We start from the raw sequence: 57,612 nt of genomic DNA, 5'->3' as shown, positions 1-57,612 counted from the left end.
GGTGTTGGCGTGGGCGTCGGCGCAGTGTCGTTATCGGTAATGGCGACATTCACAGCCGGAATGCCGATCGCACTATACTTGCTATCAGCACTCGTAGCGCTATGAGAAATACTGCCCGCATGATTTCCTTCCACAACCGCATCATCTGTAGCCGTTACTGTGACTGACTTCGCCACATTCCAGTTAGTAGAGTCGAAGCTAACAGAGGCGATCGCACTTATTTGACTGCCCGTATCAAAGCTAATCGTCACAGGTGCCGTCGGCTGCGAAGAAAGCTTGAGTGTATAATTGCCTGTGACACCGCCTTCAGTAGCAGTTGTACTCGCAGGTGTAACAATCACCTCTGCCGTATCGTTGTCAGCAATCGTGGCAGTTACGGGAGAAATTGTCAGGTTGTTATACTTGGTATCTGTACTGACAGACTTGTGCGCGATCGTGCCGCTGTAGGTTCCTTGGGCTATGCTGTCATCGATCGCCTTAACAGTCACATTTTGAGCAACATTCCAATTAGTGGGCGTAAAAGTTAGAGGTGCGATCGCACTAATTTGACTCCCAGTGTCAAAATTAATCGTAACGTTTGCAGCAGGTGCGCTAGTCAAAACCACGCCGTAGGTATCAGTTGCACCGCCTTCAGCAATATTTGTACTTCCTGCCGATTGCACGATGGAAACACCCGGGCTATCGTTATCAGTAATCGATGCCGTCACATCGGGAATCGCTTTGGCGTTATAATTGGCATCGGTACTGGTAACTGTGTGAGCGATCGTGCCGCTGTGCGTTCCTTGTGCTAAACTGTCATCGATCGCACTGACAGTCACAGTTTTGGGAACATTCCAATTAGTGCTGTCAAAAGTAATCGGTGTGGCGATCGGGCTAAGTTGATTCCCAGTATTGAAACTAATATTAACTGGTGCAGAAGGTTGCGAATTTAGCTGGATTTTGTAACTGCCAGTTGCACCGCCTTCTGTAGCAGTGATCTTGGTAGGTGCAACGCTGAAACCTGCAGTATCGTTATCGGTAATGGCGACACTGACACCCCCAATTGTGACGCCATTATACTTAACATCGGTACTGGTAGCAGTATGGGCGATCGCACCCGTATGATTTCCTTCAACTAAATTATCGTCAACAGCAGCCACCGCCACAGTTTGAGCGACATTCCAATTAGTCGCGGTAAAAGTCAGTGCCGTAATTGGTTTAATTTGACTGCCTGTAGCCACGTTAATGGTAACAGGTGCAGTCGGTTGAGTATTTAATTTAACGGTGTAAATTCCGGTTGCACCGCCTTCCGTCGCAGTCGTAGTAGCAGGAGTAATGGTAACGCCTGCGATGTCGTTATCGGTGATGTTAGCATTGACAGTATTGCCAGCAGTACCGTTAACCGTAAAACTTGCAGTCGCACCGTTATAATTAGCATCGGTACTGATAGCAGTGTGGGTAATAGCGCCAGTGTGCGGCGAAGTTTCTGCGACGCCATCATCAACTGCACCCACAGTCACCGTTTGCGGTAAAAACCAATTAGTTGGAGTGAAACTAATGCCAGCAATCGGCTTAATTTCTGTGCCGGTGTTGAGTGCGATCGCCACATTTGCGGCAGGCTGATTAGTCAGCACAACTGTATAAGTATCCGTCGTGCCGCTTTCAGCTACATTAGTGCTGCCGCCCGACTCAACAATCTTTACCTGCGGCCCGCCAGGAATTAGTTTAGTAATAAAAGCATCAGCAACACCTCCCCCATTTGCGGCTTGTAAAGGAGTTGCTGTTGGGAAATTAGTAGAAGCAGTACCTCCCGCCACATAAACTGCACCAGAAGTATCTACCGCAATACCACCACCAAAGTCGTTCCCGCTGCCGCCAAGATAAGTAGAATCAACTAAGGCAGAACCAGATGAATTTATTTTCGTAACAAAAGCATCTTGCCCGCCGCCGCTGAGACTTTGAATAGCATTCTTAGTCGGGAAATTAGTCGAAGTAGTGTTTCCCGTCACATAAGCATTACCCGCACTGTCTACAGTAATGCGATCGCCATTCTCCTCTCCGCTGCCACCCAAATAAGTTGAATAAGCCAAAGAGTTATTAGGACTTATCTTGGTGATAAAAGCATCTTTAGCACCACCTCCATTAGCTGCTTGAATTGGACTAACTGTAGGAAAATCAGTTGAAGAGGTATATCCCACAATATAGGCATTTCCCGAACTATCTACAGCAATATCATTACCTTTATCTTCACCGCTGCCACCTAAATAAGTGGAATAAGTAAGTTCACCATTCGCGTTAAATCTACTGACAAAAGCTTCAAAACCGACTATAGGTATATCATTAGGTAAGTTCAGTGGAAAGTTAGTCGAATTGGTATTTCCGGTAACCCAGACATTACCAGAATTATCTAGTGCAATGGCTTTAGCATCATCAATACCAGAACCACCTAAATAGGTAGAGTAAACTAAAGCACTGCCGGTTGGATTAACTTTAGCAAGAAACCCATCCAGTTCTCCTCGGTATGTAAACTGGAAGGCATTGGCAGTGGTGGGGAAATTGCCGTATGTCGGCCCGACAACATAAGCATTACCGCTATTGTCTACTTTAATGCCGTTGCCGAGGCTACTTCCGCTACCGCCGAAAAAATTCTCGCCGACAACGTTACTGCCTAAAAAAGTAGAATAAACTAACGAATTCCCAGCCACATTGAGTTTTGTTACAGCAGCACTCGTAATATTTGCTGTAGGTTTATAAGAACCCGCTGTAGTTGGATAACCCTGATTGACTGGTCCGGTTAAATAAGCATTTCCTTGACTGTCTACCGCAATGTCAAAACCTTCATCATTATTAGGGCCGCCAATATATGTAGAGTAAACTAAGGCAGTTCCTTGGGGGTTAATTTTCGTAACCAAGATATCAGATTGACCCCCTGGTGTAGTTTGGTACGCACCAGGAGTAGTCGGAAAATTGTTAAAAGTAGTTCCAATAATGTAAGCCGCACCTGTGCTATCTACAGTCATGCGGTTGGCATTCTCATTGCCGCTGCCGCCTAGGTAAGTCGAGTAAGCTAAAACCGGGTCAATAACTAGGGGTTGAGTTCGATCGAACTCTCCCAAACTAAAACCTACTTGATTGTTTCCTAATAAATTGTAAGCAGCGGTAACATTCACCCGCTGTCCGTCGATGTCTTGATAAACGATCGGTGCGTTATCAATTAATTCGCCTAGCGGTGTTTCTAAAATCAGCGATCCGTCGTCGCGCAACCGGATGTTATTAACACCACTATAGTTCATCCGAATTTGACTCGGATCGGCAAAAGGTGCTACCAAAAACTCGCTTTTAAGTTGTCCTTCGGTTCCTTTAAAAACGCGATCGATTCCTTGATAAACGTTTTGATAAACTACGCCGTTAAATGTGGGAACGTTGGTGTGCCATTGACTGGAATCTTCGCCTAAAAGAAAGTTAGCAACTCCGGGCAATTGTTGCAAGCCGGAAATTGTCGGATTCGGGTTGCTGTTGGCTAAGCTGCTGCGGACAATTGAAGAATTTGTTGCTTGGTTCCCCGGTTCCTTTGGTTGCTGGAAAGCGACGAAAGAAATTTCGTTGGGAGTAAAAAAGATGCTGTGACCGGCACCTTTCACCTGGAATTTCACATTAGGGTCAGTTTGTCCAGTATTTGCAATAAAACTTAAGGGAATTTGACCGTAAGATGCCTGTTGATTTTGAGAGTTCATAGCTGGTACCCGTGGTTTATGTTATGCGAGTAAGTATATACAAGTACCAGCTCTGCTGTATAGTAAATTCTTGCGAAAAACTTGCGAAAAATACAATTTTCTTGCGAAATTTCTCGGATTGTTGATTAAAAATTGTAACACGGGCTACGGACTCGGTTTTTGTAGCTGGTTTTCTGCATTTCCAACCAGATTCTGATCGTGTCCGGTCAATCGACCGCGATTAAAGGCCGGGGCGGGTTTACAGGCTTTCTCGTTTCTATTAGAGATATTGGTGAACCCGCCCCTACAGGATTAATATCATGTCCTGTCAAATAGATATAATTTCTGTAGGGGCAGGTTCACCGACAATAATTGCCTAAAACCGACAATCTCATAAACCTGCCCCCACCCAACGACAAATCGCTGTTAAAGTTGAGCGCGATATTTCTTAGGAGTCAAGCCGACGATTTTGCAGAAAGTCTTGCTAAAGTGACTTTGGTCGTGAAACCCGACTTGCTGCGAGATATAGGTTATTGATAAATCTCGCCTTTTCAACAACTCTTTTGCTTTTTCGATCCGGCACTGGGTTACGTAGTGATGGGGCGTGACTCCAATTGATTGTTTGAACAAACGACTGAAATAATAAGGACTAATCTGCACTAAGTTAGCCAGTTCAGCTATGTGCAAATCTCGGTTTAGGTAGTCATTTATGTAGTTAATAACAATCTGCAATTTGACAGGATCGAGACCGCCTTCAAAATCTCGCCTATGCGGTTTTTGTGCACAATAGCGGTGCAGTATATGAAGCGAAAGCGCGTTTTTCAGTGCATCGACATAAAGAGTACCGTTTAATCCGCCTGATTCGAGTTCGGTTTTGAGCGCCCAGGCTATGCCGAGAATTAACGGATCGCGGATTTTCCAGTGCGGTATAATTTCAATGGGATTTGAATTTGTCGATTCGCAAACTGCAATGTCGAACTGCGTAGGGTCAAGGGCGATCGCAATAAATTCCTGCTTTTCGACGGCGTATGACTGAAAATCAGTACCAGCAGCAGCGATGAACATCTCTCCACTTTGGCACGGTTCGCTACCGTAGCGTTTCCCGTTCAGTGCTACTCCCCCGATAGCTGAAGAGAGTATCATGCCAATGCTGTGTTGTTGAAGACAGTGTTCGGGAGATTCGTTTGGCGGCTGAGAGTGATATTCGACGTGAATTCCCTCCCAATTTGCCCCGTGACTCGACAGGATTGCGGGATTTGGCAGAATCGATTTCATCGCCTCTGTCTGGGCAAAATCAAGAATTAACGGCTTCTCTGAGGACATAGCTTGCACCCGGGGCAGTTCCTATATTCTAGTTGCTATATTCTATGTGTCTGAAGTTCCCGCAGTTATGCAAAAAATACCGAGGACTGAGGCTACATATTCTCGGTTTGTTTGTCCAGCCTTCGCAATAAAATTTAATGAAAGTTGGTGAAGTCTGCTCCTTGTAGGGTGGGTCGCTGCTAGATGTTCGATTTGCACAGAAAGATTTATGCCAAGCGACGCACCCTACGGTATCTCCTCCTCAATTTCCACATCCACCGCTTCTAACTCAGCTTCCAACTGTTTAATACTCGGCAGACTCTCTTGCAACTTCTCCGGCAAAGCCTCCCGCAATTGATAAGTAGAAACCCCGATCGCCTTATTCATATATCGTAAAGAATATTCGACAATTTTCTGCTTTTTATTCTTGCATAAAATCATCCCAATAGTCGGCATATCGTCCCGGTGTTTAAGCAAATCATCCACAGCCGAAACGTAAAAACTCATCTTTCCCGAAAACTCCGGCTTAAACGCTTCCACCTTCAAGTCAATTACCACAAAACAACGCAACCGTAAATGATAAAATAATAAATCAATATAAAAATCTTCCCCTTCAACCTCTAGATGATACTGACTCCCTACAAAAGCAAACCCTACCCCCAACTCCAGCAAGAAATCGCGGATACGTTCAATCAAAGCCTTCTCTAAATCGCGCTCTTGCGCTGCTTTCCCTAAACTGAGAAATTCAAAATTATAAGGGTCTTTAAATAACTGTTGAGCCAATTCTGATTGCGGGCTTGGCAGAGTGCGAGAGAAATTAGTATCTGCTTTACCTTGCCGTCGATATAGCCCACTTTCTATCTGATGAACTAATACATTTCGACTCCATCCTTGCTCAATAGTTTGTCTTGCATACCACAGACGTTCTTTTGGTAATTTCACCTTTTCCATTAAGGCAATATTGTGATACCAAGTAATTTGTGCAAGCACCTCTTGCACAAATTCAAAATCCGGGTGAGTTTCCGCAAAACTTCTCATATACTTAAGATTGCGAGATGAGAAACCTTTCATCTCAGGAAATGCTTTTTGCAAGTCAGCGGCCAAACTGTCTATAACTTTAGCACCCCATCCTTGCTGCTGTTGCCGATTTAAAATATCCTGTCCGATTTGCCAATAAAGCAACACTAATTCTCGGTTAACAGCAACTGCTGCCCGTATTTGAGCATTGCGGATGCGTTCTTTCAGTTCCCGCAGAAAATTATGATAATCTTCTGGAATTGATAAACTATCCACCATAGCTTAACTCTCCTGTATGTTTCTGAATGATCTGCTCAAATACCATTTATCTCAATTATTACTATAAGAGATTTTGGGGTTTATTTACAAAGAGTTATTGCAGAACCTAGGTGCGTCGCTACTCGAAAAGTTGATTTTATTCAGAGATTTTTAAGGGCGACACACCCTACGGCTAAAATCCCAAATCCCAAATAAAATGACGCCCGCTAAAGTTTCCCAGCAGTACAAAAGCACTTTACAGGAAACTCGCGGGCGTCAAAATCAGACAAGCTTAAATCTTAGAACAGACCCAGCGTGAAAGATTTGTCGATCGGGAAAATAGCACCAATACCCAACCACAGAGTTACCGCAGTTCCCAACAGGAAGACTGTAGTAGCAACAGGGCGGCGGAACGGATTTTGGAACTTGTTAACGCTTTCGATGAACGGAATCAAAATCAAGCCGACGGGAACACCGGCCATGCAAGCAATACCCAACAATTTGTTAGGCAAAACGCGCAAAAGTTGGAACACGGGCCACAAATACCATTCCGGCAGAATTTCCAGCGGAGTAGCAAAAGGATTGGCTGGTTCGCCAACCAAAGCTGGGTCTAGTACGGCCAAACCTACGCACAGAGAAATCGTTCCCATGATCACGATCGGGAAAACGTAGAGCAAGTCATTGGGCCAAGCGGGTTCGCCGTAATAGTTGTGACCCATGCCCTTAGCGAGCTTAGCGCGTAGCTCTGGATCGCTCAAATCTGGTTTTTTGATAATAGACATAGTGAGAGTGTTCTCCTTTTAGTTTTACCCGGGTCTGGCATTCCGCTGTATTCGCTAGTCTGAATCAGCGGCGCGATCGCAGGAAGTATTCGCCGTAAATAAATATCATGAGCTATTAATTCTGAATTTTCAACTCAAAATTCAGCGGGGGGGCAAAAAAAATACCGCCCCCACAACTCAAAACTTACAACGGGCCAGAAATGCCTTGCTTGCGAATCATCAAGAAGTGAGCCAGCATGAAGACGATAATCAGCCAAGGCAACACAAAAGTGTGCAAGCTGTAGTAGCGAGTCAAAGTGCCTTGACCGACGCTGACACCGCCGCGCAGCAGTTCCACCAGCAAAGAACCGACAAAGGGGATGGCTTCGGGTACGCCGGAAACGATTTTAACAGCCCAGTAACCGACTTGATCCCAAGGTAGCGAGTAGCCTGTGACGCCGAAAGAAACAGTGAGGACTGCCAAGATGACTCCAGTCACCCAGGTTAATTCGCGGGGCTTTTTGAAGCCGCCGGTCAGGTAAACCCGGAAGGTGTGCAAAATCATCATCAGTACCATCATGCTGGCAGACCAGCGGTGGATGGAGCGGATCAGCCAGCCGAAGTTGACCTCATTCATCAGGTATTGCACTGAAGAAAAAGCTTCTGCTACCGTGGGACGGTAATAGAAAGTCATGGCGAAGCCGGTGGCAAACTGGATCAGAAAGCAAACTAAAGTAATTCCGCCCAAGCAGTAGAAGATATTGACGTGGGGGGGTACGTACTTGGTAGTGATGTCGTCGGCAAGCGCCTGAATTTCCAGACGTTCCTCAAACCACTGGTAGGTTTTTGAGTCGGTGATTTGTTTAGAAAACATGGAGCCAGAATTCCTAAAAGAATATTGCTGTGGTTGAGGTTCAGGGCAGCAGCCACAATGTTTTTTTGTCGCCGAGCCCCGAGCAGCTTGCTTTTACTAGCAAATGCCTGAGGCTATTTTTAAATTTGGAGCCCACGAAAGGAAATCTATAGTGCGATCGCCCGCGAGCGCTGGGAAACTAAGCGGTCGCTTGTCCCTACTCTCGCGAGTGCGCGATCGAATTCCAGACTGTGATAAAAAATGTAACATAATTGCTGTGCAAATTTCACCCTAGCAAGGCTTTAGCCGAGTGGGAAATACCAGTTTATGCCGGCTCAGCATCCGCCCCAAGCTGGCATTGAGCCGAGAACCCAGCTACAGCCCGCAGTCCGAGCCAGCCAGCGGCCCGAGCCAGCCTTAAATTTAATAAACATGATAAAACTTCACTGATTTTGCGATTAAATGTTACATTTAACTAATTTTTTGTTGGCGCCGCACCTTTGACCGAAGCCTGGGGGCTAGTTCAATGCGCAAAAGTTTAAAAGCCTACAAACTATAAATTACAGGAGATGCGATACTTGCCTATCTTTTACAGAAAAATCATGCACAGACGAATTTTCCAGATTGCGATTTTATTCTTCCTCCAAGCTGCTCTGGTTCTAAGCCCGTGGGTGCAGCCTGCGGCGGCGCTAACTCCAGAACAGCAGCTTTTGAGCGAAGCTTGGCGCATTGTCAACCGCTCTTATGTGGACGACAAATTCAACAATCACAATTGGTGGTCGATTCGCGAAAAAGCCGTCAAGGAACCGCTCAACGACAGACAGCAGACATACACGGCGATTCAGGGGATGCTGGCGAATCTTGACGATCCCTTCACTCGACTGCTGAAACCGGAACAGTACCGCAGTTTGCAGGTCAACACTTCGGGAGAATTGACGGGAGTCGGGCTGCAAATTGCGATCGACCCCCAGACAAATACCCTGACAGTGGTGGCTCCTTTGGCGGGTTCACCGGCGGATAAAGCCGGCATCCAACCGCTCGATCGCATCTTGAAAATTGATGGCACTCCCACCTCAGAATTGAGCCTGGACGAAGCAGCAACTCGAATGCGCGGCCGCATCGGCACTCCTGTTACCTTGACCTTGGGGCGCGAGGGAAGGGAGGTTCCTGAGGAAATTGAGCTGGTGCGCGATCGCATTGCTCTAAATCCGGTTTACGCCGAATTGCAGTCGGGGCCGGAGAATTTACCGCTGGGCTACATTCGCTTGAGTCAATTCAGCGCTAACGCTACTGAGGAAGTCGCCCGCGCGATCGACCGTTTGGAAAAACAAGGCGCCGCCGCCTACATTCTCGATTTGCGGAACAACCCGGGCGGGCTGTTGCAAGCAGGGATTGAAATTGCGCGCCTGTGGCTCGATTCCGGGACGATCGTCTACACGGTCAACAGACAAGGCATTCTCGGCAGTTTTGAAGCCTCTGGACAAGCCTTGACTGGCGATCCGCTGATTGTTTTGGTGAACAAGGGAACGGCCAGTGCTAGCGAAATTTTGGCCGGTGCGCTGCAAGATAACGGCAGAGCTCAACTGGTGGGCGAAAAGACTTTCGGCAAGGGGCTGATTCAGTCGCTGTTTGATTTGTCTGACGGTTCCGGGTTGGCTGTGACTGTGGCTAAGTACGAGACGCCGAACCACACGGATATTAACAAATTGGGGATTGCGCCCGATCGGGTAGTGCCTTTAGAACCGATTGCGCGCGATCGAATCGGCACCGAAGCAGACTTGCAATATCAAGCCGCACTGCAACTGCTAAAAGAAAAAACCGTGATGGCAAAGACGGCGGTTGAAACCAGGTTTACACAAACAATGTCCGCCTCCGCGGACCCAAGAGAATAAGGTAATTTGAACCACCCCCTCGGAAACCCGCTCTTGTGACGTTCGGCGAGAGCAAAGACGGCGAATGGAATTCGCACGCTCTTCTTCAACCCGCTCCCGTCGCGTGAGTGTTTGTATAGGCGCGAATTCCATTCGCCCGCTCTTCTTTGTGCGCTGTTCTTTCTTCTGTGTGCGCGGTGCACATCCTACCACACAACTATCTCGCGATTAAGGCTGCGGGGTGGATTCCTGCGCATCCGGTGCTTCGGGCTCCTGCAAAATCACCGGACGCTGCTGGGGATCAACTCGATTGCTTTGCTCTTGCATCACAGTTTTAGCCTGACTGGGGTCAAAGTAGCGGTTAAAGTCCGATCGCGACTTATCTACTCGCCCTTGGGTAAGATTGACTTCAGCTTGGATTTCGTGCAACTTTTCTTGGACAGCCCGGTAGTGAGGCCAAAGCTGAATCAAAGCAGAAGTCGCACAGACTGAAAGTACCATGTTGACTGCTAACTTGACTCCTGTTTCGGCGGCGAGCGTTTGATGAGGATAGGAACGCTGGCGGCTGCTGCTGCGACGAGGAGTAACCCGAGGGGGGGTTTTTACAGGACGAAGTGGAGTAACGGTAGGTTGAATCGCTTGCATAATTTTTTTTTCAAATACCTGAGACTGACGTTTGAGAGCACAAAAGAGCAAATTCTGAGCTTAACGCACACCCGCCCCTGTTTGTCAGGGTGCCCACAGCCAAAATTTTTGAGACAGGGTGACGGCTAAAGACGGAATTTCCCCATAAAAATGCCTGCCCTTGCAGTCTCGTCTTGCTGACCACAAACAATCTACTCCACGGTGGCAGCCATTGTCTGTAATGAGAAAGATTTAACTGCAAGGGCCGGCTAGGTAAGCGGTTCGCTACTGGTGTCTCGAAACTACTTGTACAGTTCAGTTGACAGCCGGAAAGCCAAGATTCCGGGAATCAAAGCAACTACGAGCGCTACGTAGACTTGGGTATCTGTTAAAGACATATGAGGAAACTCCTTTTCGCGGGCACGAGCTTTCACCAATTTGAGACAAATTGGCGCTTTTGGGAATCATTTGTAACAATTCGATAACAAATTTAGTGCGTCTGGGGAGGATTGAGGGAGTCGGAGAGTGCGGGAGTGGGAAAAATCTTCGATCGGACTTCTAGGAGCGACATCCATCAGTTACATCCGTTTGCATCCCGTACACTGCGACGGAAGCCGAACTTCGTTCGGACGATCGCCCGCGACAAAGTTACCGCACTAGGTTACGATAAGTGAAGGTGACACTCATTTTAGACAGAGCCGGTGATTTGCGCTGCGCTCTTAGCTTGCAAATCTTAGGTGCACAAAATAATTAATGCTAGATCAATTTCTCGACGGTTCGCCCAATTTGGGAGTTGACACCTTTTTATTATTGTTAGTTTTAGTGGCTTTGGAGGCTGTGCTTTCGGCTGACAACGCGATCGCCCTGGCATCTATTTCTAAAGGTTTGTCCGAGCCCAAGCTACAGCAACAAGCTCTCAACATCGGTTTGATAATTGCTTTTGTACTGCGAATAGCACTAATTTTAACGGCGACTTGGGTGATCCAGTTCTGGCAGTTTGAACTGTTGGGGGCGCTGTACCTGCTGTGGCTAGTTTTCCAGCACTTTTCCTCAGATTCTGACTCCGAAGGAGAACCTCACGGCCCCAGATTCTCGTCTCTGTGGAAAGCAATTCCAGTGATTGCTCTGACAGATTTAGCATTTTCTTTGGATAGCGTTACAACTGCGATCGCAATTTCCGACCAAACTTGGCTGGTGTTGACTGGCGCGACAATTGGCATAATTACCCTGCGATTTATGGCAGGCTTGTTCATCCGCTGGCTCGATGAGTTCGTACACCTTGAAGATGCTGGCTACATTACAGTCGGTTTCGTGGGAATGCGATTGCTGGTGAAAGTAATTAATGAGAGTTTAGTACCTCCCCAGTGGCTGGTAGTTTCTTCTATCGCCTTAATGTTTGTCTGGGGATTTTCTAAGCGCACTCCCGAGGGTATAGAGATTGCAGAATCTGCGGAAGTTGCTGTCAATCTGCCGGATGCAGAAGTTACTGTGCCGGAATCGCAACCACAGAAGTCCGAAATTTAAGATACTTTCATCTGGATGCAAGTCGCTTAAATCTGTTAAATGAAAAAGATTTAAGGCAGGTGAAAAGCTGCATAATACCTTTCATCCCCGTAACTTTAGTCTGGGGATGAAAGGCATTTATTTTGTAAGAGCGTAACTCAGCAGCTTACTCGAACAAAAGGCTGCAAGGTTAGGAGACAGTATCAGCAAGATTAACTTAACACTAATTGTTCGCGTATTTTGGCGATCGCTTTGATAATTGCTTCCCGGTTCTTGCGAGATTGCATCCATTTTGGCAATCGAGAGAACAGACTGCTATTCGACCAACCATACTGTTCATCAGGTTTCCTTTCCCTCAGTTTGGCCCTGAAAAAGGCCTCAATAAACTCTAAATGTCGAAGATTGTAAGCCCAAAGCGTCTGACCGCAGCAAGGCGCTTGAAGCCATAGAGGATAATGGAAATAGTCATCTACTGGCTCACTATGCCAGCGTCTTACAATTTCTCCCCCAGACCAATCTTTTGAGGAACCACAAGCTTTACAGGAAAATCTGCCCGGAGCAAATAAATCGGCGTTCTGAGGATCGATACGCCGTAGGGTGGCGCACGAGTCACAGCGAGGGCATTGCACTAGAAATTCATCTTGAAATGAGTAAATTGTGTCACGCTTATCTCTGAATCGCTCCATATGCTACTGGGCCTACTCAATTTATTACCCGATCGATAAAATGCAGCGGTTTAACTACAAAGTTTTCAATCTGGCGATCGCACCTTCATAGCTACCACACTCTGACCATGAAAACAGTATCCTATCCACTATCGCTGCAAGCAGGCAAGTTATGATGCCTAACGCCCCCATTCATCCGCCGCTCGTAAATTCTCGGACTCAACAAAGAGACTCTATACGGTCGGTGTGTAATGGGATTGTTGGCTGGCTTTTTCACACAAATACTCAGCAAGAACAGGTGAAACATAGTTCACTTCAGCAATATTGAACCCTGCTTGTTTTAACATTCCTTTAATAATCCATGCAAACGTGCTGTGTTCCTCCCGTATATGCATCTCATAGTCTTGCTTTGTCCACCCTTCGCCTTCGGGTTTCGCAGCAAGTTTAATCCAAGCTTGGAGCGATGCTTCGTACTCAGGAGGCGGAAACGAAAAAATCACGTCTCGCAAAAAGAAACGTCCACCGGGTTTCAGCATTGATGCAATGCGTAGAAATGCTACCATTTTCCAAAAATCGGGCAATATGTGCAATGCCGCTTTAGTCACCACAACATCAGCTAAACCCTCGCGGTGTTCATAAGTCAAAAAACCTGCTTGATGAAACTGAATATTCATCACACCCGCTTTCTTCGCTTTGTTTTGAGCATAAATCAACATGGCTTGAGAAATATCAACCGCATGGATTGATGCTCCGGTCAATGCGGCTTGAATCGCGAATGTCCCTGTTCCTGCTCCTAAATCAATCACTGTCTGCTTTGGCGAAATACTGAGCCGAGACACCAAGACTTGCTCTTTTTCGGGCGTACTCGATGGCTGCTTGAGATCGAACGTTTCGACTTGTGCTGTATCTTCAAAATCAACACCAGCCATCTTGGATTCATCAAAATACCAGTTGGGTAAGGAAGTCATGCTGTTCATCCTCAATGCGCGGGCTGCGACTAACTTAACCTGCATCGCCCACCGAGCATTTCTAAATTATGTTCTAACTGACTAAACCGAAGCCAGCTAACTTATAATTATATCGCAGTTGCGGTACAATGTTTAATATAGTAGAAAAATATAGCAAACTGCTGATGAAAGTCAGGAATTAATAAGAATGCCAGCCCCCATACTCTGCGTCATAGTTTGGCAACACATCTATAGCCTTTCGAGCTCCCATATGAGGTACGACAGGCAAAACCGGCAAAACCGGCAAAACCGGCAAAACCGGCAAAACCGGCAAAACCGGCAAAACCGGCCTCCGTGGGCATACCTCACCACGCTTGAGAACCGCTATAACTGCTATCTTCTGATTGGGAAGCCACCCGTTTGCTAATCCGTAAATGATGGTTTGACTGACAAACTTTGGCCCAATAACTGTTGATTCATTTGTATCAGCAGACGAGTACACCACCCAAGAGTCTGGCCATCGCCCGAGCCTGACAAGTAAAGGCCGATCGCCTGAAGTTAAGCCATAAACCGCTAAAGTGCTGTCAGGCCTTTTAGGTGACAATCGCCAGCGAAACATCGTGTCGTCCACTGTGATAGTCCGAAGCCCTCGCGTTCGTTTTGTGTAGCTCATGTTCTTTCTAAAATTGCTATTGTGTAATAAAGCATCTGTCCCGATCGCGATCGGATAGTTGACACCCATGACCAAAGCCTCAACCCCACAACAGTACCCCCTGCCTTTGGCGATCGCACGCAACTACCAGACTCCGACGGCACGTTTGTGAAAAACTTCCAAGAACATCCCCAGAGTATCCTGCTCGCCGACTCCCTGGAAACCACACTGCAAAACCTTCACCCGGACGGAGAGTATGCGATCGGGCTTTAATTGTGGCATTAAAAGAGCGCGAAACCGAATCAGCCCCAGCGATGGCTGCGTTGGTGGGATAGCGAGGGGAATTTATTGCTCGCTGGTAGCGAGGAAGCGTTCACTCGAACGCCTCCACACAGAACAGGAACGCCAACGAGCTGAAGCTGAGCGCGATCGGGCCGATCGCGCCTCTGGCCTCCAGGCCGATCGCGCACACCAACAAAAAGAGCGATGGGCGGCGTATTTGCGCTCTTTGCGCGATCGATCGCGATCTCATACCATGTCCGGTCGGTTGACCGCGATCGGATAGAACGCACGTGTGGAATGCGAGCCGACAAAAAATAGCGGACTCGCATTCCACACGTGCGTTCCGTTTTTGTGATGGTAATCGATCGATCGCGATCTCATGTAAGCCTTGGCGGCGGGTCTATTTTGGTGAGCGTGCGATCGCGATTAAGCATTGCCGAAGCGATCGCGATCGTGTCCTCCGTCAAAATCGATAATTGGCCCCTTCGGCACAATGCGATTTGGATTAATATCGGTCATGCTCATGTAATAGCCGCGCTTAGTATAGTCCAAATTGCACGTGGCTTTGAACTCAGGAACCTGATATATATCCTTGAGATAATTCCAGAGGTTCGGATAGTCGATAATGCGCCGCAAATTGCACTTAAAGTGACCGTGATACACTGAATCGAAGCGATACAGCGTGACAAACATACAAATATCGGCTTCCGTGACTCGATCGCCACATAAATAGCGCTGCTTGCTCAGAACAGTTTCCCAATAATCTAAACTCTCGAAGAGTTCTGTCACCGCTTCTTCGTAGGCTGCTTGCGAAGTCGCAAAACCAGAGCGATATACACCAGCATTGATTGGCATATAAATTGCATCGATCGTTTCATCAATCTGCTGTTGTAAATCGCGCGGGAATAAGTCTATTTTCTGCGCGGCCAATTCCCCAAACTCTACGTCAAACATCCGCATGATTTGGCGAGATTCGTTGTTGACGATTGTTTCAGTTTGCTTGTCCCACAACACCGGAACAGTGACTCGCCCTGTAAATTTGCGATCGGCTTTGACATAGATCTCTTGCAAATATTGAGCGTGATTCACCGAGTCAGGAATGGCTCCTGGTGCTTCAGAAAACATCCAACCTTGGTCGCTCATAATCGGATCGACGATTGAAATTGAGATGGCATCATTCAACCCTTTGAGTTCTCGCATAATTAAGGTGCGATGCGCCCACGGACACGCCAAAGAAATGTAGAGGTGATAGCGTCCTGCTTCTGCCTTAAACCCGCTCGATCCATCTGCGGTGACGCGAGATCGAAACGTTGTCGGTATCTCATTGAACTTACCGCTGCGATCGCGATCGTGGAGCTCTGTCGTCCATTTGCCTTCGATCATCATTCCTGATGCCATAATTCCCTCCTAACCTAATGGTGTAATCGTGCCGTTGCTGCTCTAGCAATCGCTAAATGGCACCATTCCTAAGAAATCCCATTTGATTTGTGAAAAGTTCCCAGAGTAGAGACCCTGTGGGGCAAGGACTTCAATCCAAATCACTTAGAAGGAATCAAGCCGGATTGCTATGGATTCATTGTAATCCCTGTTTTGTTACTCTGACGAAAGCGAAGTTGTCTTCCTTGTACCGCTACCATCCGGGGGAAATCAGAAACCGGGAAAGTTTTGCATATACAAGCAGATTATTCTGACCAATTCACTTTGAAAGATTGGGTTCAACGACGTTCGGAAAGCTGGCAAAATTACGCCGCACCCAGTCCATCCCCACTTCGTTGTCGAGTTTAATTTTCTGTGGCGCATCCGCGTAAATCTTGCCCAAAATATCTGCATCTTGCTCGACGATAACTTGGGCAAGATTGAGAAAATTTTGCTTCAGCAAGCGAAAGACTGGATGATTCGCCTCACCAAACATCAATACATAGGTTCGCGTATGGGTTTCAGACTCGGGCACAAAAATATGACATTGCTTGGCTTTTCCCATCGCCGCTTGACCGTGAAATACCACCAGCGATGGAAAGAAGTTTTCTAAATGCGCTGAGAGTGTTTGTGGTAATGCCAATAGTGCGGGATTTTTAAGAATGTCTTGCAAACGAGGTTTTTTGCGCGGCATCTCGTAGTACGCCTGAGAATGATGGCCGTCATCCACAAACTTTTGAAACTGCACTTCTTCAATCTCAAACATCGGTCGGTGGGTACCGTTTTGGTGATTGTAATCGTGCATATTGAGCAACATTGGCAGTAGCTTGGTTTTGACGCTCACATCCGCTGTGTAGCCGATAAACTCAAATTCAGCCGCAAACTCATTCAAAATTGTCGGGATGGGAATTTTCGGCTCGTATCCCCCATAAGACCAGATAAAATCTCCCTGAATTATCAGGTCTAAGGGTTTCATTTGGGGCAGTGTTTTCTTGTTAGATCCGGGTAAAACGGTGCAGCCTGCCGCATCAAATTTCAGGGCATGAAACGGACAAACAATTGCACTTGTTCGATCGCCCGCAGCGGCTTCACACCATCCTTCTGACAGCATCGCGCCCATGTGCGGGCAGGCATTTGGCAAGGCGTGGATGTCTCCAGCCGCGTCTTGCCACATCACATAGTCGGTACCGTACAAGGAAATTTTTCGGGGTTGATTCACTCTCAGCATCGACTTGTGCGCTAACAACCAGGGCGCACCGGGAAGCATAGACTGCATAAGGTTCTCCGCAATATTAGGTAAAATTGTGAAATATCCGTCGCGTTTCTAGAATATGACAGAAGATTCACATTTGTCAAGAAATCTGCGCCGTCCACCCAAACAGCAGCGAGGGAAAGACCGCGTTGAAAAAATTCTGGACGCAGCAGCAGCAGTATTTGATGAAATTGGCTATGCGGCGGCGACGACGCATCTGATTGCGGCGAAAGCAGGGACGGCTATCGGTTCTCTGTATCAATTTTTTCCCGATAAAGCCGCCATTTTTAAGGCGATGGAGTTGCGCCATACCGATCGGGTCAAGCATTTTTGGGAGCAGACAAATACGCCGGAAATTGTCCAGTTACCGCTGCGCCAAATGATCCGCGCGATCGCAGAGGCGATGGCAGATTTATTTGAGCAGCCCGTATCGCGGGTGGTATTTGTGCAATTTTACACGGCACGCCAGATTTTTCAGTCGATTGATGACAGCATGACCCAGGAAGCGATTAACTTCCTGGCGAGCCTTTTGCAGCAGCGCAATTGCGCCTTGAGTCAAGGGCAGTGCAGTCTGTTGGCAGAGGTGTGCGTCCACAGCAGCAATGCGGTGATGCTGGCAGCACTTCGCAGCCCCAATCTGCAACACCGCCAGCGGTTGATCGAGGAGATTGAACCGTTGCTCGTGTCATATTTAGAGCCATATGTTGGGGATGCTCAGTTGAGAAATGTAATGAAAGTAATGATATGCCCGCATTGTAGATCGGCGCAGCTATCAAAAAACGGGCATCGTAGGGGGAAACAGTGCTATCGCTGCAAGGACTGTGGCAAACAATTTGTCGAGAATGTCGGGCGGGCGATCGAACATAACCCCATGCCTAAAGGCCCGGGAGTATGTCAATCGCCGTCATCGCCCTCCGGCGGGTAGTCGGTGGGCGGGTCCTGAATGTGCTTCAACCAGTGGCTCGGATGTTCGTCGGCGGTGTGCGTGTACCCGAGGTAGCCGCAAACTACCTCCCCAGCCCCTTCAAAGAGCACTCTCGCGAAACTTATTCGGCATGGTAGACGAATTGACCACAAAACTTCAGGCTCCCCGATTCCACAACATCTTGTTGAATCGAGAATTCAACGCAGCAGTAGTTCAAGTTCCGCGCCTCGGTATCTTTGGCTGGCAAAAAAACTACTTGCTTCTGGGACTTCCCCTGATGCAGTCGTTGTCTTTGGAACAATTTAAAGCAGTTCGGGCACACGAAGTAGGACATCTTTCTAGGAACCATTCCCGCTTCGCAGGATGGATTTATCGAATTCGCAAAACCTGGTTGCAGATTTATGAACGCTTACACCAGAGCGAGCAACATGGGGCATCAATTTTGTTTAATAGCTTCCTAGAATGGTATTGGCCTTCCTTTAATGCCTATTCTTTTATCTTGGCACGGATGGATGAGTACGAAGCCGATCGCGTGTGGCGGCAAAAGCAGTCAAGTTGCTATTTAAGGAATTGGTTCGAGAGTTGAGTTTGGTTAAAGAGTAACTAGAGTGAAAATCGAGTCGATCCGCCGGACAATGCTTATTCCTCTATGTTGACTTTCCTGCACAGCCCGATCGCAGCAGAACAGAGCAATCTATGGTTAGAGCAGGCTTTGGCACAAAAAACCAATAATGCAGACACCCATCCCTGTCAACCGCGATCGACTAAAATCCCTAGGTTATCTCGATCGATCGCAAAAATTACTTGAGTCAGCAACCATACAAACCAGTGCAGCAGAACATCCAAGATGTGTTAAAAACTCAGCCGGATTGTGCAGAAGCAAACTATACCCTCGGACAACTTTTGCTAAACAAGGATGATGCAGCAGGTATTGCTTGCCTTTTCAAGGCAATGACACAAAGGATAGACTGGGTAATAGACCGCTGCGAGCTAATTTACATTTTTTTCGGGAAACGAGGTCAAACCGACGAAGCAGAGAAATATCGCGATCGAGCCTCGCAGCATTCTCAGATTCTGGTAAAAGCTCAACAGGAAAGAGCTGGCGCGAGCGATCGCGACCAACTTAAACCTCATACTCTCAAAGCATCAGAGGTAGATAAACTCAAACAGCAGTTAGCTCCCTATTCACAGGTTAAAGAAGCTTATCTGGTAGAGAAAGTTGTCACCTACTTTCCCGAAAAGTGCTTTTTTGTTCTAGGGATCGTTCGCAAACTAGGTTTGATTGAAACTGAGGATGCGGATCAAAATGTTGCCGAGCTGCCGGCTAAAAATTTGCCGTTTTCTACTGAAGTTTATGCGCTCATTTTGAACCACCGCAGTTCCGGCAATTAGAAGAAAAATATGTGCCAGGTGGAAGGGTCTTTAATTCTGCGACGTTAGTCCTAGGAGTGTTCTACATTCAATCTCAATTTATGCAGTCTAACAAACCCACGGCTCTGCCGAACTCAGTTAATTTATCGGTGAGTTGCTATAGTCGGCCTAATTGTGGATTTCATTCAGTTGACCGCTTGACAGTTGACCGCTTGACAGATGAGTGCACTTGACAATCATAAGGAAGAGGATTGGAGTAATGAATAGTTTTCTTTTAATTTCTCCCGATCGGGGTTTGGGCTTTAAACCAATTCTTTCTGGTAAATTTTGGCTAAAATCCGATCCGGATCTAGGTGTTGACAGCCCCAAAAAATGCTATAAAAAAATTAGTCATTGTACCGCAACTGTCATAGAATTAATAGTTATGCTGCTGTATTATCGGTGAGGGCGGTAGGTTAAAGATTAGGTGCTAGCACTTCAAAACCGCCTTTTTGGTTATTTCCTCATAATTTATGGGAAGATAAATAAATGAGTGGTATTGCGGAATATTGATGTGGCGCGTTGAACTATGTCTCCTCAAAAACAGTCTTATAGTTGGTCAGCTCTAGGCGTCGCGATCGCTGCGGTCGCGGTATCAACCTGTGGTATTGCAACGTTAAATGCTAGGTCAGACCGTGCAGCGAATCATGAGCGAGAACTCAATCATTTGCAAGCGATAGCAAACCGTTTGGATGCTTTGGAGTGGAGAGCTATCTATAAAAAACAAGTTGACTCCGAGTTAGAAGAAGCCTTGGGGAAGCAGCAAGAGCAGGCACAACGCAGTTTGGAGGCATTAAAAACAACTACCCCTTCCTTAGACCAGATGCAAAAAGTTGAATCTGCCTATCGCACCTATGCAACTGCTGTTAATCAACTCTTAAAGCTTCTGGAATCCAACCGCATTGAACAAGCGTTAGAACTTGATAAGACTCTAGTCAATCCGAGTTATGAGAAGTTGTATGAAATTGTCAGGGAGGCTACCGCGGAAGCTTCTCAAAGGTCTGCAAACCTGACTTACTGGGCGAATTTTGGTTTGGTGTTGATTGTTCTGTCTCTGATTTGTACTCTGGGTCTCGTATTTCGACAACAATACCTGCGAACTAACCAGCAGGTTCAGAACATGATTCTTGAAAATATGCGCCGCCGAGAAGAGCAATTAGAAGAAGATCGTCAACGTCTAGAGTCAAGGGTGAAAGAACGAACTCAGGAACTTCAGCAGACGAATAGTGCACTCTCGCAAGCGATATCCGATCTTCAACAATCGCAAATCCAGCTAATTCAAAGCGAAAAAATGTCAACACTCGGGCAGTTGGTTGCTGGAGTTGCCCATGAAATCAATAATCCAGTTGGATTTTTGGCTGGCAATATCCAACCTGCTTTAGATTACGTGAAAGATCTGTTTGGTTTAATTGACCTGTATCAAGAGAAATATCCTCAACCAGAAAAAGCAATTCTAGAGGAAATCGATGCTATAGATTTGGATTACATTCGTGAGGACTTACCCAAATTAATTGGGTCGATGAAAGAGGGCGTGATTCGGATTCGCGACATTAGCACCAGTCTGAGAACTTTTTCTCGTGCCGATAGCAGCTCTCCTGTTGCTTACAATATTCACGAAGGTATTGATAGCACTTTACTGATTCTCAAATATCGCCTCAAAGCCAACGAAACACGTCCAGCAATTGAAGTTGTCAAAGAGTATGGAAATTTACCTGCTGTGCGATGTTATGCCGGACAACTCAACCAGGTATTTATGAATTTACTCGCCAATGCTATTGATGCCCTAGACGAATCGAATCAGGGACGCAGTTTTGAGGAAATAAAAGCTCATCCCAATTGCATTTGGGTGAAGACTGAACTATCGAATGACTCTCAATCTGCCGTTATTTCTATTCGAGATAATGGTATAGGTATGACTGACGAAGTAAAACAGAAAATCTTCGACCACCAGTTCACCAGTAAGGCTGTTGGTAAAGGCACAGGTTTGGGATTGGCAATTGCTCGTGCGATCGCGGTTGACACCCATGCTGGGACTCTGGAGGTGAATTCAACTCCCGGAAACGGTGCAGAGTTTGCGATCGCAATACCTATTAAAGCTAAGTTCAAAACTTTAGCCTGAGCTCAAGTTTGCTAACCGTTATGTTGCATCGTCGGTACGATCGCCCTTTACGCCAATCGGGAGTACATCTTCCACAGACAACAGGAAGCCGATCGGCTCAAACAACTCGATCGGCAATATGCGCCCTTTGCTAACAAAATGCTAGAACTGAGTCAGAGGTTTGACGGCGCAGCGATTCTCAATTTACTGGAACCGTATGTGCAGTCATGCTACACGTCATCAATACCTATTACAAAAACCCTGCAACATTAGGTTGAGTAGAGTAATGAAATTCCGCAATTATTCTTTAGTTATAATTGTGAGAAATTAAACTTGCATTGCATTCCCAAACTTTCCTGTCTTCAAATTATATGCGTTTATATGCGTTTATATACCTCGCTCGGCGGTTGACATATCAATCAAAAATTGATGTAATTCAAGCCGGTGCTATAAAAATGGAAAATCCCTGTTGGCAAAGATTTTTAATTTGTTTTTAATTTGTAATTTGTCTGAGGAGTTAACCCGTGTCAGTTGAAACCGCACCCCCAATCGGCACCATTCTAGTGGTGGATGATAACCCCACAAATATTCAGGTTTTATTTGATGTTTTGAGCGAGATCGGATACCGAGTGGCGCTCGCCAAAAGTGGAGAAGCTGCCCTGCAACGCCTCGACTCCTATCATCCCGATTTGATTCTGCTGGATGTGATGATGCCGGGGATTGATGGGTTTGAAACCTGTGGGCGGCTCAAAGGCGATCGCACCACCAGCGACATTCCGGTGATTTTTATGACAGCCTTGTCTGATTCAGTCGATAAAGTGAAAGGGTTGAGCTTGGGTGCCGTCGATTATATCACCAAGCCTGTCGAGCACGAAGAAGCACTGGCAAGGATTCGCGTCCATCTGAAACTGCGCGATGCCCAAAAGAAAGTTGAACAAAGGACGATCGAGCTTTCCCAAGCGCTAAACGATCTAAAACAGACGCAGGTACATTTGGTGCAAAGTGAAAAAATGTCATCCCTGGGGCAATTGGTGGCTGGTGTAGCCCACGAAATCAACAATCCCCTCAATTTCATCTCTGCCAACATCCAACCCGCCAAAGAACACATTCAAGATTTGATGACTTTTCTGGAGTTGTACGACGAATGCCATCCCCAGCCCCATCCCAAAATTAAAGCCTGGATGGATAATGTAGATGTAGAGTATCTGCGAGAAGACTTGCTCAAGCTGCTCCATTCTATGCAATTAGGGAGCGATCGCATCCGCCAACTCGTCCTTTCCCTCCGCAATTTCTCCCGTCTCGACGAATCAGAAGTCAAACCCGTCGATATTCACGAAGGCATCGAAAGCACCCTGCTGATTTTGCAACATCGCCTCAAAGCCTGTGCTGAACATCCTACCATTCAAGTCATCAAAGACTACGGGCAATTGCCAATGGTGGAATGCTACCCGAGTCAACTCAACCAGGTATTTATGAATCTGTTCAGCAATGCCATTGATGCGCTGGAAGATGGCATCAGGAAAACTCCCGGACGGCTTAATCCCACGATTTCCATCCACACCTCCATCGGCGATGCTAACTGGGTGACGATCGCGATTTCCGATAACGGCACCGGCATTTGCTCAGAAGTGCGATCGCAACTTTTCGATCCCTTCTTCACCACAAAACCGGTGGGCAAAGGCACGGGATTGGGACTGTCGATCAGCCATCAAATCGTCACAGAAAGACATCGCGGCAAGATTGAATGTTATTCTACACTGGGGCAAGGCAGCGAGTTTGTGGTGCAAATTCCCGTGCAAAAAATCGATCGAGTTGCTTAGGGGGAATTTGATTTTGAATCAGAAATTTCTATGTTTTGGGAAATATTATGGTTTAGTTACCCATCGCTCGCGGCAGACCGACAGAGTATTTTGACATACTCCGCTGGCTAAGGTCAGGGAGTCGCCGGACTGCCGCCCCCAACCGCGCGCCATCCATTACCTCAACACCCCGAACAAACACCCGTTTGGGCCAAACCTATTTCTATCAAGTAGAAGCCTCCGACCCCGATGGCAATCCCCTTACCTATACACTATTAAATCCGCCCTTCGGCATGGCATTTGCAACGCCCGCATCAATGCCGAATGGAATGGCATTTCAAGAAGGACTTATCACTTGGACTCCCGGAGTATCGCAGCTCTTAACCCATCCCATCGCCGTCAGAGTTAGCGACGGTTTGGGAGGATTGGCTACTCAAACATTCAATTTAAGGTAGTAATAAATATGTAGTGAAATTTAATTACAGTAATTGAATACATAGGATAATTTTATAACTCACACAATCAAATTTTGTGATTTTAATATTTCTTTACGCGCTCGAATGTAGATTTATACCATTTTTCTAAAATCGTGCAACACTCTTCGACCCCCCTAGCCCCCCCGCTGCATTGCGGGGGGGAACAAGAATACTGTTGCATTCTTTTTTAAAATTGGTATTAGTTACACTTATGCTATAGCAATCCTAAATGATTATACTCGTTACTTTCGCTCTGCCTGGTAAGGCAGATCCGGAGGCTGTGCCTCCACCATTTTCGCAGACGACGCAGAGCAAGAGGGACATCGGTTAAGAGGCGGGAGCCTCTTAACCAGTTATTGAAAATGATTTAGGATTGCTATATCATAACTAACTATTGCTGGAATCCTTGATATCAGCCAACATTAGTTTAGTCATATAATCTGCTATTTTTACGACCAAATTGACCTGATTGTGGTTCAAATCACAGACTTAAAAATGGTAGAATTCATAATAAGAAACCAAAATACAAATGTCTTAGTTGGGGGCGTCAATTGGTCGAAAATCCTACCAACACAGTAATTATACCAATTTTAAAAAAGAATGCAACAGTATTCTTGTTCCCCCCGCAATGCAGCGGGGGGGCTAGGGGGGGTCGAAGAGTGTTGCACGATTTTAGAAAAATGGTATTAGCTCACAAACAAAAGATTTAATCGAGCGACTTCTTTAGGAGAAGATTTCTTTGGCTGGTATAGCTAGAAGCACGGGTGTTTCTCAAAAATGGTTACAGGATTACGTAAATAATAAATATGCCTCAATCGAACGCATAGTAAAGGTTAAACCTCAAAAAAAAGTCAGATTGAATGTTGAATGTGATGAATTATGGTCATTTGTAGATTGCCAAGAAAATAAGCAATGGGTGTGGTTAGCAATGGATAGATCAACCAGAGAAATTATTGGTGTTTATATTGGCGATAGTAACGAAGAAGGAGCAAAACAATTATGGAATTCTCTACGTCCTGTAGATCGACAATGTGCTGTTTGGTATACAGATTTTTGGGCTGACGGTAGCTTGTATTTTTCCAAGCAAATGCCATCAACCAGTTGGTAAAGACAGTGGAAAAACTAATTACATTGAAAGATTTAATAATACATTGCGCCAACGTGTTTCTCGTCTAGTAAGAAAGACTCTTTCATTTTATAAAAAGTTAGAAAACCATATTGGTGCTATTTGGTATTTTATCCATCATTACAACTATGTTTTGAGCCAATAAATATCTAATCACTACATATTTATCACTACCCACCGCCGCAAGCAACCCAGATTTCTCCTTCAAATAATCCCTCAGTTTCAGCCGCATCAGCTAGGGACAGAAACGCATTTGTGCCGACTGAAACACGCAGTTCATCTAATCTGGCTCGCTCGTGAATAGTGACAATTGTATCCCAGTCGTCTGTTTTGTAGAGTCTAAGTTTTATCATGATAAATCGTGATGATTGGGTTGTGCGCTCGACAATTTCCAAATCCTCTCTCACGATCGCTCTTGCGGCAGTTCACCTCTGAACTTCAACAAGGATGTCTGGGATCGATCGAGTATCGATCGACAATTGCTATACTTGAACAAAGGATCTGTCCTTTCGCGATCGGATAGCTGACAGCCATGACCCAAAGCATCAATCCCACAACCATACCGCCCGCCTTTCCCGATCACACGCAACTCCCAGACTCCGACGGCACGTTTGTGAAAAACTTCCAAGAACTTCCCCAGAGTATCCTGCTCACCGACTCCCTGGAAACCACGCTGCAAACTCTTCACCCGGACGGACAGTATGCGATCGGTCAAGATTGTGGCATTTACTGGCGCGAAACCGACCCTCCCGAACGTGGAGCCGAAGCCCCTGACTGGTTCTACGTCCCCAACGTCCCGCCCCTGTTAGATGGCGAATTTCGCCGCTCTTACGTGTTGTGGCGGGAGTATATTGTGCCGTTAATTGCGATCGAGTTTGCGAGCGGCAACGGTTCCGAAGAACGGGACAATACTCCGTTATCTCGCTTACCCGAAGGTGGGAATCAGAAACCAGGAAAGTTTTGGGTTTACGAGCAGATTATTCGGATTCCTTACTATGCGATATACGTCGTTAAAACAAGTGAATTGGAAGTCTACAATTGGGTGAATACTCGTTATCGCCGCCTGGAACCGAACGATCGCGGACATTACCCGATCGACCTGATGGGTGTAGAGTTAGGCGTGTGGGAGGGTAGCTATCAAAATCAGCCCATGCGATGGTTGCGTTGGTGGGATAGTGAGGGGAATTTGTTATTGACGGGTAGCGAACAAGCTAGACTCGAACGCCTCCACACGGAACAGGAACGCCAACGGGCCGATCGCGCACAGCAAGCGCAACGGGATGCGATTCCCCAACTTTTGGCGATGGGTTTAAGTGTAGAGCAAGTAGCTGGGGCTTTGTCGCTGTCGCTCGAAGATGTGGAGAGATTTGTTGGGTAAAGTGCGATCGGCCTCAAATACAACTGAATCGGGAGTATGATGAATGTCGATTCTGTCATGGGAACAAACTCTAGCCGATGGAGGGGAAAAGTAGCGCCTCAAAAAAACTACCGCCCCAAACTCACACCGCGATATAATTCCTCGATCGCCATATCAAGCTCTATACTCTGAAATATGGCTCTATCTCCCGCACCATAAACTACCGTTTCCCAACGTTCTCCACTCTCATCTTGCACCCGACGGCGACACTCCACCCGCATCTGGTCTTGCGAGATTAAAACATATTCTTCCAAGGATTCAAGCTGTTGATAATCTGCAAACTTATCAGTGCGATCGAAGTTTTCAGTTGCAGGGGATAGCACTTCGGCAATTAACTTAGGATAGCGCTTCACATAGCGATCGTTACGATCGCGCGGTTCGCAGGTGACAAAGGCATCTGGATAGTAGAAAAACGCATCGGCATAATTCACTTTGACATCACCGGAAAAAAACTGACAGTCACCTTCGCGCAGGTGAAGATTGATCGCGGTTAAAAAATTAATACTCAGACGGTTACGATCGTCGCTACCTCCGGCCATTGCGTAGACTAAACCGTGCCGGTATTCATGGCGGATGATATTCTGGTGTTCGAGTGCAAGGTAATCTTGGGGGCTAAACCCGGAGGGAATTGCAATCATGATGTGGCATTTTGTGTGAAAATTTGGTGATCGCAGCGACGGATTGAGAGTGGAATAATGGGTTCAAATTCTGCATTTACCACTCCAGCAATCATGCAGTTTTCCGGGTGCGTCCGCCAAATCGACGGACATGGCGAGAGCCAATGCGGACAATCCAGATTTGACCATCCAGATAACGGCTTCGAGGCGCGAGCAAGCAGCGATTTCACTAGCGCTAATTTCAAAAGCTGCTGTCTCAATGTCGATCGCTACAATCTTACCATATCGAGTGACCGGTGCAGACAGTTGATGAATGTCGTATTGGTAACTAATCCAAGCAAATTGTTATACGGCGATAACTTTCACATTTTTTAGGCTAACTTCTCAAACTTTCTTGACTTGAACCCTCTCCTAGCTCAAGCTCAATGATAAACAACACTGCTAGCGAAATTGTCAACTTATTACACAAGTGTAGGTAGCGACTATAGGGAATTTCTCGCTGAGCACCAGTACCACCGCTCCTCTAAAAAACATTTTCTCCATTTCTCCATATTGAGGCATGATGTGAGCCGTTTCTTAACATACTGTCTAAGCCATCTGTGAAAGTGTAAAATGGTTTTGTTTGTTCAAAAGGATTAGCTTTTTTATCTTTACTAACGTCCTTCATGTATTTATTCAATGTCATTGATTGAAATTGGTCGTAGGAGCGCCCCAGAAAAATATTGTTTAAACAAGCAAATATTACAAAAAAGCTTGTGATAGATTCATAGGCTTGACCGTAATATAACTTGACAGCTTCAAATGACTTTGAGCCAACTATTTTATCATCAACATCTTCATCACCAATTCGTGAATGTACAACCATTTGGCTCAACTGATTATATATCTTAAAATAATCCGAAAAAATTGAAATATATTGCCTTAAATGCTGGGTCTTAAGATTATTTGAGTAAAATTCCAAAAATTCTGCAAATCCTTGTGGATGGTCGCGTTTAATTGTATATATCAATTCAATCGCCGGCTCTAAAAGTTTTTCAAAACGAGGATAAAACAGGCTATCGAAGAAATTAAATGCAACCTCATTAAAGTTTGATACTTTAGTTTCGCAAAAATACTTTTTGCGTTGTTTTTCGTAGTGTTCTATAGCTTTTGCGACCCTTTTCTTTTGCCCTTTTCCCTCTTGTAGTACAAAGATATTTTTAACGGCTGTCCAGAGATTGCTTGCATTCGGCACGTCGAATTGTAGTGCTATATCTTGCGTTTTTATATTGGGAACGAGCCTTAAATAAGGTGCTATTTTGGAACCATACAATAAAGAAGGAAATGCTATGGCAGAATTAATTTCGTCGCGGTTAAATGCAAAAAATGGGTGCAAATTTAAAACAATTGCATTTTCGCCTTCACTCTCTTCAATGACTACATTTTCTTCTGGCTCAAAATGAGCATTAGGCGGATTTGCTCTAACTATCAGCGAAATTGATATTCCACAAGACTTGCAATCAAAAGTATGAGATTGATATTTTTCAGTGCCAACTCCTGCCCGCAGAATATAGTTTTCTCCGCATATCTCACAACGAGCGTAACCGCGTAAAACTGCCATGCCATCTTCTTACTTCGTCTTACAAGGACACTTGCTAACGTGCTGTACTCATTATCGATCGCACAACCGCTACCCTGTAACAATAGCTCAGTCTTTGGAAAAGGCGATCGCCCATAACAACAGCAGCCCAAAAATATAACTACTGTTTCCCCCCAAAACATCCTAAAATCCATCACAACAAACCGCGATACCGAATAAAAATCAACACCACCGCCCACGAGCCCAAAGCAACCTTTGCAGCCACCAAAATATTCAGCAAAGGCACCACACCACCGCTAACTAATGCCCCAAACTCTCCATGCGGCAACTCGTACCCACACAAAGTGATCGCAGACAACACCACAAAAACCAATACTGAAATCTTCTCCCAAGTCGCCGCGTGCGATCGCTCGTAAATCCGCTGCATCCACTCCGATGACGAAGTAATAGCCACCAAACCGATCGCAGTTCCCCCCGCGACACCCGCCGCAAAACCGCCCCCCGGAGTCAAATGTCCCCGCAGCGACAATTCAATACTCACCAAAGCCGCAATAGTCGCTCCCAAACGGGCTAAAACAATCGAAGGTTGATCGGTAAACTGATAAATTGTGCAGGACGGTCTTTCAGTGGCTAAGAGAAAATTAGCGCCCATAATGGCGATCGTAAATACCACCACTTCAAAAATCGTGTCATACAGCCGATTTCTGAAAATAATCGCCGATACTGCATTCGGAATCCCGCTATCTTTGACAATCAATTCTACTATCGCCAGACCTGATAAACCTGACGCTGGATTGGCAAAAAACAGCATTTTAATGTAAAGCAATATCCCCGCCGCAATGTAAACCCATTTCATCGAGCATCCTCCCCTGAATCTGAAGCGATTTTATAATCAAGACTGGTATATTTTAATGAAATCTCAGCTTGCATGATGTCATACAGCCGTTGGATTCTAGTCACTGTTTGATAAGGTTTTTTTACTACCTCACCTGCTGCATCATCTGCCACAGGCACACAAGTTGCATGGATTTCTTTCTCCATCAGGGCGCGGTGTAAAGCCTCCTGACTTGTGAAAGGTACTACCTCAATGCGGAGATAATACTTGCTAAAAATTCTGCGGAAATCTTCCAGCAACCGGCTAAAATCGCGGGCGTTCTCTACTTTCAACTCTACTGTCAAAACATCGCCCTCAGTCTCGACTTTCTCCTCTTCCAACACGCCCAAACGCATCACCAAGGACGATCGCACCGCCACCGCATACAGCGTTATTGCCAGCATCGTACCCATCAAGGCTTCCGTCAAAGCCACATCTGCCGCCCCAAACACTGAATAGATCAATGCTGCGATCGCACCTAATATGCCGCGAATGATTAGGGCATGGTAGGGATTGACCTGAACTACTACCATACAAGCAGCCAAGGGCAACAGTGCAGTTAAGATATAGATATAGCTATCATCATTCATAAGGCCTCTGGTGGAAACTCCGTCTGATTTTCTTCCTCTTCACTGGAACAGTGCGCCAACACATATCCCAGCATGGTATTCCAAATTGCTAAGGAAATAATGGCTAAAGTTAGCAGGGGCCATCTACCAGGTATTCTGATCAGCAGCCCGACAACGATCGCGATCGAACCCAAGGTATCTGAAACCGAAAGACTGTGTAACTTAAATAATACCGATCGCTTGCCCAGTAGGTGAGAAGTCCCCCAAAACCAGAAGACTATTCCTACACCGATAAACAGATAACTCAACACATCAATCATAGGTCATTCATTCGCTTTATTATATGTGCCAGCAGCATTAATCCCGCATTTCCTACTGTGAGGATAATTGCCCCCACAGCGCCAATCATCCAATCGTCGCGCAAGACAGAGATGAACAAAGTCATAATTCCTGCCTTTGTGGAAATACTGCCCAATGCCAGCATTTTCTGCCAAACATCATCATCCTTCAATGCCTCGTACATGGGCATGAGCATCGCTGCAATCATCGCAATTAAGAGCAAGTTCATGGCTTTTCAATCGGCAGAATCCGGTGGACTTCGTAGCAGCCTTGTTGGTTGTGTCTCACCACAATTGTTTTGGGTGTAAAGGTGATCAGAAATACATCCAAAAATATCATGATCGGCGATCGTTTGAGTTTTGCCCGTTCCAAAATCATGTCTTCTCCGTTATGGGGACGGATGATAATTTCCAAGGCCTCAATGTATGCTACTGGAATCGCGATCAGGATTTTTTTGAGCATACTCAGCCATTCCTCGATCCTTTCCGGGGGTGTATTGCCGCGGGGTAGGAGAAATGCAATCAGCACACCAATGATAATATTTGGTACGGTGAAATCTGCGGTTAGCAAAAACCAAATTGTCAATCGTAATATGAAACTTCCAATCATCTTTTTTCCTCCTTGCATACCTTCGTTATAGCTGCTGTCAGTAGGGCGCAGGTGGTTGGAATTGGTGGGCGAGGTCTAGTTTGCATAAAGATTGTTTTGTAGGTGTGAAAAAAAACCGTTTTGCCTCGGAAGTGGGGGCTTCCTGAGATACCTACTCAGACTACCGGATAGAGGCTACCGATACTTTGAGCAGTCGAGATTCCGATTTAAGTGTGGGTTCCTGTCGCTAATGCCATCCAAAAGAGTACGATCAAGGTTAGAGTCATCACACCTACCAGATGATCGAATTGCTCGGCTACACGCGGCAGGGCGATCGCTAACCGTTTAATAATTAAAACATAAATCAGCCACCCGATCGCGATCGTGCCAATTGCTTTGATGATGCTCTCAATGGTATAAGCATCTAAGTACACTATATTGGCGATAATTAGCCCGCCCATCAAAAGTGCGATCGCTGGCCACAAACCCGGCTGGACTTCCTGTTTTTCGCCGCGCGGGATAAAGATGAATTTGGCGAAGGATATCGCTGTACCTACGGCGGCAATATTCATGGCGATTACCTGCCAAGGTAAGAGATTTTTGACAGTCAACACTTTTGCCCCAAATCCTGCGAACAAGGGAAATCCAGAAATGGAAAGACTGGCGATAACTAGGGCAATCCAAAGGTTAGGATCGATCGCCTTAGATTGCAATTCCTTGAGGCTGCGGCTTGGTAAGGAACCTGCAAGTAAGAAGAGGCTTGATTTAACTAAACCGTGAGCGAGCGCATAAAATCCCCCGACTGCCGGTGCTGCTAGAATAAAGCCTAACTGGGAAATTGTGTGAAAAGCCAGCATCCGTTTGGTATCTTTTTCAAACACGGCATAGGAAACTCCCATTAAAGCTGTCGCCACGCCAAAAATCCTGACGATACTATCAATATCATCGGAAATCAAAGCACAGCGTAACAAAGGTAAGATACTAGCTTTAATCACGATTCCTGAGAGTAATGCGGAGACTGGGGTTTCTGATTCTGAGTGAGTTAGCGGCAGCCACAATCCCGAGACAAAAATCCCGCCTTTAATCAACAATCCCAGAAAAATCAGGGCTAAAGCTTCTGGCGGCGCACCTTTTAAACCGTCAAACAGAAAGGAATTATGTTTTTGATAGACTAGCACCGCGCCCACGAGGTAAAATAGCATGGCGGTGTTGCTGACAAATAGATAGCGCAAGGCTACCCATAAAGAGCGATCGGTGCGAGGATAGGCCATTAACAGAAAAGCTGCAATCCCGCTGACTTCTAGGGCGACGTATAAACTGACAAAATCTGCACAGATAAAGGTAGCATTTATACTGCCGTGCAGAATAATCATCTGGGAGTAAAAGAAGGCTGATTTACCGCTGTGCCAACAGTAGAAAATCACCGCAGCAGTTACTATGGCATTTGTCAAGATAAAGTAAGCGCCTAACGGATCTGCGACTACTTGAACGCCGAAATTATCTAGTAAGTTCAGTTTGAGGGGCGACTTTTCGAGAAATAGTTGTAGCGCGTAGCCTGCTGAAACAAAGGTGATGGCTAAGGCGAGATATTTGTCAAGCTTGGGGAGCAGATAAATGACGAAACCGATAAAAAATGGTAGTGTCAGCCAAGCGATCGTAATAATATTCATGGATAGGTTTTACGGCGTGTTATTTTTCTCGATCTCGCTGGTTTCTAATGTGGGATTATCCCGTGCTAGCTTCATCACACCCACCAGCATCAAGGCTTGAATCGAAAAGCCGATGACGATCGCAGTTAAGATGATCCCCTGGGGGACTGGATCGGCGAAAGCTCTATTTTTGACATCTCCCATAATTGGCGTGAACAAGCCATTGAGGGATGCAATCACGACATAATAGGCAATTACACCGGTGCTCATCACGTCCATAGAGACGATCTTCATCACCAGGTTCTTTTTGAGGATGATACCAAAAAATCCGCACAATATTGTGGCAAATACGAAGGCTTCTAACACGGAAAGTTTTGTTGCTTAAGGTTTGGTGATAATCATACCTTACTTAGGTACTACTAAAAAAGTAGAGCTGTTCATTTTCCAGCTCAGTAGAGTGGAGATTTACTCTACAACAGATAAAATTAGGGCGGGTAAGCTTTCCGACAGTTGCAGAGCTTTTGGAACTAATGTTAAATCTGATGGGGGATTGTAATCGGGACGCTCGCGATCGCATCTGTGCAGGATAGTCGCGCGCGATCGCACTTTGAGGCAAAAGAACGACGATCGCAATTTTGTCTCAATCACCAGACACCGGGTGTTCATATTGTCGCTATCAACTACCGCCCCAAACTGACACCGCGATGTAATTTCTCGATCGCCACATCAAGCTCTATACTCTGAAAGAGCGAAGCGCGATCGCGACTATTTAACATATATAGTTTTAGCGGTAGAAAGAATTTCAAAGGCGGCGAATCGGGTTGAAACTGCGATCGATCGCCCGTTTACTAATTAGATCGACTGGTTTGCTGAGGATTGCTTCGAGTTCTTCCTGCATTTGGGCGCGATCGAGTAAACCCCAGTTGCTTTTCGCGCCAAAGGCAACGCCGGATATCGATGTCGCTGTCTTCGGTGAAAGTCGTCGCGAAGGACGGAACCAAACAGAGAGAGTTCGATGATTTGCCTGTGTTGGCAGAATTTGGTGATTTGGTCGATTGCTAGGGCGATCGCACTTTTCATTCAGCCTCCTCAATCTTTATCTAGAGCCATTTCAGCAAATAGTTTCGGTAATTTACAGGTATGACACCGAGAGCTTATAGAGCGAATTGAGCGATCGTACTTTTGTACAGTACGATCGCGTGGCTCGATCGCAGAGCGCGATGGTGAGCAATGCTGCGGCCGCTGGGTGGTCAAAAGTTGTCATAAAACTTCTTGCAATTGCAAATCCGGTTTGAATACTCCTTTTATCTATTGGTCTTGGAAGACTAACTTTGTTTGTTTAGTCGCGATTTAAATCTCATAATTATCGAGGGGAAACAACCCGGATATGATTTATTTACCGCCTAGCAGCTTTTTAGCACCTTGTGTTAGTGTATTTTTAAGCCTGGTTTGGCGCTTGATGCACTCTAAATAATTTCCCAATGTGGGCATCTGATTCTTGAAACTCATGTTACTAATAAAACTGTGTTTTTGCGGTTCATTGTGAGTTGCTCCGGCGGCGACTGTGTTGTGAATTAGAAGTTAAACGGCTCCGTGCGATCGTCTTGTACCAATTTAGAGTTTTGTACGGAATAATGTAAGAGAGCGGTGTATCCAGTTGTAAGAGTAGTTGAATAACTACTGAGGACGAGTAAAAAGCCGTTAGATATCAGTCCGCAAGCATAATGCGCTCTATCAACAACGTCAAATTTGTCTATTTCCTCTCCTGGAAAACGTGTCTTGCTACGACTGAGGCTTTACCAAATTAAATACAGGTCATCTAAGTAAAACTTACTTTTTTATAGGACATATTTTTATGACCAGATTACATCTCACGAGTCACATGAGACGTAGAATTTCTAGTGTTGTGGATTCTTCAATTGCTGTTGTGCAATCTTTAAAGCTTGGGGCAGTTTTAGCTGTAGTGTGTCTTGCTTGTGTTTTGATTAGTGTTCCGGTTTTTTCGCAAATTCAGTTACCGAATAATACCATAAGAATAGGAGTCAGGACTTCTGCTTACCCAATTGGCAATAATGTAAGTAGAGGGCTAACTACAAAGCAACCTGGTGGCTTATGTGGAATTTTTGGTCAGGAGTTAAAGCAGGAGTTAGCTAGTAAGGGTCAACAAATCGAAGTTAAATACGTTTCTATTCTGAATCAACATTTAGGAACTGTTAAGCCTAGATATGATGGCTTGAGAAAAAGAGAAGTTGATATTGAATGTGGTCCAAATTCAATATCATCTAAGAATCTTAAAACAGGTCAAGGTATTGCATTTTCAAATAGTTTTTATGACACTGGTGTGAAGCTTATATTGACCGAAAAATTGGCTGAGGAGTTGAATTCAGGAATTCTGTTGCTAAACGAGATTAAAATTGGCGTGGTTAAAGAATCTACTACAATAGGAGTATTGCAGAGTCTAGACAATATCAATCAAAAAAACGTTGTTTATTATGAAAGTGGTCGTGAAGCTTTAAATGCTCTTAAAGCCAATAAAGTAGAGGCATTTGCTAGTGATGCACTTATTGTGTGGACTTTCCTCAAAAAGGGAGTTAATCAACCAGGACAACCATCTAGAGAACCCTACGAAAATTATGGATACACTATCTACCCAAATAGCTCATTAAAAAGCGCATATTTAACTAGCGAACCAACAGAAAAATATGGTATGGCAGTTAATAAAGATCTGCCGTTTTCCGACGATCTACTAAATGCGATCAACAATACTTTAAATAAGTCTAAATTGTCCAGCTATAAGCAAACATTAAAAGACTTTGAAACAATACCCTATAGTTTGTTTTGGACTTATTTGCAAAAATCATGGCGTTTTTCTAAAGATTATATATGGGTAATATTTGTGCCATTCTTTTGGGAGTTACTAATTGAATTTTCGAGTTCAAATTTGCCAGAAAATCTGCGGAAACGAATTAGATTAATCTCAGCAATAGTAGTAAGTTTATTAATTATATTTATACTTGTTAATGGGTTTTTGGTGTGGGTTATACCGCTGATTATTTCAGGGTACTAACCGCTGTTTGATAGTCGTTAATTTTCAATCATTTGCTCACAAAAATCGGCTGTTTTAGTGCATTTATCGATTGACTCAGATAGAAGTAGCAAAACGCATTGGAATCGATCGCCCTAAAATCACTACCTTGCTGCGTAGCCAACTATCTGGGTTTTCCACCGATCGCCCGACAATGACTTACCATCAGAACGACAGACCATATCCATGCAACCGGACTCGATCGAACTAAGCTAAACTAAGCTAGGTAAATGACTTTATATACTCATGACTATTTTTACTCTGCGATCGATCAAAAAAGACTTCGGCATCAAAGAACTCTTGACAGATGCCAGTTTCAGCCTCGACGAAGGCGATAAAGTCGGACTCATCGGCACCAACGGTTCCGGGAAATCCACGCTGCTGAAAATGATTGCAGGTTTGGAGTCGATCGACTCTGGCGATCGCTGGGTCAATCCAGGCTCTAAAATAGTCTATCTCCCCCAACAGCCGGATTTAGACGAAAATCATACGGTTTTAGAGCAAGTATTTGCCGACAGCGGCGAACAAATGGCTTTGGTGCGGGAATACGAGGAAATTTCCGATCGATTGTCTCACGGCAAAGGCGATACCGACAAGTTGATGGCGCGTCTGTCTGCGGTGTCGGCGCGCATAGATGAGGTGGGCGCGTGGGATTTGGAAACCAAGGCGAAATTGATTTTGACCAAGCTGGGGATTGAGGATTTTCATGCAAAAATTGGCGGCTTGTCCGGCGGCTACCGCAAGCGAATTGCCTTAGCAACGGCTTTGCTGTCGGAACCAGACGTGTTGCTGATGGACGAACCGACAAACCACTTGGACGCGCTGTCTGTGGAGTGGTTGCAGAACTATTTGAACGGCTATCGCGGTGCACTGCTGCTGATTACGCACGATCGCTATTTTCTCGATCGCGTGACCAATCGCATCCTGGAGATCGATCGGGGCGACCTTTACAATTATGCAGGAAATTACGCTTATTACTTGGAGAAAAAAGCCCTAGCTGAAGAATCCGCCGCCAGCACTCAGCGCAAACACGCCGGAGTATTGCGGCGCGAGTTGGAATGGCTCAAACGCGGGCCGAAAGCGCGGAGTACCAAGCAAAAAGCTCGGATCGACCGCATTAAGGATATGCGCGCCCAGGAGTTCAAAACAGTTAACGGCAAAGTCGAAATTGCCACAGCGGGGCGCCGGATTGGCAAGAAGGTGATTGAGTTATTGAATATCTGTAAAGCCTATGGCGATCGCACTTTAATTAAAGATTTTACCTACAATTTCACTCCCGAAGACCGGATTGGCATTATTGGTAGCAACGGTGCGGGAAAATCGACGCTGATGGATATCATTACCGGACGCATTCAGCCGGATTCGGGTACTGTCGAAATTGGCACAACCATTCATATCGGTTATTTTGACCAGCATTCAGAGGATTTGACACCCAATGAAGACCAGCGGGTGATTGAATACCTCAAAAGCGTGGCGGAATTGGTACAAACGGCGGATGGGGAAATCATTACCGCTTCTCAAATGCTGGAAAAGTTTCTGTTTCCGCCCAACCAACAGTATGCACCGATTAACAAGCTTTCCGGCGGGGAAAAGCGCCGCTTATTTCTGTTGAAGGTGCTGATGAGCGCGCCCAACGTGCTGATTCTAGACGAACCGACAAACGACCTGGACGTGCAGACTCTGGCGGTTTTGGAGGATTATCTCGAAGACTTTAACGGCTGCGTAATTGTAGTTTCGCACGATCGCTATTTTCTCGATCGCACGATCGACATGGTGTTCGCCTTAGAACCGGGCGGTAATTTGCGCTTGTATCCCGGCAATTACTCGGTATATTTGGACTACAAAAAAGCCGAAGAAGCCAAGGAAATCAAAGGACAAAAAGACCCAGAAAAAGTTAAGCCTACCCCTGAATCTAACAATTATAAAGCCAAAAATCCGGCCAAATCGACTAAAGTTTCGTTCAATGAGAAGCGGGAATACGAGCAATTAGAGACTAAAATTCCGCAGATGGAAGCTGAGAAAGAAGAGATTGAGAAGATTTTGTACAACAATGCTCCGAGCGGGTTTGCGGAGGTGAAGAAGTTATCGGATCGTTTGGCTCAATTGACTCAGGAAATTGATACTGCGACTGAGCGGTGGTTGGAGTTGGCCGAACGAGTCGGTTAACTTGGGCGTGTAAGTAGAACAGCACGAAAAAACAATAATATCTTGTAGGGTCTTGTAGGGGCTGGTTTAGTGTAGGTTCTATACTAGAAGTGAGTTTACTGTTGCAAAACCCGCCCTCTCCCCACCTGATGTTTATTTGTACCCACTTACTTATAGTTAAGTATGCTAATTTATTGGGTCATTCAATAGCTATGTGCAATATTTGTTTCTCTCCGGGGGTTATAGTCCGATCAAAAAGCTTGCTGGAAAATGTAAGTTGAGCTGTGAATTTTTTAAAGGCAGTGTTATAAAAACTACGAAGAATAAAAGATATGAATGTACTCGGTGTTATTGGAGAACAAACAGGTATTCTACAATTTTTGAATTGTCCCAGAGTTAGATGAGATTTCGGGTGATCTAATTCCTGATGGTTGTCGGGATCGTAATCAAATCTAATTGGTACTGGCAATATATTTTTTGCTATTATGTCTGCATATATTTCGTCATTTTCATAAATCTCAGGCTCGTTCTGAAAATTTTCTAAAAATGGTGAGGGAAAGAAGGCTAATCTATGTGAAATTAAATTAAATTTCTCATAAGTATACATCAACTGAATTAACGCACCATCAATCATTTTGACATTATAGTTGTTATTTTTATCTAACTCCTCATACATCTCTTTGTAATCAACATTTTTCAAGACTATTGAGAGATCCTGCATCCCAGAATATGCGAGTTTATAACTACCTTTACCAGTCTCTGTACAGGAAGGAAAATTTTGTTTATCTGATAAACCAATTGATATTAATTGTTTAGTTATCGCATTAATTTCTCTGTAAATCTCTTGATGGCTAGTCATTAAACTTATTCATAAATTAGATTTTACTTGATGCAAAACAATAGTTTTAGATGATTTGCTGCTGGATATGTTCAAAATTATCAAAGCTTGTCTTTGAGTTGATTTACTAAATCTTGGGGTAAGTCTTCTTTTTGGATAGCACCTTTATCAAGAGCTTCAAGTACGTCTTGTAGGCTACTACGTGACTTAGCTATAAGACCGCGTTCTTTTGGGTTTATTTCTCTATTGATAACATTCATTTTCTGGCGTTCTTCTTCTGTAGGATAAGTGAATTCAAGAACAAAGTCTTTTTCCCTAATTTTATTAAATTCTTCTACTAAACCTCTCATATTTTCACCATAACCTAATACTCTTAGCCAAGCTTTGCTTCTTGTCATCGCAGTAAATAAGATATTCCTTTTTCTGGCAAGTTCTGAACCTGAGAAGCATTCTTGAGCATTGATTACATATATCATTGCAGCTTCATTTCCTTTAGCTCTATTGATACTCGTAAAAGTGATCGTTTCTTCACGAAAAAAATCATCGGGTGAAGTTGTTACTCCAGCAAGGTTAGAGTTAATCCCCTTTTCAAATAGTAAAGCTCTAGCGTCTCCAACAGCCTGTCTAGTTGTAAGTGGATTAGAGTGGATAACCATTATATCGTCACCTTTTAACTCATCTTCCTTAATATTCCTCTCTATTTCATTGATTAACCATTCAAGTTGTGCTTGGTTACTCTCAAAAGATTTTAATATAATTAAGTCTTCAATAGGTGAATGAGATTCCAGGAACTTAGGACTGGTATTGTTAGTCCTAGAAAGCTTAACAAATTTTCCATCTTCCAGGCTTCCTGCCTCTACTTCATAACCAATATCTCTCCATAATCCAGCATTTTCAAACATCTGGATTAATCCTTCTTTTCTATATATACCAAAACCTAAAGCGTGTGCAGAAGTTAGAATTGGACGAGAATTTCTGTAGCATTTTTCCAGAATAATGTCTTGTTTCGGTTCTCCTGCTTTGTTCTGAAGTTGAACACATGGTTTGCCGTGAGCATCTTCTCCAAAGATGATTTCCGGTGATTCCATTGTTTTTTTATTGAGATTTTGAAGCTCATCATAAGCATAAACTATTCTTTTTGGTTCTTTCGATATTTCATAACAAAGTCGCAAAAAATGTCTAGAAAAATCCTGTGCCTCATCAATTAGTATAGCATCATAATACCGCTCAAAAGTTTTAACTTTAGTGAGAGCTTCTTCACAAACAATATCAAACTCTTGACCATATTTGGTCATCATTTTTGCTGAATTTAAATCTCTATATTCAATATTATGTCTTTTACAGAATTCATAATAAATTCCGTCTATTGAGGGACTTCCCCAAGCATGAATAATCTTGACTTTTTCCCAGTCTGGCTCTTCGCTTATATGCTCGATAGTAAAAGTATTAATAAGCTGCTTAAACTGATTTTTTAGCGACCGACTATTAAAAGTTATCGCAATATTCCAATCGGGATGTTTTGCGTGTAAATATGCAGCTTTTAAAGCTAAAACTATGGTTTTACCTGAACCAGCAAGACCTCTAATTCTTTGTACACCTTCGACTGTTTCAATTACTGCGAGACTCTGATTTCTGTCTAAGTTGGCTATGGATTCTTCTAGTTTCTGGAGTTTTGCACCCCTAGAATTTTCTTTCAGAACATAGTTGCGCTGCTTCCTTTTTCTGATGGAAGTCATAGCTTGTATTACTGAATTAAGGCCTTCAAAATATTCACTTGATTTCCATTTTTGCTGATTCAAGTATTTACTCAAATCGGCTTCGCTTGTTATTATTGGATAATCTTCCCAAAAAATATTATTTGGTCTACTACTCCAAGCTGGTGCAAATGTTACAACACCAACTTCTACCATTAATTTTCTTTTATGAGTGAGAATTTTATGTTGAAGTAGTTTAGATTGAATTTTATTTATGCTCTCATCTTGTACTTCTTCTATGTTTAGGCTGGTATCAGTTCCTTCGACAATGTTGAAAATAACAACACCATGTTCTCGGGATACCAAAAGAGCATCAATTTGATATCCTCCTTGAGAGGTTCCGATTATTGGGTATCCTAGATATAAGCTGCCATCGATATCGGCTCTTTTCTCAAATAATTCAGCTAGCCTTCTAGATGACTCTGGTTTGTCTACATCGCCTCTGATAACGTTAACCATGAGATATTACCTTACCTTTTGTAAATATACTTTTAACGCATTTGTATAAAGTTCACTGCGCGATAACCCTAACTGTTTAGCGAGTGCTTCTGCCTCCTCAAACACTGAATCTGGAAGCTAAATTGCAGTCTTCATGCTTGTTCTTGCTTTGGTTATTACATACCTATTATACTGTGGTTATACCCAAGTTGCAAGCGATCGCCCTCCGTCACTTCCTCACGCGCGATCGCACCTCGAATCCCTACCCCGCCGCCACAGACGGGCAATCGCAGCTATTGTCAGCAGCTAATGCCGAAGCTGCTTGACTAGCTCTCTCACTTCAACCAAACAAGGGACTTGAGAATCTTTTCCAATTCTAAAGGTGTGATGCTAGAGTTTTTGCTACAGCCATAGAGTCTTTCTCCGTCTCCGACGCTGACATTATAGTAAGGCCCGTTACCTGCCGGAAAACTATATAGATTTGATTGAGGCAATTTCAATTGTTCTGGAGAAGGAACTTGTTCGGATTTAGCGCGGGCAGATCTCAGTTGAGAGCCATCCCTGCCAAACTCCACAATTATGTTGCCTAAAATTTCAGTGCGCACAGGATAGGAAAACTCAAACCCTCCGCCACCAATTCCGTCGGCAATGCCGTTGATTGCAAAACAATTATTTGCTGAGTTTCGATAAAGAATGGTGTAATTAGGAGCGCGCCCGCAAACTCCTCGAGCATTGCGGCTGGAGTTAGGCGGACAAGGTTTCAATTCTACCTTGGCAACTTGGAAGCCGCTAGGCACGTATGTAGGAATAGCAACTTGGATACCCAGCGCTCTCAAGGATGCTTGCTGAGTATCGCTTAAGCCACTTGACGAACTTTCAGCAGCCGACGCAAAAATAGTTAAAGGCAATAATCCGGCGACGATCAACATGACCCTTCCGCATCTGGCGAACATAATTTTAACTTCTCCTTTCAGGAATTCTTTTCCATGAGTCATTCGCACAACTACAGGCATTCTAATTGCGCCGCCAGAACTTTTTGCCTCACCGGAAGCTCAATCAAAAATTCTGTCCCCTTGGAGGGCTCGGAAACGCATTTCAAACGTCCGCGATGTTTTTCTGCAACAATCTGATAGCTAATCGACAATCCTAGCCCCGTACCCTGTCCGACGGGTTTTGTGGTGAAAAACGGGTCGAAGATGCGTTCCAGGGCTGATGGGGATATGCCGGTGCCATTATCCTTAATCGCAATCTTCACCCATTGGGAGTCTACAGTTTCAGTGGCGATCGCGATCGTCGGCATAAAACCCTGATTCCCCTGACCGTGACTAATCAAAGCATCAATGGCATTGTTCAGAATATTCATCAACACCTGATTGAGCTGGCCTGCGTAGCATTCCACCGCCGGCAAATTGCCGTACTGCTTCACAATTTGAATCTGGGGGCCGGCTTTGGGCTTGAGCCGGCTTTGCAAAATAATCAGAGTGCTGTCAATCCCTTCATGAATATTCACAGCCTTCATATCTGCCTCGTCAAGACGCGAAAAGTTCCGCAGCGTGAGCACAATCTCTCGGATGCGATCGGCACCTATTTTCATGGAACTCAGCAATTTAGGCAAGTCTTCTCTGAGGAAATCCAGCTCAATTTCCTCTGTTAACTGTTGAATCTGCGGATTGTTATCGGTATATTCCTGTCGGTACAGTTCGATTAACTTTAAAAGCGCTTGAGAGTGTTCTCTGGCATGATCGATGTTGCCGTAAATAAAGCTGACTGGATTGTTAATTTCGTGGGCGACTCCAGCCACCAATTGTCCCAGACTTGACATCTTTTCAGTTTGAATCAGTTGCGCTTGAGCATTTTTCAAATCTTGCAGCGTTTGCTCCAAAGTCATTTTTTGCTCTTGCAGAGAAGTAATTAGTTGAGTCTTGTCAACTTCAGATTTTCGCAGCGCAATTTCAGCTTGCTGGCGTTCGGCAATTTCAACTTGAAGTATTTCATTAGTTTCTGTCAAAGTGAGCGTTCGTTCTTCAACTCGCATTTCCAGCGTTTCATTGGCAACTGTCAGCCCGATTTCGGCTTGTTGTCGCTCAACTAAAATGGCCGATAAAAGCAGGGTTGAAACTGCGACAACTCCCATAAAAGTTTGCAACAATATTAATGACTCGTTCAAGGAGGCGCGCAGGAAGGAACTGGTTCCATTCACCGTTCCCCACAGCGCCAAACTCGATACTAAGACAATGGCAAAAGTTGCACCGTGCTGTCCAAACCGAAATGTCGCCCACCACAGGCAAGGAAGCATCATATATTGTACGGGATAGTTATCCCAAAAAGCAAGTTTTCCAGTGCCCAGCAACAGGCTCAAAAGCAGCAGGGCTTCAATCCATTTCCGGCGCGACCAGCGAATCGGGGGTAGTCGCTGCCAAACCAGCAGCAGGGGCCAAAATACTATAATACTAATTGCATTTCCCGTCCACCAAGTCAACCAAAGAAACCCGTAATTTGTCCATTGGGAAATTCCCCCCAAGCAGATGCTTGTCACTCCCGCCGTGGCATTTAATCCGGTGCAGATAGCAACAATTAGCACAAATCTCAGTACGGATTGAGCTGAACTCAAAGGTGTAGAAATCGGGATTAATCGCCGGATCGGTCTGCTTCCCAAGCCCGCCTCTATTGCGGCTCCCAAAGAGCCGACTGAGCCGACAGCTATCGCTATCAACGGGTGGTGAGTGCCCTCTAAGTAGTTGGGAATTGCAGTTAAAAAATCAGCGATAAAAATTCCTGGCCAAATGTTATAGCCTCGCCAAAGCATGGCAATCCAAGCGATCGCGGAAGGAAACCAAACGGCTGAAATATTACCGGGAGGAATCGGCAGAGCTACTGCCATGCCTAGTTTGCTCGCACCGTAGTAAATTATGCCGATCGCGCTGACAATTGCCAACCACTTTGAGGTGTTGGCAAAACTGAAATTTTGCGCTAGGAAAGCTCGGTATTTTTTCGGATATAGTTTCACGATCCCAAATAACTAAAAAAAACCTTCAAATTTTGGCTCGGGCTATTATCCCAAATAGCGCTCAAATGGATGGGGAAAGCGATATTTTTTTAAAGGAGTCGTTAGGTGCCATCTACTTACGTATATCGGTGATGGTGCTGACAAATTTGATTCGAGCGAGCGCCGAGAGTTGCGAAACTGTTGGCAGTAGTTTGAGCGGTGTCATGCTTGGTATTCTGTTTGATGAAAAATTCTCATTTACAGGTTACTCGATCTCCTTTGCATCTGGTGAAAATGGTATATTAGAACGGTCAGCAAAGTATTTAGATTTGTGACGAATTGTTGGTGTTGTCGAAGTGCGATTCGCTACGGCATAGCTACCCTACCCTTCGGGAACCCTGCGGGGAACGGGAATGCTTCGTGAACGCCGCGTGCGCGTACAATCCATATCGGGATGCAACATATAGACGCTCGATTCCTGAATAGAGATAGAGCTACGCTTTACGTACTTGTGCTCGCTCCTGCTGATGAATTAGGTTAAAGCGTGAGATGCGCGATCGATACACCAATATATCACCAAAAATAGTTTTGAGATGGTGGCGCATCAAGCCAAGAAAGTTGGGCCAGATTGCTTTACGGAGCCCAAAGGAACACTTGCGCGACTCGCAGCGCTGGGCGGTTAAGCATTCAATAGTTAACAATTTTAGTGGACTAATGACTTGAAACTTAACTCTAAACTTAACCCGAGAAGCTCTTATTTCTAGACATCAAACAGAGAGCCGAGAATTGCGCTACTGGTTGGCTCGAAACTGGTCCTTATCAGGCGCTTGTTGGTGGCGAGTTGATTCATCGATCGCGCGCCAGACGATCCTCGCGATCGCACAGCACCCTCCGGCTGTTGACAAAAAAGTGTTTTCGTGATATAAAAATAATTTGGAAGTGTTAAAAAGAAATTCCTGGAAAAAATCAAAAGCGCGATCGAGCATCAGAAATTTAAAATTTTAACTTTCAGGCGATCGCACCAACTTAAAAAAGCTTGAACGCAGAAACCCGATTTCTTAACGTCATTGCCTGATTTGGGCTTAATTCGGGAAACGAGAAACCGGGTTGTTTAGCTTATCCGGAGGCCGCGACTCTTAAAAAAAACATTTAATTCCCAGGAGTATCGTTCGATGAACAAAAATCGAGCCGTTGGGCTGCTGCGCAAGTTTCGCTGGATATTCCCCTCAGCTTTTATCCTCTGTCAAGCTACAGCAATGACAATTTTCTTGCGGCGCCCAATCAGGTAAATTTAGAGTTTGCTGCTATTTTCTGAGAAAGTTCGAGCGCACTCCCCATTTATAAGTAAAAATTATAGCTAGACCTAAAGTATTTTTATCTTTTCATATTACAAATCGTGTTGTAAAAAAAATGCCCAAAAATTATTAGGAATAATTCTTATTTAACCGACGATTTTGCAAGGTTTGAGGGTTAATTACCGAATTGTGATGAAGCTATGGTACTATTAAAGTTATAGAATCTGCAGCCTGTTATTACTCTGAAGCAAAGAGACAAACAAAGTTAAGACGGCTAAAAATCTGAAACCCTTGTCAAATGTGGAAAAAAAGGGGAAAGTGCGGGAAAAACTTTACTTTTTGCTAGACAGTCAAAGTAAAGTTTTGTGGCAAAGACTCGGGGAACCCTGGAGTCTGGGGGTTGACAAAAGCCGTAAAATGTGGATAAAAAGTCAGCTCGGAGCAGGTAAGACAGACAGCAGAACAGAAGGGCTAAAAGGTGGAAACCAGGTAAAACAAAAGTCGATCGGGCAAAGCAATCCCGGCTTTAAAAAAGAAGGCAGCGGTAAGCCCGCGCTCCAAACCCTTATGCGGTAAGTCATGCCCACTCTCAAACCGCAAATCTCAAATCGAAAATGGTATAAGTTAGCCGAGGACTAAAAATAGTGTGATGGGTGAGCTACAATTAACCTGTTCTGAGCCAAGAATTGGTCAAGATCGCAAGTATCCTGTAGAAATCTGAAGTTGAAAATCTCAGGGTTGTCGAGGAGCGGGAGCAAACAGAAAACTATGAGTCAAAAAGTAATCGCCAAACAGATGTCTTTGGCATCATCGTCCGAGCCGATCGCGGTGGTTGCGACCGTCGAAACCGTGCCAGCAGAAGCAGTGGCAGTAGAGTCCTACGCCGATCGGTTGATGGACGAACTGTTTGAAGGAGTCGATCGAGCATTCGACGGCAGCGGCGGACTGCCAGCCGAGCCGGTGGCGCCAGAATTCGTGGCGCTCAAGTCGATCTCGGTACCTCAAATAGTTTTGTCGCAGTTGGCGCCAGAGCCGACGCGAGGTGGCGAAAAAGACGTAGAAGCGATCGCCCGCCAAGTCGCCCTAGAAACAACCAAAAAACAGCAGTCCAAACAATCGTTCGACAGAATCCTGCTCGGAGCAGCCTGTGGCTCGCTGCTGCTAGTCATGGGATTGTGGCTGGCAAGCAGGTCGGGACTGGTGCGGTTGCCCGCCCCAACGGCAGGGCCGACGCCGGCCGCAAGCGGCAAAACAGCACCAGACACCCAGTTTGTCGAATACGTGCAGCGCTCGCTAGTAGCGATCGAACAAAAGAAAGCGCCCCAAGCCAACCCGCAACTTGCGCCAGTGCCCGGAGCAGCCACCCCGGAAACACTGCCGAGCATTGCAATTTCCGGCGCGCCTCCGGCAACCGCAGGTCTTTCGACAGCAGTCAACCGCATCGCTGATGCCCTAGAACAAGCCGCCGCGCAGCCGGGAGCACCAGCACCCCAAGTCGTAGTCATCCCTCCCCCCGCTCAGGTGACAGTGGCTCCGCCTCCTCCAGCTCAGGTGACAGTGGCTCAGGCTGCTCAGGCTGCTCCTCAAACCGCCACAGCTTCCTCCTCGCCGGCGGCCTCAGCCTCCGGTCGTGCGATCGCTGCTGCCGGGAATCGCACTCCCCCCGCCACGGCCTCTTCCCCCTCGGAGTCTCCCCAGCCGAAGATTTTGGCTCGCGAAACCGAACCAGCACCAGCGCCCGCAGCAGAGCAATCTGCGCCCGCGCCCGCGCCCCAGCAATCGGCAGCGGCCGTTAGCAGCGCGCCGATTTCCGCGCACACGCTGGTGGGGATTTTGGAGTTGGGCGATCGATCAGCTGCTTTGTTTGAAGTAGACGGTGTAGCCCGCAGAATTTATGTCGGCGAAAGCATCGGCGCTAGCGGTTGGACTCTGGCAGAAATCAAAAATCAAGAAGCTGTTATCCGCAAGGGTGGAGATGTGCGATCGGTTTTTGTCGGACAAAAGTTCTAATCAGTCAGTCGATTTTAGATTTTAGATTTGAGATTTTAGATTTAGTCTACAGATGAATCTGGGAGATTGAACAAAAGTCTAAAATTTTGATCTCTCCACGACTCCTGTCGGAAACTTGTATCCGTTTTTGGGAGGGGTCATCAGTCATTAGTTAGGAGTTTGGTAATCGGTAATTGGTAATTGGTAATTGTGAGGCTGTACCTGACGAGCCGTGAAAACAGCTATAATAACGAACAACTCATGAGGGATGACAATGACTAATATTATGCCTGGTCAAATAACCACGATCGAACAAATCTGATTGCGGTTGTTCGCTCGGACAGAATATAACAACTAATGACCAATGACCAATGACTAACAACTAATGACCAATGACCAATGACTAATGACTAACAACTAATGACTGAGGACTGATGACCAATGACTAATGACTGAGGAATTATAAAAAAATGGGCTTATTTGACGATTTCAGCCGCTTTCTCGAAACCAAATTAGAAGAATTTTTGCGCAGCAACCCCCATCTGGAATTGCAGGCAATAGAAGAACAACTCAAGGAACAAGAAGAAGACACGCTGCGGCTGATTCTCGATATCCAGAAACAAGAGAAAACACTGCAAGCAGAAATTCTATCCGCCGCCCAAGAAATTCAACGCTGGAACGATCGAGCAAACAAAGCCAAAGCCGCTCAAAGGCTGGATTTAGCTCAAGCAGCCCAAGAGCGGCAAGCAGCTTTGCTGCGTCAGGGAAACCAGCGCTGGGGACAAATGCAGGGCTGCAAAGAACGGATTGAAAAAGCTAAAGAATTGTACCGCCAAATTCAATTGCGGCGAAAAGAAGTGCGCGCTAAAGCAGCGGAAGCCGCAACTCGCACTACCACTAAAACAGAGCCGAATTGGGATACCAAGGGTTGGAATCAGAGTTCAAATTATAACAGTTTTAATGCGGCAGACCCTCTCGAACAAAAGTTTCAACGCTGGGAAGCTGACGAAGAACTCGATCGCATGAAGCGCAATATAGGCCGATAAGCTGCTCTCGGGAGCTAGAGATTGTCTGTTATGTTCCAGGGTGCGAGGTTCGAGGGCCAGAAGCGAGAGAAGAATACGGCTCAAGAAACATACAATTTAAATGCAGTACAACTTATCAACTCAATTCTTCAATAGACGAGCAATTGCATAAATCTTTGATTGATACAGAAACCGCAGATAATGGCAGATAAACGCACCCTATAGCAGATAATTTTCAGATAATTCTCGAATGAGTGCAAGATGTGTAATTCTTCAATTGTTCAATTGTTCAATTCTTCAATCGATTTAGGGGAGAGGGAGAGGATTCTCGCTCGTGGGGAATAGTTCAGGGAAATATACACTTTAAATGCGCAACAGCTTATCAAGACTATCCGTCCTTAACAATAATTTTTGTTAAAATTTTACCCATACAGTCGTAAATATGCTGCAAATCTCAAATCTCCTGTCTCGAATCTCAAATCGCGGGACTAGGATTTTGGCAAATCCAGCGCGTCCCTCATAACATAGAGGAATAGTCGCCTTCATGGCATCATAGAAACTTGTCCCTCACATCATTAAAATCGATGACAGCTCAAAACTCCCCAGTTTCCCCCGTCACCTGGATCGAAGACCGAGTTCTGCTAATTGACCAAAACCGACTGCCGAAAGAATACAGCGCCGTCGAAATTAGCCGCTCTCAAGATATGGCTGAGGCAATTAAAACTATGATAGTCCGAGGCGCTCCGGCGATCGGCGTAGCAGCAGCTTACGGGATGTATTTGGGAGCGCGAGAAATCGAAACGGGCGATCGCGCGGAATTTCTCGCTAAATTAGAACAAGTTGGTGAATTATTGCGATCGACTCGTCCCACAGCAGTTAATTTGTTTTGGGCAATATCCCGAATGCTCAAAACTGCCGAGAAAACTAGCGGTTCCGTCGAACAAGTGCAAAAAACCTTGTTAGAAATGGCCAAAACCATTCAAGCAGAAGACGTGCAAACTTGTAAAGATATCGGCGACAAAGGTTTAGAAGTTCTGCCGGCTACACCCGAAAAATTGAACTTACTAACTCACTGCAATGCCGGTGCATTAGCAACTGCCGGTTACGGTACAGCATTAGGTGTATTTCGTTCTGCTTGGCGAGAAGGAAGACTCGGAAGAGTTTTTGCAGACGAAACTCGTCCCCGTCTCCAAGGTGCAAAACTCACAACTTGGGAATGCGTGCAAGAAGGAATTCCCGTGACATTAATCGCCGACAATATGGCCGCGCACTGCATGAAACTCGGCATGATTCACGCCGTAGTTGTCGGTGCAGACAGAATCGCTGCTAACGGCGACGCCGCCAATAAAATTGGCACTTACAGTTTAGCAATTGTTGCCAAAGCTCACAACGTCCCGTTTTTTGTGGCCGCTCCTCTGTCTACCATTGATTTTGAACTTTCAGACGGTAGCAAAATCCCCATTGAAGAACGCGATCCCGTTGAAATGTATCAAGTTGGAACTACCCGAATTTGTCCTGAAGGAGTAGAATTTTACAATCCCGCTTTTGACGTAACTCCGGCGGAATTAATCTCGGGAATTATCACAGAACACGGCACGGTGGCTCCTGGAAAAGTGAAACAGTTTCAGGCAAAACAATTAGTTTAATTGTATGTTACTCAACCGCTCAATTCACGAGTTGTTGCTGCCAATAATACCGCTTTTGCAAAGTAGGTTTACCGATAAAGTTGACGTGAAATCTGTAGGAGAAAGCCGGACATATGTAGGGAAACGCCTGACATCTGTAAGGACACGGCAGTGCCGTGTCCCTACCGGGAATCAACTTTTAAGCAATCCTAAAAACATGATTTATAGCTCTCGCAACCCGCAGATGAAAGTTGTTATAACAACTCTTATTCTATCAGTTTTTTTCGCTACAGTCGCTCAGGCTCAGTGGCCGCCAACCTTTAAAGCTCAGGAATCAGCAGCCAAACAATATGTGGCAGCAATGAATAAAGCTCAGCAATCCTACTATGCAAACAATACGGGTTTTACAAGTTCTGTTTCTAATCTAGGTCTCGGTATTAAACCTGACACAGCAAACTACACATATTCAATTTATACGGAAAACAAAGTTGTATTTAATTATGCAGTATCAAATAAGGCTAATCTCAAAAGTTTTGTGGGTGGAGTTTTTTTAGTAACAAACAAAACCCAAACAATCTTATGTCTAAATGCTGCTCCTGGCAAGATTAAATCACCTAATCCAACTAATACCAAAGGGGTTTTAGAATGCGCTGCGGGTACAGGCAAAATTGCTCAATAAATCATGTCTAACTTACTGTGTAATTTAGTGTATAATTTGGCAGATAATTGGATAGTAAGCGCCGATTTAGCTAAGCAATTACTGTCAGGGGGCGCTACTCTGCTCGATGCTCGCCAACCTATTTTAAGATGGTTTTGCGGTCTTTCGCCAGCTATTCCCGTAACTTGGCAGCAATTTTCTAAGTCGCACTTTCCCCATAAGGGAAAAATTATCGAAAATCACACAGTTTTAACTCACAAACTGCAAGCAATTGGTATTTGTCAAGACAAACCTGTAATAGTGGTTGCCGATCCGGTTAAAGGGTGGGGCGAAGACGGACGGATTGTTTGGATGTTGCGGACTTTGGGACATGAAAAATCTGTTTTTGTAGATGGAGGATATCGAGCTTTAATCAAAGCTGGAATTAAGCGAGTAAAAGCTGCAAACAATCCCCCGGAAACAGGAGATTTTGTAATATCTCGCCGCTCGAATTGGGAAATTCAGCGGGATGAATTTAAAGCTCTTTTAGGAGTTCATAATTTAGTCATTATTGACGCAAGAGAGCCGCGAGAATATGCAGGTAAAACGCCTTACGGAGAAAAGCGGGGCGGCCACATTCCCGGTGCGGTTCACCTCTACTACAAACAGTTGATGGACAAACAGGGACAACTGCTGGCTCGCGAGGAAATTGTTGCTATCTTGCAGCAGAAAGGAGTTTCGCTGTCAACTCAAATTGTGAGTTATTGCTCTGGAGGAATTCGCTCTGCATGGGTGACTTGTGTCTTGACAAATGTGGGATTTAATGCTAAGAATTATGCAGGTTCAATGTGGGAATGGTCGGCGTCGCCGGCAGATAGCTATCCCCTTTCAATAAGCCTTTCAGGGGCTGGCTAGGAGCCCAACCCCTACTCCCCACAAGAAAATTAACTCTTTGTGGAACAGGCCCGAAAGCCTGTTCTTCTTCAAGAAGTCGGGGATCTAAAAGAAGAGCGTTTCAGGTTGAGCATCTCAACCGACTTGTTCGAGATACTGAGCGAGATCGTCGCGCAGGCGGCTCAGTTCGGCTTCGGTGGTGACGCGCAGGCGATCGTCCCTAACCGTAATCAGCACTTTCGCAGCAAAAGGAGTCGCCCAGATATTCGGGTTGCAGAAAACCTCCAAAAATACATCCCCTGCATACCGATATTCCATCGGTTTTTGGGGAGAAGCTTTACCGCCAGCGGTTTTGGCTGCTACGGCTTTCAAGCTGTCCATCAAAGCTGCGATCGCACTTTGCAAATCCCGCGCGGCTTGCGGGGAAAAGCTAAACGAGACAGAACCCTCAACTAAATTCAGTGTCAGCGGAGAAAGAGACATGGGCAATGAAATTTAACATACGATTGTTAATGATAAAATATACACTAACCTAAAAGAAGTACCTGCCAGCTAAATTGGGCTGCGAGAATGCGATTAATTAAAAATTGTCTCAAGAAGCTCGGCTAAATTAATGAATATAAATCTAGTCGCAACCTAGATTTCGCAATACTTTTAACCTTTTATGACGGGAGAAGCTATAAACTAGAAGCCAGAAAACTTGACAGCAGATCGAGGAGATTCTATGGTTGCCGATAACCGTTCCGAAGTCCGCAAGGTTTTAATCATTACCTTATTGCTAAACTTGCTAGTGATGGCAATTAAAGCAGCCGTGGGATGGCTGACTGGTTCCCTCAGTTTGCTGGCAGATGCCTTGCACAGCGTCACGGACAGCGCTAATAATATTTTGGGATTGGTAACTAATCATTATGCCAATCCCCAGCCCGATCGCGATCATCCCTACGGACACCAAAAATATGACGCTCTCGGAGCTCTGGGAATTGCTGCTTTTCTGGGAATTGCCTGTTTTGAAATTCTCAGCGGTGCTGTCGAAAGGCTGCTCAACGGCGGTAAAGCTGTCAAAATATCCCCCAATGAACTGTGGATTTTGTTGCTCGTACTGGGGATTAATATTTTTGTCACTTTTTACGAGCGCAGAGTTGGCAAACGTCTCGGTAGCGCGATTTTAGTAGCGGACGCCCAGCATACGATGAGCGATGTTTGGGTGACAATTATGGTCATCGGCGGGTTGATCGGTGTTTGGCAAGGCCAGATTTTAAACATACCTCAACTGCAATCCTTGGACGTGTTTTTGTCTTTTCCAGTGGCTATTTTGGTATTTCGCAGCGGTTGGAAAGTTTTAACGGAAAATCTGCCTTGGTTGGTGGATTACATGGCGATCGCACCGGAAACGATCCAGGCGATCGCCATGGATGTGCCCGGAGTTGTTAACTGTCACTCGATCGCCTCCCGCGGCCTGATCGGGCGTCAAGTGTTTATTGATATGCACATGATTGTCAATGCTGTCGATGTAGAAACTGCTCACCGGATTACAGAAGAAGTTGAAGCCCGTTTGGAAGAACGTTTCAGCCCTGTACGCATCTTAATTCACGTTGAGCCGCCGGCTTACCATTCCGACCAAATTAGCTACGATACCCAAGAGAAGCCAGAAGCAAGAGGGAAATTCGGCAACGGATGAGCGTAACGGATAGAAGGGATAGAAGGAAGAAGGAAGAAGACCGGGCGGTTGAAACCGCGTCTGTACAGACTCTCACCCACAAAGCCTGCGGGTTGAAGACCAGGCGGTTAAAATTACATTATTTTCTTTAGTCGCCGTCCGGCAGACTTGGTTTTTGTAAACTTGGTTTCAACTGTACGTCTTATCTTAATTTTGTTGCAGTTTTCCACAGGAAAAGGGGGGTTTTCCACAGAAGTCGGCCAGTTTTCCACAATGGCTTTGATAATTGTCGGTAAGAGATTATTGGTACAAGTTCGCAGTTGTTTGGATTTCTACGGTCATTTTCTGTCGCAAGTCCCAAGGTAGCAGAATTTCGACTTGTGAACCCAAAGCTCGCAACCACCGAGCGCGGGTAGTAGTCTGTCACTCGGTAAGTGAGTTGGTAGTAAGCATCGGCGGTTGGGCGAGACTGGAGGATTTCTCAAAGAGCCGATCGGCATTCTGGCTTGGGAGTGTATTGTTTGATTAATGTGGCGGCGCGATAACTCAGCGCAGTCTCCGGCAGAAGACGAAGAGAGCTGCGATGAGTACCGATGATATGCTTTGATATACAGGTGGCGGTGATGAATGGTCGCACTTTATAGGCATTTTTTCGGGCGCTTACCGGGCGGGCCGCGGGAGGCGATCGACAACAAGAAAAACTGCGGTAATCCCAAACTCTAAACAATACTGTACATAGCCAGCCGTCACAAATCGTGTAATTTTTGTAGGGGCAATCCCACCCTTGTATAAGCCTTTGGGCGCCTGGGACACCGCCCCTAAATACTTGCACAAATGATTGACGCTCGCTATATACCCCCAATCCCAGACACTGAAAAATTTTGATAATTTTCTGGAATAGAACTTGACAGCAGAGACACTCTGCGGCACTTTGGGGCTAAATCAGGTGTTTGTGGGGGATTTGCGCGTTAACGCTTTAAAGGTAAATCTTCAATGAATAAACTAGGGAGAGTATAGAGTGGCAAAGGCACTTGTTACACTAGCGATAGGCAAAAACTACGAACTCATGTTCGAGACCTATTGCAGGTCTCTATGGCTTCACTATGCTGAAAAGTATCAATTTGAATTGGTTGTTTTTACACAACCTTTAGATACTTCGTCCAAATCTCAGTCCAGAAATCCATCATGGCAAAAGTGCTTAATTTTGTCACAACCCAGTATTCAAAAATACGATCGAGTTGTTTGGGTCGATGCTGATGTATTGATTAACCCAAATAGTCCTGATATTACGGCGGGAGTTCCACTTGAGAAGATTGGGGCCGTAGATGATTATGCAACTCCTAGTAGAGAAGATCATGAGATGTGCCTTAAAAGGCTTTATGATTTTTTGTCTCAGCATGGCATCGAATACATAGATAACCTTTCTCCTACAGCTTTTTACAAAAATTTTGGGTTAGATGCAGAATTTGAATCAGTTGTACAAGCCGGAGTTATGGTTCTTTCTCCTCGTTATCATCGAGAATTACTGGAGTATGTTTATCACTCCTATGAAGACAAAGGTTCAGGAGAATGGAACTATGAAATGCGCCCATTGAGCTATGAGATATTGATGCGCCATATTGAGTGCTGGATTTCTCCAAAATTCCATATGCCTTGGCCGTTAATCCAGCAATTTCTGTACCCCTTTCTAAATTCGAGAGACAACATAGTACGAAAGGGATTACAAAAACTGGGTTTAAACACTAAGGCTTCACTCATTTCTAAATGTGTAACAACATCATTTTTTAACAACTATTTCCTTCATTTTGCTGGAGGGACTACTGGTGACATGAAATATGTTGATGCAACAGCCACTTCAATATTTGACCTTTGATTGATATTTCAGAAGTTAGATAGCAATTCGAGCTCTCATATGAGGTATGTATGGTAATGGGTAATTGGTAATGGGTAATTGGTAATTGGTAATTGCTAACTGGTAATTGCTTGCGCCCATAGCGGACGATCGGGTTTCTGGAGGTACAGACGCTCGGTAGTGTGAAAACCCGTGAGCCAGCAGCCTCTGGCCTACCTGTGTAAGTGAGAACCGCTATAGCAATTCTCAAGCGAGTGAGGTACAGATTGGTAATTGGGAAAAGGTAAGACAACTGGCGAGAACCTCACGAAACTCGATCGCAGCCATACCTCATCAAGCTGAGAAAGGCTATATTCATGACACCAGTCAATTCAAGTGGTAGGGTGCCCCCGACCTTGATTCTTTCGATTCTTACCTGTTTTTCAGCAGCTCCGGGGCACCCTACCCACGTGCTTAACTATTTCCTGCTGGTATGCGTACAGTGAAAATCGACCCTTTTCCCTCCTCGCTTTCCACCAAAATCTCGCCGCCCATCATCTGACAGTAGTGGCGGCTAATTGTCAGCCCCAATCCAGTGCCGCCGTACTTGCGCGTCGCCGAACAATCAGCTTGCGCGAAGGCTTCAAACAATTTGTGCTGCTGTTGCTCAGACATTCCAATGCCGGTATCTTTAACTCGAAAGCAAATCCAATCTGATGCTTGAACATTAGCAACTGGACAAGGAATCAAACTCGATTTCGCCTCGCCCGCAGCCATTAAATTTTCAACACCAGACAGATACGCTGCATTCGATTCTTTGGTTCCCTCAACGCGGCTGACGCTGACTTTCACCATGCCATTTTTGGTAAACTTAGCAGCATTGTTCAGCAGGTGCAGCAGCACTTTCCGCACTTTCGCCAAATCTGCGTGCATGGTGCCGACAGTTTGACTGTCGCACTCTATTTCTAAAACATTGCCATTCTTTTGTACCGATAATTGCACCGAAATCGCCACATTATCCACCAGGGATTCGATGTCAAACTCTTCGATGTCTAGGTTCATCCCCCCCGCTTGAATTTTCGACAAATCGAGGATGTCGTTAACCAAAGATAGCAAGTGCGTACCGGAATTATGAATCTTGTCTAAGTCGGTAACAAAATCCTTGCACCCGGAATCTCTGGCTTCTTCTAACAGTAGTTGACTGTAGCCGATAATCGCGTTTAAAGGCGTCCGCAACTCGTGGCTCATATTTGCTAAAAACTGGCTTTTAGCAGTGCTAGCCACTAAAGCCTCTTTCTTAGTTTGTTCCAATTCTTTTGTATGTTCCGAAACTCGCTCGATCAGGTGATTGAGAGACACAGCTAATGAGCCTATTTCGTCTTGTCCGGTGACGGGGGCTCGCAAATCAAAATTCGACTCGGCGGTCACTTGTTCGGCCACCTGAGTGACGCTGACGACTGGTTTGGCGATCGCCCGACTGGTGCGGCAAGCCACAATTCCGGCCAGCGCTACCGACAGCAGCATACTAATCATAATTATGCCCTTTTCGATGCCTTGGGCATCCTGCATCGCTGCACCGCCTTGCCGCTCTTGCTGCTGGGCAATATCGAGGATTTTGCTCAATTCCTGAAGGTGGCCCTCAAGCTGTTTTGCACCTTCTCCGCTTTCTGTGGCCAACAATTTTCGGGCCGACTCTATCTTCCGAGGCGACAGTTGCGATTGCTGAAGTTGCTGCAAAGTTGAGTTGAGAGTATTGGCGTAGGATTCTAAATCTTCCGTGCAATCTTGCAGTAAAGTTTTGAGAGCTTCCGGCTTAGCTGCAAGCCAAGCGGGTTGGCTGTCGGCAAACTTTTCTATGCGCAACCGCAGGTTTTTCGCCTTAACAATACTCTTGAAAAACTGCTGTTCTTGCAGTTCCAACTTGGCGGAATTATCTACAAAAGAATCTAGCTGCGCTCCCTGCAATTGTGCCGCCTGCGCTGCGTCTTTAAAATTCCCGAGCAATTGCGCTTGTAGGTGAGCGTCATTGAGTTGTTTTAATCCTTTTTCTTGGTGGTAGTCGGCAATCACCAGCCCGCTCAGGGAACCCAGAAAGCCGATTCCTATTGCCAGCAAATACCCGCGGCTTATTTTTTTATGGATGGGCAAGCCGCCAATTTTAGAAGGCAAACTTTGGCTTTTTTTCAAGGACGATTGTTCTACAAAATCCTGGATAGATGATTGTTGGGGTTCTGTTTGTCGCAAAGCAAATTGTTCGGAAATAAATAGCGGCATTAGTTTGCTGGCATTGCTATTTTTGAGGTTTTTTTTGGGCAAGACTACAGGTTTTACCAGCAGGTTTAATGGTTCTAAATCGGGATTTGACTCCCCCTTAGGTTGCCAAAGTGCAACCGATAAACCGGCTTCGTTACGTCTTTTTTTGAGCAAGTGAATTTTTGACATATGCAACCGCTGTATTCTGTTAAAATCTACCACGATCTTAAGTTCTCTAAAGAGAAAAGCTTGTGTGTTTTCCAGTAGACATCTGCGAAAAAGTATCTGAAACTGTTGTCGAGTCAGAGGAGAAACTTAAATTCGGTTGATGTCTAATAGATAATTAGGCTGTTGATGGCTGTTGCCAAATTACTTTTTCGACTTGTAAAAGTCTCCCGCAGGCAAAAAAAGAAAGATTTATGCCGGCAGTGAATTATTGCCGCATGGAATATTACAGGCAGAAAATTCTGTCTGATGAGTTTGGCCTGTGAGTAGCCCAAAGCTGATATTGTCTTTTGACAATGCACCCGATTCCTCAGCTTTGGAGTTTTGCTGCCAGCAATGCGACGATTGCTTGACGATTTTTGTTGCGCATCCGA

At 45.3% G+C, this 57,612-nt stretch carries 54 protein-coding genes and 4 pseudogenes; 28 read left to right on the top strand and 30 right to left on the bottom strand.

Annotated features, from left to right (window positions below):
• The 5 genes from QUB63_RS12020 to petB all read right to left on the bottom strand — a co-directional run.
• The coding region (locus QUB63_RS12020; RefSeq protein WP_332945349.1) for a beta strand repeat-containing protein at nucleotides 1-3,713 on the bottom strand (3,713 nt) is incomplete at its 3' end.
• A gap of 405 nt (nucleotides 3,714-4,118) precedes the next feature.
• On the bottom strand, nucleotides 4,119-5,015 hold the full coding sequence (locus QUB63_RS12015; protein ID WP_332945347.1) for a helix-turn-helix transcriptional regulator: 897 nt from the start codon (nucleotides 5,013-5,015) through the stop codon (nucleotides 4,119-4,121).
• A gap of 225 nt (nucleotides 5,016-5,240) precedes the next feature.
• Nucleotides 5,241-6,290, bottom strand: a complete 1,050-nt coding sequence (locus QUB63_RS12010; RefSeq protein WP_332945346.1) for a PDDEXK nuclease domain-containing protein — start codon at nucleotides 6,288-6,290, stop codon at nucleotides 5,241-5,243.
• 278 nt (nucleotides 6,291-6,568) lie between these two features.
• Complete coding sequence (gene petD / locus QUB63_RS12005) at nucleotides 6,569-7,051, bottom strand: cytochrome b6-f complex subunit IV (RefSeq protein WP_332945344.1); 483 nt, start codon at nucleotides 7,049-7,051, stop codon at nucleotides 6,569-6,571.
• Nucleotides 7,052-7,235: 184 nt separating this feature from the next.
• Nucleotides 7,236-7,904, bottom strand: coding sequence for a cytochrome b6 (gene petB, locus QUB63_RS12000; protein ID WP_332945342.1), 669 nt, complete (start codon nucleotides 7,902-7,904; stop codon nucleotides 7,236-7,238).
• A gap of 581 nt (nucleotides 7,905-8,485) precedes the next feature.
• On the opposite strand from petB, the gene ctpA reads away from it, so the two are divergent.
• Nucleotides 8,486-9,775 (top strand): carboxyl-terminal processing protease CtpA, encoded by a 1,290-nt coding sequence (ctpA, locus tag QUB63_RS11995; protein WP_332945340.1) that lies wholly within the window; start codon nucleotides 8,486-8,488, stop codon nucleotides 9,773-9,775.
• A 207-nt stretch (nucleotides 9,776-9,982) separates the two neighbouring features.
• On the opposite strand, the gene QUB63_RS11990 is transcribed toward ctpA, so the two are convergent.
• Complete coding sequence (locus QUB63_RS11990) at nucleotides 9,983-10,399, bottom strand: hypothetical protein (protein WP_332945339.1); 417 nt, start codon at nucleotides 10,397-10,399, stop codon at nucleotides 9,983-9,985.
• Nucleotides 10,400-10,680: 281 nt separating this feature from the next.
• Nucleotides 10,681-10,776, bottom strand: a complete 96-nt coding sequence (psaM, locus tag QUB63_RS11985) for a photosystem I reaction center subunit XII (protein ID WP_293136392.1) — start codon at nucleotides 10,774-10,776, stop codon at nucleotides 10,681-10,683.
• A 355-nt stretch (nucleotides 10,777-11,131) separates the two neighbouring features.
• Here psaM and QUB63_RS11980 point away from each other — a divergent pair, with 355 nt between their 5' ends.
• Entirely contained in the window at nucleotides 11,132-11,902 is a 771-nt protein-coding gene (locus QUB63_RS11980; protein ID WP_332945338.1) for a TerC family protein, read from the top strand.
• Nucleotides 11,903-12,779: 877 nt separating this feature from the next.
• Here the strand turns inward: QUB63_RS11980 and QUB63_RS11975 are convergent.
• Both QUB63_RS11975 and QUB63_RS11970 read right to left on the bottom strand, forming a co-directional pair.
• The gene (locus tag QUB63_RS11975) at nucleotides 12,780-13,514 is read right to left on the bottom strand and encodes a class I SAM-dependent methyltransferase (protein ID WP_332945336.1); all 735 of its coding nucleotides are present in this window, start codon (nucleotides 13,512-13,514) and stop codon (nucleotides 12,780-12,782) included.
• Between the two features lie 178 nt (nucleotides 13,515-13,692).
• Entirely contained in the window at nucleotides 13,693-14,235 is a 543-nt protein-coding gene (locus QUB63_RS11970) for a hypothetical protein (RefSeq protein WP_332945335.1), read from the bottom strand.
• Between QUB63_RS11970 and QUB63_RS11965 the strand changes: the two are divergent.
• Together QUB63_RS11965 and QUB63_RS11960 are read left to right on the top strand one after the other, a co-directional pair.
• Nucleotides 14,221-14,412: pseudogene (locus QUB63_RS11965) on the top strand (Uma2 family endonuclease); the annotation flags it as partial. The gene QUB63_RS11970 and the pseudogene QUB63_RS11965 overlap by 15 nt on opposite strands.
• Nucleotides 14,402-14,710 (top strand): hypothetical protein, encoded by a 309-nt coding sequence (locus QUB63_RS11960; RefSeq protein WP_332945334.1) that lies wholly within the window; start codon nucleotides 14,402-14,404, stop codon nucleotides 14,708-14,710. The pseudogene QUB63_RS11965 and the gene QUB63_RS11960, both read left to right, overlap by 11 nt.
• Nucleotides 14,711-14,853: 143 nt before the next feature.
• Here QUB63_RS11960 and QUB63_RS11955 read toward each other — a convergent pair whose 3' ends face one another.
• Both QUB63_RS11955 and QUB63_RS11950 read right to left on the bottom strand, forming a co-directional pair.
• Entirely contained in the window at nucleotides 14,854-15,825 is a 972-nt protein-coding gene (locus QUB63_RS11955; protein WP_332945332.1) for a glutathione S-transferase family protein, read from the bottom strand.
• Nucleotides 15,826-16,123: 298 nt separating this feature from the next.
• Entirely contained in the window at nucleotides 16,124-17,119 is a 996-nt protein-coding gene (locus QUB63_RS11950) for a Rieske 2Fe-2S domain-containing protein (RefSeq protein WP_332945330.1), read from the bottom strand.
• A 55-nt stretch (nucleotides 17,120-17,174) separates the two neighbouring features.
• On the opposite strand from QUB63_RS11950, the gene QUB63_RS11945 reads away from it, so the two are divergent.
• From QUB63_RS11945 to QUB63_RS11910, 9 genes and pseudogenes are all read left to right on the top strand, one after another.
• Nucleotides 17,175-18,020 (top strand): TetR family transcriptional regulator, encoded by an 846-nt coding sequence (locus QUB63_RS11945; protein ID WP_332945328.1) that lies wholly within the window; start codon nucleotides 17,175-17,177, stop codon nucleotides 18,018-18,020.
• Between the two features lie 130 nt (nucleotides 18,021-18,150).
• A complete protein-coding gene (locus QUB63_RS11940; protein WP_332945326.1) occupies nucleotides 18,151-18,606 on the top strand; it encodes a M48 family metallopeptidase in 456 nt (151 codons plus the stop codon).
• Nucleotides 18,607-18,824: 218 nt separating this feature from the next.
• The gene (locus QUB63_RS11935) at nucleotides 18,825-19,412 is read left to right on the top strand and encodes a hypothetical protein (RefSeq protein ID WP_332945325.1); all 588 of its coding nucleotides are present in this window, start codon (nucleotides 18,825-18,827) and stop codon (nucleotides 19,410-19,412) included.
• 238 nt (nucleotides 19,413-19,650) lie between these two features.
• Nucleotides 19,651-19,836: a hypothetical protein gene (locus QUB63_RS11930; protein ID WP_332945324.1), complete on the top strand. Its 186-nt coding sequence runs from the start codon at nucleotides 19,651-19,653 to the stop codon at nucleotides 19,834-19,836.
• Nucleotides 19,837-20,661: 825 nt separating this feature from the next.
• A pseudogene (locus tag QUB63_RS11925) lies at nucleotides 20,662-21,549 on the top strand (sensor histidine kinase); the annotation flags it as partial.
• Nucleotides 21,550-22,052: 503 nt separating this feature from the next.
• Nucleotides 22,053-23,348 carry a sensor histidine kinase gene (locus tag QUB63_RS11920; RefSeq protein WP_332945323.1) on the top strand — a complete coding sequence of 432 codons (1,296 nt, stop codon included), beginning with the start codon at nucleotides 22,053-22,055 and terminating at the stop codon, nucleotides 23,346-23,348.
• A 62-nt stretch (nucleotides 23,349-23,410) separates the two neighbouring features.
• Nucleotides 23,411-23,782, top strand: coding sequence for a putative Ig domain-containing protein (locus QUB63_RS11915; RefSeq protein ID WP_332945619.1), 372 nt, complete (start codon nucleotides 23,411-23,413; stop codon nucleotides 23,780-23,782).
• Between the two features lie 485 nt (nucleotides 23,783-24,267).
• Nucleotides 24,268-24,369: pseudogene (locus QUB63_RS35035) on the top strand (IS1/IS1595 family N-terminal zinc-binding domain-containing protein); the annotation flags it as partial.
• Between the two features lie 108 nt (nucleotides 24,370-24,477).
• A pseudogene (locus tag QUB63_RS11910) lies at nucleotides 24,478-25,074 on the top strand (IS1 family transposase); the annotation flags it as partial.
• Between the two features lie 25 nt (nucleotides 25,075-25,099).
• On the opposite strand, the gene QUB63_RS11905 reads toward QUB63_RS11910, so the two are convergent.
• Nucleotides 25,100-25,282: a hypothetical protein gene (locus QUB63_RS11905; RefSeq protein ID WP_332945322.1), complete on the bottom strand. Its 183-nt coding sequence runs from the start codon at nucleotides 25,280-25,282 to the stop codon at nucleotides 25,100-25,102.
• 179 nt (nucleotides 25,283-25,461) lie between these two features.
• Here QUB63_RS11905 and QUB63_RS11900 point away from each other — a divergent pair, with 179 nt between their 5' ends.
• Entirely contained in the window at nucleotides 25,462-26,307 is an 846-nt protein-coding gene (locus QUB63_RS11900; RefSeq protein ID WP_332945321.1) for a Uma2 family endonuclease, read from the top strand.
• Nucleotides 26,308-26,414: 107 nt separating this feature from the next.
• Here QUB63_RS11900 and QUB63_RS11895 read toward each other — a convergent pair whose 3' ends face one another.
• On the bottom strand, nucleotides 26,415-26,984 hold the full coding sequence (locus QUB63_RS11895; protein WP_332945320.1) for a Uma2 family endonuclease: 570 nt from the start codon (nucleotides 26,982-26,984) through the stop codon (nucleotides 26,415-26,417).
• 57 nt (nucleotides 26,985-27,041) lie between these two features.
• On the opposite strand from QUB63_RS11895, the gene QUB63_RS11890 reads away from it, so the two are divergent.
• Nucleotides 27,042-27,338, top strand: a complete 297-nt coding sequence (locus tag QUB63_RS11890) for a hypothetical protein (RefSeq protein WP_332945319.1) — start codon at nucleotides 27,042-27,044, stop codon at nucleotides 27,336-27,338.
• Nucleotides 27,339-27,486: 148 nt separating this feature from the next.
• On the opposite strand, the gene QUB63_RS11885 is transcribed toward QUB63_RS11890, so the two are convergent.
• Entirely contained in the window at nucleotides 27,487-28,563 is a 1,077-nt protein-coding gene (locus QUB63_RS11885; RefSeq protein ID WP_332945318.1) for a hypothetical protein, read from the bottom strand.
• Between QUB63_RS11885 and QUB63_RS11880 the strand changes: the two genes are divergently transcribed.
• Nucleotides 28,562-28,702, top strand: coding sequence for a hypothetical protein (locus QUB63_RS11880; RefSeq protein ID WP_332945316.1), 141 nt, complete (start codon nucleotides 28,562-28,564; stop codon nucleotides 28,700-28,702). The two genes, QUB63_RS11885 and QUB63_RS11880, sit on opposite strands and share 2 nt — an antisense overlap.
• Nucleotides 28,703-28,735: 33 nt before the next feature.
• Here the strand turns inward: QUB63_RS11880 and QUB63_RS11875 are convergent, their stop codons facing one another.
• The 10 genes from QUB63_RS11875 to QUB63_RS11830 form a co-directional block, all read right to left on the bottom strand.
• Nucleotides 28,736-29,398, bottom strand: coding sequence for a Na(+)/H(+) antiporter subunit B (locus QUB63_RS11875; protein ID WP_332945315.1), 663 nt, complete (start codon nucleotides 29,396-29,398; stop codon nucleotides 28,736-28,738).
• On the bottom strand, nucleotides 29,395-30,006 hold the full coding sequence (locus QUB63_RS11870) for a DUF4040 domain-containing protein (RefSeq protein WP_332945314.1): 612 nt from the start codon (nucleotides 30,004-30,006) through the stop codon (nucleotides 29,395-29,397). The genes QUB63_RS11875 and QUB63_RS11870 overlap by 4 nt, the downstream gene beginning before the upstream one ends.
• Complete coding sequence (locus QUB63_RS11865; protein ID WP_332945313.1) at nucleotides 30,003-30,305, bottom strand: monovalent cation/H(+) antiporter subunit G; 303 nt, start codon at nucleotides 30,303-30,305, stop codon at nucleotides 30,003-30,005. The genes QUB63_RS11870 and QUB63_RS11865 overlap by 4 nt, the downstream gene beginning before the upstream one ends.
• On the bottom strand, nucleotides 30,302-30,553 hold the full coding sequence (locus tag QUB63_RS11860) for a hypothetical protein (RefSeq protein ID WP_332945312.1): 252 nt from the start codon (nucleotides 30,551-30,553) through the stop codon (nucleotides 30,302-30,304). Before QUB63_RS11860 ends, QUB63_RS11865 begins: the two co-directional genes overlap by 4 nt.
• A complete protein-coding gene (locus QUB63_RS11855; RefSeq protein ID WP_332945311.1) occupies nucleotides 30,550-30,933 on the bottom strand; it encodes a Na+/H+ antiporter subunit E in 384 nt (127 codons plus the stop codon). Before QUB63_RS11855 ends, QUB63_RS11860 begins: the two co-directional genes overlap by 4 nt.
• Before the next feature lie 206 nt (nucleotides 30,934-31,139).
• A complete protein-coding gene (locus QUB63_RS11850; protein WP_332945310.1) occupies nucleotides 31,140-32,582 on the bottom strand; it encodes a cation:proton antiporter in 1,443 nt (480 codons plus the stop codon).
• A 9-nt stretch (nucleotides 32,583-32,591) separates the two neighbouring features.
• Nucleotides 32,592-32,927: an NADH-quinone oxidoreductase subunit K gene (locus tag QUB63_RS11845; RefSeq protein ID WP_332945309.1), complete on the bottom strand. Its 336-nt coding sequence runs from the start codon at nucleotides 32,925-32,927 to the stop codon at nucleotides 32,592-32,594.
• 99 nt (nucleotides 32,928-33,026) lie between these two features.
• Nucleotides 33,027-33,227 carry a hypothetical protein gene (locus QUB63_RS11840; RefSeq protein ID WP_332945308.1) on the bottom strand — a complete coding sequence of 67 codons (201 nt, stop codon included), beginning with the start codon at nucleotides 33,225-33,227 and terminating at the stop codon, nucleotides 33,027-33,029.
• 136 nt (nucleotides 33,228-33,363) lie between these two features.
• The gene (locus QUB63_RS11835; RefSeq protein ID WP_332945307.1) at nucleotides 33,364-33,654 is read right to left on the bottom strand and encodes a hypothetical protein; all 291 of its coding nucleotides are present in this window, start codon (nucleotides 33,652-33,654) and stop codon (nucleotides 33,364-33,366) included.
• Between the two features lie 39 nt (nucleotides 33,655-33,693).
• Nucleotides 33,694-33,825, bottom strand: a complete 132-nt coding sequence (locus tag QUB63_RS11830) for a hypothetical protein (RefSeq protein WP_293298444.1) — start codon at nucleotides 33,823-33,825, stop codon at nucleotides 33,694-33,696.
• Nucleotides 33,826-34,467: 642 nt separating this feature from the next.
• Between QUB63_RS11830 and QUB63_RS11825 the strand changes: the two genes are divergently transcribed.
• The 3 genes from QUB63_RS11825 to QUB63_RS11820 all read left to right on the top strand — a co-directional run bounded on the left by QUB63_RS11825 (nucleotide 34,468) and on the right by QUB63_RS11820 (nucleotide 37,812).
• On the top strand, nucleotides 34,468-35,628 hold the full coding sequence (locus QUB63_RS11825) for a transporter substrate-binding domain-containing protein (RefSeq protein WP_332945306.1): 1,161 nt from the start codon (nucleotides 34,468-34,470) through the stop codon (nucleotides 35,626-35,628).
• Nucleotides 35,629-35,698: 70 nt separating this feature from the next.
• Nucleotides 35,699-35,857 (top strand): hypothetical protein, encoded by a 159-nt coding sequence (locus tag QUB63_RS35030; RefSeq protein WP_442921760.1) that lies wholly within the window; start codon nucleotides 35,699-35,701, stop codon nucleotides 35,855-35,857.
• A gap of 35 nt (nucleotides 35,858-35,892) precedes the next feature.
• On the top strand, nucleotides 35,893-37,812 hold the full coding sequence (locus tag QUB63_RS11820; protein ID WP_332945305.1) for an ABC-F family ATP-binding cassette domain-containing protein: 1,920 nt from the start codon (nucleotides 35,893-35,895) through the stop codon (nucleotides 37,810-37,812).
• A 178-nt stretch (nucleotides 37,813-37,990) separates the two neighbouring features.
• Here the strand turns inward: QUB63_RS11820 and QUB63_RS11815 are convergent, their stop codons facing one another.
• The gene (locus tag QUB63_RS11815; RefSeq protein ID WP_332945304.1) at nucleotides 37,991-38,650 is read right to left on the bottom strand and encodes a DUF2290 domain-containing protein; all 660 of its coding nucleotides are present in this window, start codon (nucleotides 38,648-38,650) and stop codon (nucleotides 37,991-37,993) included.
• Between the two features lie 80 nt (nucleotides 38,651-38,730).
• Nucleotides 38,731-40,842 (bottom strand): DEAD/DEAH box helicase, encoded by a 2,112-nt coding sequence (locus QUB63_RS11810; RefSeq protein ID WP_332945302.1) that lies wholly within the window; start codon nucleotides 40,840-40,842, stop codon nucleotides 38,731-38,733.
• A gap of 83 nt (nucleotides 40,843-40,925) precedes the next feature.
• Here QUB63_RS11810 and QUB63_RS11805 point away from each other — a divergent pair, with 83 nt between their 5' ends.
• The gene (locus QUB63_RS11805; protein WP_332945300.1) at nucleotides 40,926-41,147 is read left to right on the top strand and encodes a hypothetical protein; all 222 of its coding nucleotides are present in this window, start codon (nucleotides 40,926-40,928) and stop codon (nucleotides 41,145-41,147) included.
• Between the two features lie 9 nt (nucleotides 41,148-41,156).
• Here the strand turns inward: QUB63_RS11805 and QUB63_RS11800 are convergent, their stop codons facing one another.
• Together QUB63_RS11800 and QUB63_RS11795 are read right to left on the bottom strand one after the other, a co-directional pair.
• The gene (locus tag QUB63_RS11800; RefSeq protein ID WP_332945298.1) at nucleotides 41,157-41,816 is read right to left on the bottom strand and encodes a hypothetical protein; all 660 of its coding nucleotides are present in this window, start codon (nucleotides 41,814-41,816) and stop codon (nucleotides 41,157-41,159) included.
• An 8-nt stretch (nucleotides 41,817-41,824) separates the two neighbouring features.
• Nucleotides 41,825-43,828 carry an MASE1 domain-containing protein gene (locus QUB63_RS11795; RefSeq protein ID WP_332945297.1) on the bottom strand — a complete coding sequence of 668 codons (2,004 nt, stop codon included), beginning with the start codon at nucleotides 43,826-43,828 and terminating at the stop codon, nucleotides 41,825-41,827.
• A gap of 65 nt (nucleotides 43,829-43,893) precedes the next feature.
• On the opposite strand from QUB63_RS11795, the gene QUB63_RS11790 reads away from it, so the two are divergent.
• The 6 genes from QUB63_RS11790 to QUB63_RS11765 all read left to right on the top strand — a co-directional run bounded on the left by QUB63_RS11790 (nucleotide 43,894) and on the right by QUB63_RS11765 (nucleotide 51,293).
• Nucleotides 43,894-44,142, top strand: coding sequence for a hypothetical protein (locus tag QUB63_RS11790; RefSeq protein WP_332945296.1), 249 nt, complete (start codon nucleotides 43,894-43,896; stop codon nucleotides 44,140-44,142).
• Nucleotides 44,143-45,870: 1,728 nt separating this feature from the next.
• A complete protein-coding gene (locus QUB63_RS11785) occupies nucleotides 45,871-47,112 on the top strand; it encodes a hypothetical protein (protein ID WP_332945295.1) in 1,242 nt (413 codons plus the stop codon).
• 449 nt (nucleotides 47,113-47,561) lie between these two features.
• A complete protein-coding gene (locus QUB63_RS11780) occupies nucleotides 47,562-48,137 on the top strand; it encodes a TIGR04376 family protein (RefSeq protein WP_332945294.1) in 576 nt (191 codons plus the stop codon).
• A gap of 563 nt (nucleotides 48,138-48,700) precedes the next feature.
• Nucleotides 48,701-49,762 (top strand): S-methyl-5-thioribose-1-phosphate isomerase, encoded by a 1,062-nt coding sequence (gene mtnA, locus QUB63_RS11775; protein WP_332945293.1) that lies wholly within the window; start codon nucleotides 48,701-48,703, stop codon nucleotides 49,760-49,762.
• A gap of 4 nt (nucleotides 49,763-49,766) precedes the next feature.
• Nucleotides 49,767-50,420: a type IV pilin-like G/H family protein gene (locus QUB63_RS11770; protein ID WP_332945292.1), complete on the top strand. Its 654-nt coding sequence runs from the start codon at nucleotides 49,767-49,769 to the stop codon at nucleotides 50,418-50,420.
• Nucleotides 50,421-50,423: 3 nt separating this feature from the next.
• On the top strand, nucleotides 50,424-51,293 hold the full coding sequence (locus QUB63_RS11765; protein ID WP_332945291.1) for a sulfurtransferase: 870 nt from the start codon (nucleotides 50,424-50,426) through the stop codon (nucleotides 51,291-51,293).
• 114 nt (nucleotides 51,294-51,407) lie between these two features.
• On the opposite strand, the gene QUB63_RS11760 is transcribed toward QUB63_RS11765, so the two are convergent.
• Nucleotides 51,408-51,755, bottom strand: a complete 348-nt coding sequence (locus tag QUB63_RS11760; protein ID WP_332945290.1) for a hypothetical protein — start codon at nucleotides 51,753-51,755, stop codon at nucleotides 51,408-51,410.
• 241 nt (nucleotides 51,756-51,996) lie between these two features.
• On the opposite strand from QUB63_RS11760, the gene QUB63_RS11755 reads away from it, so the two are divergent.
• On the top strand, nucleotides 51,997-52,950 hold the full coding sequence (locus QUB63_RS11755) for a cation diffusion facilitator family transporter (RefSeq protein WP_332945289.1): 954 nt from the start codon (nucleotides 51,997-51,999) through the stop codon (nucleotides 52,948-52,950).
• 997 nt (nucleotides 52,951-53,947) lie between these two features.
• Nucleotides 53,948-54,802, top strand: a complete 855-nt coding sequence (locus QUB63_RS11750) for a hypothetical protein (RefSeq protein ID WP_332945288.1) — start codon at nucleotides 53,948-53,950, stop codon at nucleotides 54,800-54,802.
• A 432-nt stretch (nucleotides 54,803-55,234) separates the two neighbouring features.
• On the opposite strand, the gene QUB63_RS11745 is transcribed toward QUB63_RS11750, so the two are convergent.
• Nucleotides 55,235-57,202, bottom strand: coding sequence for a sensor histidine kinase (locus tag QUB63_RS11745; protein WP_332945286.1), 1,968 nt, complete (start codon nucleotides 57,200-57,202; stop codon nucleotides 55,235-55,237).
• Nucleotides 57,203-57,612 lie beyond the last annotated feature (410 nt).

Origin of the sequence: Microcoleus sp. ARI1-B5 (genome assembly GCF_036705795.1) — a bacterium.
Taxonomy (GTDB): Bacteria; Cyanobacteriota; Cyanobacteriia; order Cyanobacteriales; family Microcoleaceae; genus Microcoleus.
The sequence above is the reverse complement of the archived record's forward strand: the minus strand, read 5'-3'. Positions and strand labels throughout refer to the sequence as shown.

Bases quoted from the DNA above. Each gene is read 5' to 3' on its own strand.
- QUB63_RS12015 (WP_332945347.1), bottom strand. From the start codon at position 5,015: ATGTCCTCAGAGAAGCCGTTAATTCTTGATTTTGCCCAGACAGAGGCG.
- QUB63_RS12010 (WP_332945346.1), bottom strand. From the start codon at position 6,290: ATGGTGGATAGTTTATCAATTCCAGAAGATTATCATAATTTTCTGCGG.
- petD (WP_332945344.1), bottom strand. From the start codon at position 7,051: ATGTCTATTATCAAAAAACCAGATTTGAGCGATCCAGAGCTACGCGCT.
- petB (WP_332945342.1), bottom strand. From the start codon at position 7,904: ATGTTTTCTAAACAAATCACCGACTCAAAAACCTACCAGTGGTTTGAG.
- ctpA (WP_332945340.1), top strand. From the start codon at position 8,486: ATGCACAGACGAATTTTCCAGATTGCGATTTTATTCTTCCTCCAAGCT.
- QUB63_RS11990 (WP_332945339.1), bottom strand. From the start codon at position 10,399: ATGCAAGCGATTCAACCTACCGTTACTCCACTTCGTCCTGTAAAAACC.
- psaM (WP_293136392.1), bottom strand. From the start codon at position 10,776: ATGTCTTTAACAGATACCCAAGTCTACGTAGCGCTCGTAGTTGCTTTG.
- QUB63_RS11980 (WP_332945338.1), top strand. From the start codon at position 11,132: ATGCTAGATCAATTTCTCGACGGTTCGCCCAATTTGGGAGTTGACACC.
- QUB63_RS11975 (WP_332945336.1), bottom strand. From the start codon at position 13,514: ATGACTTCCTTACCCAACTGGTATTTTGATGAATCCAAGATGGCTGGT.
- QUB63_RS11970 (WP_332945335.1), bottom strand. From the start codon at position 14,235: ATGGGTGTCAACTATCCGATCGCGATCGGGACAGATGCTTTATTACAC.
- QUB63_RS11960 (WP_332945334.1), top strand. From the start codon at position 14,402: ATGCGATCGGGCTTTAATTGTGGCATTAAAAGAGCGCGAAACCGAATC.
- QUB63_RS11955 (WP_332945332.1), bottom strand. From the start codon at position 15,825: ATGGCATCAGGAATGATGATCGAAGGCAAATGGACGACAGAGCTCCAC.
- QUB63_RS11950 (WP_332945330.1), bottom strand. From the start codon at position 17,119: ATGCAGTCTATGCTTCCCGGTGCGCCCTGGTTGTTAGCGCACAAGTCG.
- QUB63_RS11945 (WP_332945328.1), top strand. From the start codon at position 17,175: ATGACAGAAGATTCACATTTGTCAAGAAATCTGCGCCGTCCACCCAAA.
- QUB63_RS11940 (WP_332945326.1), top strand. From the start codon at position 18,151: ATGGTAGACGAATTGACCACAAAACTTCAGGCTCCCCGATTCCACAAC.
- QUB63_RS11930 (WP_332945324.1), top strand. From the start codon at position 19,651: ATGAATAGTTTTCTTTTAATTTCTCCCGATCGGGGTTTGGGCTTTAAA.
- QUB63_RS11905 (WP_332945322.1), bottom strand. From the start codon at position 25,282: ATGATAAAACTTAGACTCTACAAAACAGACGACTGGGATACAATTGTC.
- QUB63_RS11900 (WP_332945321.1), top strand. From the start codon at position 25,462: ATGACCCAAAGCATCAATCCCACAACCATACCGCCCGCCTTTCCCGAT.
- QUB63_RS11895 (WP_332945320.1), bottom strand. From the start codon at position 26,984: ATGATTGCAATTCCCTCCGGGTTTAGCCCCCAAGATTACCTTGCACTC.
- QUB63_RS11890 (WP_332945319.1), top strand. From the start codon at position 27,042: ATGGGTTCAAATTCTGCATTTACCACTCCAGCAATCATGCAGTTTTCC.
- QUB63_RS11880 (WP_332945316.1), top strand. From the start codon at position 28,562: ATGCCATCTTCTTACTTCGTCTTACAAGGACACTTGCTAACGTGCTGT.
- QUB63_RS11885 (WP_332945318.1), bottom strand. From the start codon at position 28,563: ATGGCAGTTTTACGCGGTTACGCTCGTTGTGAGATATGCGGAGAAAAC.
- QUB63_RS11875 (WP_332945315.1), bottom strand. From the start codon at position 29,398: ATGAAATGGGTTTACATTGCGGCGGGGATATTGCTTTACATTAAAATG.
- QUB63_RS11870 (WP_332945314.1), bottom strand. From the start codon at position 30,006: ATGAATGATGATAGCTATATCTATATCTTAACTGCACTGTTGCCCTTG.
- QUB63_RS11865 (WP_332945313.1), bottom strand. From the start codon at position 30,305: ATGATTGATGTGTTGAGTTATCTGTTTATCGGTGTAGGAATAGTCTTC.
- QUB63_RS11860 (WP_332945312.1), bottom strand. From the start codon at position 30,553: ATGAACTTGCTCTTAATTGCGATGATTGCAGCGATGCTCATGCCCATG.
- QUB63_RS11855 (WP_332945311.1), bottom strand. From the start codon at position 30,933: ATGATTGGAAGTTTCATATTACGATTGACAATTTGGTTTTTGCTAACC.
- QUB63_RS11850 (WP_332945310.1), bottom strand. From the start codon at position 32,582: ATGAATATTATTACGATCGCTTGGCTGACACTACCATTTTTTATCGGT.
- QUB63_RS11840 (WP_332945308.1), bottom strand. From the start codon at position 33,227: ATGAACACCCGGTGTCTGGTGATTGAGACAAAATTGCGATCGTCGTTC.
- QUB63_RS11830 (WP_293298444.1), bottom strand. From the start codon at position 33,825: ATGACAACTTTTGACCACCCAGCGGCCGCAGCATTGCTCACCATCGCG.
- QUB63_RS11820 (WP_332945305.1), top strand. From the start codon at position 35,893: ATGACTATTTTTACTCTGCGATCGATCAAAAAAGACTTCGGCATCAAA.
- QUB63_RS11815 (WP_332945304.1), bottom strand. From the start codon at position 38,650: ATGACTAGCCATCAAGAGATTTACAGAGAAATTAATGCGATAACTAAA.
- QUB63_RS11810 (WP_332945302.1), bottom strand. From the start codon at position 40,842: ATGGTTAACGTTATCAGAGGCGATGTAGACAAACCAGAGTCATCTAGA.
- QUB63_RS11800 (WP_332945298.1), bottom strand. From the start codon at position 41,816: ATGACTCATGGAAAAGAATTCCTGAAAGGAGAAGTTAAAATTATGTTC.
- QUB63_RS11790 (WP_332945296.1), top strand. From the start codon at position 43,894: ATGGATGGGGAAAGCGATATTTTTTTAAAGGAGTCGTTAGGTGCCATC.
- QUB63_RS11785 (WP_332945295.1), top strand. From the start codon at position 45,871: ATGAGTCAAAAAGTAATCGCCAAACAGATGTCTTTGGCATCATCGTCC.
- QUB63_RS11780 (WP_332945294.1), top strand. From the start codon at position 47,562: ATGGGCTTATTTGACGATTTCAGCCGCTTTCTCGAAACCAAATTAGAA.
- mtnA (WP_332945293.1), top strand. From the start codon at position 48,701: ATGACAGCTCAAAACTCCCCAGTTTCCCCCGTCACCTGGATCGAAGAC.
- QUB63_RS11770 (WP_332945292.1), top strand. From the start codon at position 49,767: ATGTTACTCAACCGCTCAATTCACGAGTTGTTGCTGCCAATAATACCG.
- QUB63_RS11765 (WP_332945291.1), top strand. From the start codon at position 50,424: ATGTCTAACTTACTGTGTAATTTAGTGTATAATTTGGCAGATAATTGG.
- QUB63_RS11760 (WP_332945290.1), bottom strand. From the start codon at position 51,755: ATGTCTCTTTCTCCGCTGACACTGAATTTAGTTGAGGGTTCTGTCTCG.
- QUB63_RS11755 (WP_332945289.1), top strand. From the start codon at position 51,997: ATGGTTGCCGATAACCGTTCCGAAGTCCGCAAGGTTTTAATCATTACC.
- QUB63_RS11745 (WP_332945286.1), bottom strand. From the start codon at position 57,202: ATGTCAAAAATTCACTTGCTCAAAAAAAGACGTAACGAAGCCGGTTTA.